Origin of the sequence: Nitrospirillum amazonense (assembly GCF_007828045.1) — a bacterium.
GTDB classification, from domain to species: Bacteria; Pseudomonadota; Alphaproteobacteria; order Azospirillales; family Azospirillaceae; genus Nitrospirillum; species Nitrospirillum amazonense_C.
Genome location: NZ_VITN01000008.1, coordinates 1 through 56,492, shown reverse-complemented (window position 1 = coordinate 56,492; position 56,492 = coordinate 1). Strand labels below are relative to the sequence as shown.

Annotated in this window: 50 protein-coding genes and 1 riboswitch (1 of these 51 running past the window's edge); of the genes, 18 read left to right on the top strand and 32 right to left on the bottom strand. The window is 69.7% G+C overall.

Annotation, left to right across the window (positions count from 1 at the left end; genetic code table 11):
* The 7 genes from FBZ89_RS14385 to FBZ89_RS14355 form a co-directional block, all read right to left on the bottom strand.
* Positions 1-385 carry the beginning of a tetratricopeptide repeat protein gene (locus FBZ89_RS14385; RefSeq protein WP_145750670.1) on the bottom strand. The gene continues 857 nt to the left of window position 1, outside the view, so only the first 385 of its 1,242 coding nucleotides appear in the window; its start codon is at positions 383-385; the stop codon falls past the left edge of the window.
* Positions 386-452: 67 nt separating this feature from the next.
* The gene (locus FBZ89_RS14380; protein ID WP_145750669.1) at positions 453-839 is read right to left on the bottom strand and encodes a response regulator; all 387 of its coding nucleotides are present in this window, start codon (positions 837-839) and stop codon (positions 453-455) included.
* A 26-nt stretch (positions 840-865) separates the two neighbouring features.
* Entirely contained in the window at positions 866-5,146 is a 4,281-nt protein-coding gene (locus tag FBZ89_RS14375) for an ATP-binding protein (RefSeq protein WP_145750668.1), read from the bottom strand.
* A 135-nt stretch (positions 5,147-5,281) separates the two neighbouring features.
* Entirely contained in the window at positions 5,282-7,447 is a 2,166-nt protein-coding gene (locus FBZ89_RS14370) for a prolyl oligopeptidase family serine peptidase (RefSeq protein WP_145750667.1), read from the bottom strand.
* Positions 7,448-7,563: 116 nt separating this feature from the next.
* A complete protein-coding gene (locus FBZ89_RS14365; RefSeq protein ID WP_145750666.1) occupies positions 7,564-9,693 on the bottom strand; it encodes a prolyl oligopeptidase family serine peptidase in 2,130 nt (709 codons plus the stop codon).
* A 136-nt stretch (positions 9,694-9,829) separates the two neighbouring features.
* Entirely contained in the window at positions 9,830-10,444 is a 615-nt protein-coding gene (locus FBZ89_RS14360; RefSeq protein ID WP_145750665.1) for a helix-turn-helix domain-containing protein, read from the bottom strand.
* A 254-nt stretch (positions 10,445-10,698) separates the two neighbouring features.
* Positions 10,699-13,227, bottom strand: coding sequence for a methyl-accepting chemotaxis protein (locus FBZ89_RS14355; protein ID WP_145750664.1), 2,529 nt, complete (start codon positions 13,225-13,227; stop codon positions 10,699-10,701).
* Positions 13,228-13,455: 228 nt separating this feature from the next.
* Here FBZ89_RS14355 and FBZ89_RS14350 point away from each other — a divergent pair, with 228 nt between their 5' ends.
* Positions 13,456-13,977, top strand: coding sequence for a hypothetical protein (locus tag FBZ89_RS14350; RefSeq protein ID WP_145750663.1), 522 nt, complete (start codon positions 13,456-13,458; stop codon positions 13,975-13,977).
* Between the two features lie 34 nt (positions 13,978-14,011).
* Here the strand turns inward: FBZ89_RS14350 and FBZ89_RS14345 are convergent, their stop codons facing one another.
* The 3 genes from FBZ89_RS14345 to FBZ89_RS14335 form a co-directional block, all read right to left on the bottom strand.
* Positions 14,012-15,190: a GGDEF domain-containing protein gene (locus tag FBZ89_RS14345; protein WP_145750662.1), complete on the bottom strand. Its 1,179-nt coding sequence runs from the start codon at positions 15,188-15,190 to the stop codon at positions 14,012-14,014.
* Positions 15,191-15,322: 132 nt separating this feature from the next.
* Positions 15,323-15,520 (bottom strand): hypothetical protein, encoded by a 198-nt coding sequence (locus FBZ89_RS14340; RefSeq protein WP_145750661.1) that lies wholly within the window; start codon positions 15,518-15,520, stop codon positions 15,323-15,325.
* 31 nt (positions 15,521-15,551) lie between these two features.
* The gene (locus FBZ89_RS14335; RefSeq protein WP_145750660.1) at positions 15,552-16,178 is read right to left on the bottom strand and encodes a PadR family transcriptional regulator; all 627 of its coding nucleotides are present in this window, start codon (positions 16,176-16,178) and stop codon (positions 15,552-15,554) included.
* 164 nt (positions 16,179-16,342) lie between these two features.
* On the opposite strand from FBZ89_RS14335, the gene FBZ89_RS14330 reads away from it, so the two are divergent.
* The 5 genes from FBZ89_RS14330 to FBZ89_RS14310 all read left to right on the top strand — a co-directional run bounded on the left by FBZ89_RS14330 (position 16,343) and on the right by FBZ89_RS14310 (position 20,103).
* Positions 16,343-17,131: an SDR family NAD(P)-dependent oxidoreductase gene (locus FBZ89_RS14330; RefSeq protein WP_145750659.1), complete on the top strand. Its 789-nt coding sequence runs from the start codon at positions 16,343-16,345 to the stop codon at positions 17,129-17,131.
* Entirely contained in the window at positions 17,128-17,523 is a 396-nt protein-coding gene (locus FBZ89_RS14325) for a Rieske 2Fe-2S domain-containing protein (protein ID WP_211115234.1), read from the top strand. The genes FBZ89_RS14330 and FBZ89_RS14325 overlap by 4 nt, the downstream gene beginning before the upstream one ends.
* A 13-nt stretch (positions 17,524-17,536) precedes the next feature.
* The gene (locus FBZ89_RS14320) at positions 17,537-18,493 is read left to right on the top strand and encodes an RHO alpha subunit C-terminal catalytic domain-containing protein (RefSeq protein ID WP_145750658.1); all 957 of its coding nucleotides are present in this window, start codon (positions 17,537-17,539) and stop codon (positions 18,491-18,493) included.
* Positions 18,490-19,050: a GNAT family N-acetyltransferase gene (locus tag FBZ89_RS14315; RefSeq protein WP_145750657.1), complete on the top strand. Its 561-nt coding sequence runs from the start codon at positions 18,490-18,492 to the stop codon at positions 19,048-19,050. Before FBZ89_RS14320 ends, FBZ89_RS14315 begins: the two co-directional genes overlap by 4 nt.
* An 81-nt stretch (positions 19,051-19,131) precedes the next feature.
* A complete protein-coding gene (locus FBZ89_RS14310; protein WP_145750656.1) occupies positions 19,132-20,103 on the top strand; it encodes a rhamnan synthesis F family protein in 972 nt (323 codons plus the stop codon).
* A 20-nt stretch (positions 20,104-20,123) separates the two neighbouring features.
* Here FBZ89_RS14310 and FBZ89_RS14305 read toward each other — a convergent pair whose 3' ends face one another.
* The 5 genes from FBZ89_RS14305 to FBZ89_RS14285 all read right to left on the bottom strand — a co-directional run bounded on the left by FBZ89_RS14305 (position 20,124) and on the right by FBZ89_RS14285 (position 24,389).
* Positions 20,124-20,684 carry a TetR/AcrR family transcriptional regulator gene (locus tag FBZ89_RS14305; protein WP_145750655.1) on the bottom strand — a complete coding sequence of 187 codons (561 nt, stop codon included), beginning with the start codon at positions 20,682-20,684 and terminating at the stop codon, positions 20,124-20,126.
* Between the two features lie 4 nt (positions 20,685-20,688).
* Positions 20,689-21,153, bottom strand: coding sequence for a nuclear transport factor 2 family protein (locus tag FBZ89_RS14300; protein ID WP_145750654.1), 465 nt, complete (start codon positions 21,151-21,153; stop codon positions 20,689-20,691).
* A 135-nt stretch (positions 21,154-21,288) separates the two neighbouring features.
* Positions 21,289-21,972 carry a 3,4-dihydroxy-2-butanone-4-phosphate synthase gene (gene ribB / locus FBZ89_RS14295; protein ID WP_246172209.1) on the bottom strand — a complete coding sequence of 228 codons (684 nt, stop codon included), beginning with the start codon at positions 21,970-21,972 and terminating at the stop codon, positions 21,289-21,291.
* Between the two features lie 157 nt (positions 21,973-22,129).
* Positions 22,130-22,286: riboswitch (FMN riboswitch) on the bottom strand.
* 94 nt (positions 22,287-22,380) lie between these two features.
* Positions 22,381-23,301 (bottom strand): heme-dependent oxidative N-demethylase family protein, encoded by a 921-nt coding sequence (locus FBZ89_RS14290; RefSeq protein WP_246172207.1) that lies wholly within the window; start codon positions 23,299-23,301, stop codon positions 22,381-22,383.
* Positions 23,302-23,306: 5 nt separating this feature from the next.
* Positions 23,307-24,389, bottom strand: a complete 1,083-nt coding sequence (locus FBZ89_RS14285) for a 3-oxoacyl-ACP synthase III family protein (RefSeq protein WP_145750653.1) — start codon at positions 24,387-24,389, stop codon at positions 23,307-23,309.
* Positions 24,390-24,464: 75 nt separating this feature from the next.
* On the opposite strand from FBZ89_RS14285, the gene pseG reads away from it, so the two are divergent.
* From pseG to FBZ89_RS14265, 4 genes are read left to right on the top strand one after another with little or no spacing between them, the layout of a single operon-like run.
* Entirely contained in the window at positions 24,465-25,541 is a 1,077-nt protein-coding gene (gene pseG / locus FBZ89_RS14280; protein WP_145750652.1) for a UDP-2,4-diacetamido-2,4,6-trideoxy-beta-L-altropyranose hydrolase, read from the top strand.
* 19 nt (positions 25,542-25,560) lie between these two features.
* Positions 25,561-29,652: a DEAD/DEAH box helicase gene (locus tag FBZ89_RS14275; protein ID WP_145750651.1), complete on the top strand. Its 4,092-nt coding sequence runs from the start codon at positions 25,561-25,563 to the stop codon at positions 29,650-29,652.
* A gap of 35 nt (positions 29,653-29,687) precedes the next feature.
* Positions 29,688-29,870 carry a hypothetical protein gene (locus FBZ89_RS14270; RefSeq protein WP_145750650.1) on the top strand — a complete coding sequence of 61 codons (183 nt, stop codon included), beginning with the start codon at positions 29,688-29,690 and terminating at the stop codon, positions 29,868-29,870.
* On the top strand, positions 29,867-30,142 hold the full coding sequence (locus tag FBZ89_RS14265) for a type II toxin-antitoxin system RelE/ParE family toxin (RefSeq protein WP_281292020.1): 276 nt from the start codon (positions 29,867-29,869) through the stop codon (positions 30,140-30,142). Before FBZ89_RS14270 ends, FBZ89_RS14265 begins: the two co-directional genes overlap by 4 nt.
* A gap of 6 nt (positions 30,143-30,148) precedes the next feature.
* On the opposite strand, the gene FBZ89_RS14260 is transcribed toward FBZ89_RS14265, so the two are convergent.
* From FBZ89_RS14260 to pseI, 8 genes are all read right to left on the bottom strand, one after another.
* A complete protein-coding gene (locus FBZ89_RS14260) occupies positions 30,149-30,382 on the bottom strand; it encodes a hypothetical protein (RefSeq protein WP_145750649.1) in 234 nt (77 codons plus the stop codon).
* 72 nt (positions 30,383-30,454) lie between these two features.
* Positions 30,455-31,777: an amidohydrolase family protein gene (locus tag FBZ89_RS14255; RefSeq protein WP_246172204.1), complete on the bottom strand. Its 1,323-nt coding sequence runs from the start codon at positions 31,775-31,777 to the stop codon at positions 30,455-30,457.
* A complete protein-coding gene (locus tag FBZ89_RS14250) occupies positions 31,774-33,318 on the bottom strand; it encodes an amidohydrolase (protein ID WP_186457364.1) in 1,545 nt (514 codons plus the stop codon). Before FBZ89_RS14250 ends, FBZ89_RS14255 begins: the two co-directional genes overlap by 4 nt.
* A gap of 254 nt (positions 33,319-33,572) precedes the next feature.
* Complete coding sequence (locus tag FBZ89_RS14245) at positions 33,573-33,839, bottom strand: acyl carrier protein (protein WP_145750648.1); 267 nt, start codon at positions 33,837-33,839, stop codon at positions 33,573-33,575.
* Positions 33,836-34,672 carry an alpha/beta fold hydrolase gene (locus FBZ89_RS14240; protein WP_145750647.1) on the bottom strand — a complete coding sequence of 279 codons (837 nt, stop codon included), beginning with the start codon at positions 34,670-34,672 and terminating at the stop codon, positions 33,836-33,838. The genes FBZ89_RS14245 and FBZ89_RS14240 overlap by 4 nt, the downstream gene beginning before the upstream one ends.
* A 3-nt stretch (positions 34,673-34,675) precedes the next feature.
* Positions 34,676-34,909, bottom strand: a complete 234-nt coding sequence (locus FBZ89_RS14235) for an acyl carrier protein (RefSeq protein ID WP_145750646.1) — start codon at positions 34,907-34,909, stop codon at positions 34,676-34,678.
* A 14-nt stretch (positions 34,910-34,923) separates the two neighbouring features.
* A complete protein-coding gene (locus FBZ89_RS14230; RefSeq protein ID WP_246172203.1) occupies positions 34,924-35,688 on the bottom strand; it encodes a cytidylyltransferase domain-containing protein in 765 nt (254 codons plus the stop codon).
* Positions 35,685-36,752: a pseudaminic acid synthase gene (pseI, locus tag FBZ89_RS14225; protein WP_145750645.1), complete on the bottom strand. Its 1,068-nt coding sequence runs from the start codon at positions 36,750-36,752 to the stop codon at positions 35,685-35,687. Before pseI ends, FBZ89_RS14230 begins: the two co-directional genes overlap by 4 nt.
* A 229-nt stretch (positions 36,753-36,981) precedes the next feature.
* Here pseI and FBZ89_RS14220 point away from each other — a divergent pair, with 229 nt between their 5' ends.
* Both FBZ89_RS14220 and FBZ89_RS14215 read left to right on the top strand, forming a co-directional pair.
* A complete protein-coding gene (locus tag FBZ89_RS14220) occupies positions 36,982-37,611 on the top strand; it encodes a hypothetical protein (protein WP_145750644.1) in 630 nt (209 codons plus the stop codon).
* 126 nt (positions 37,612-37,737) lie between these two features.
* Positions 37,738-38,547, top strand: coding sequence for a HEAT repeat domain-containing protein (locus FBZ89_RS14215; RefSeq protein WP_145750643.1), 810 nt, complete (start codon positions 37,738-37,740; stop codon positions 38,545-38,547).
* Here the strand turns inward: FBZ89_RS14215 and FBZ89_RS14210 are convergent.
* The 3 genes from FBZ89_RS14210 to FBZ89_RS14200 all read right to left on the bottom strand — a co-directional run bounded on the left by FBZ89_RS14210 (position 38,544) and on the right by FBZ89_RS14200 (position 43,270).
* On the bottom strand, positions 38,544-39,539 hold the full coding sequence (locus FBZ89_RS14210) for a KpsF/GutQ family sugar-phosphate isomerase (RefSeq protein ID WP_145750642.1): 996 nt from the start codon (positions 39,537-39,539) through the stop codon (positions 38,544-38,546). The genes FBZ89_RS14215 and FBZ89_RS14210 overlap by 4 nt on opposite strands.
* 168 nt (positions 39,540-39,707) lie before the next feature.
* Positions 39,708-41,786: an O-linked N-acetylglucosamine transferase, SPINDLY family protein gene (locus tag FBZ89_RS14205; RefSeq protein WP_145750641.1), complete on the bottom strand. Its 2,079-nt coding sequence runs from the start codon at positions 41,784-41,786 to the stop codon at positions 39,708-39,710.
* A complete protein-coding gene (locus FBZ89_RS14200; protein ID WP_145750640.1) occupies positions 41,783-43,270 on the bottom strand; it encodes a tetratricopeptide repeat protein in 1,488 nt (495 codons plus the stop codon). Before FBZ89_RS14200 ends, FBZ89_RS14205 begins: the two co-directional genes overlap by 4 nt.
* 115 nt (positions 43,271-43,385) lie before the next feature.
* Here FBZ89_RS14200 and FBZ89_RS14195 point away from each other — a divergent pair, with 115 nt between their 5' ends.
* Complete coding sequence (locus FBZ89_RS14195; protein WP_186457363.1) at positions 43,386-44,504, top strand: aromatic ring-hydroxylating oxygenase subunit alpha; 1,119 nt, start codon at positions 43,386-43,388, stop codon at positions 44,502-44,504.
* Here the strand turns inward: FBZ89_RS14195 and FBZ89_RS14190 are convergent.
* The 3 genes from FBZ89_RS14190 to FBZ89_RS31935 all read right to left on the bottom strand — a co-directional run bounded on the left by FBZ89_RS14190 (position 44,501) and on the right by FBZ89_RS31935 (position 48,336).
* The gene (locus tag FBZ89_RS14190; protein ID WP_145750638.1) at positions 44,501-46,213 is read right to left on the bottom strand and encodes a DUF885 domain-containing protein; all 1,713 of its coding nucleotides are present in this window, start codon (positions 46,211-46,213) and stop codon (positions 44,501-44,503) included. The genes FBZ89_RS14195 and FBZ89_RS14190 overlap by 4 nt on opposite strands.
* Positions 46,214-46,315: 102 nt before the next feature.
* A complete protein-coding gene (locus FBZ89_RS14185; protein ID WP_186457362.1) occupies positions 46,316-47,437 on the bottom strand; it encodes a glycosyltransferase in 1,122 nt (373 codons plus the stop codon).
* A gap of 260 nt (positions 47,438-47,697) precedes the next feature.
* A complete protein-coding gene (locus FBZ89_RS31935) occupies positions 47,698-48,336 on the bottom strand; it encodes an RT0821/Lpp0805 family surface protein (protein ID WP_281292019.1) in 639 nt (212 codons plus the stop codon).
* Positions 48,337-48,677: 341 nt separating this feature from the next.
* On the opposite strand from FBZ89_RS31935, the gene FBZ89_RS14175 reads away from it, so the two are divergent.
* The 3 genes from FBZ89_RS14175 (at position 48,678) to FBZ89_RS14165 (ending at position 52,424) form a co-directional block, all read left to right on the top strand.
* On the top strand, positions 48,678-48,896 hold the full coding sequence (locus FBZ89_RS14175) for a hypothetical protein (RefSeq protein WP_145750636.1): 219 nt from the start codon (positions 48,678-48,680) through the stop codon (positions 48,894-48,896).
* A gap of 415 nt (positions 48,897-49,311) precedes the next feature.
* Positions 49,312-51,441 (top strand): methyl-accepting chemotaxis protein, encoded by a 2,130-nt coding sequence (locus tag FBZ89_RS14170; protein ID WP_145750635.1) that lies wholly within the window; start codon positions 49,312-49,314, stop codon positions 51,439-51,441.
* A gap of 11 nt (positions 51,442-51,452) precedes the next feature.
* On the top strand, positions 51,453-52,424 hold the full coding sequence (locus FBZ89_RS14165) for a BMP family lipoprotein (RefSeq protein ID WP_145750634.1): 972 nt from the start codon (positions 51,453-51,455) through the stop codon (positions 52,422-52,424).
* 163 nt (positions 52,425-52,587) lie between these two features.
* On the opposite strand, the gene FBZ89_RS14160 is transcribed toward FBZ89_RS14165, so the two are convergent.
* The 3 genes from FBZ89_RS14160 to FBZ89_RS30880 form a co-directional block, all read right to left on the bottom strand.
* On the bottom strand, positions 52,588-53,307 hold the full coding sequence (locus FBZ89_RS14160; RefSeq protein ID WP_211115233.1) for a 2OG-Fe(II) oxygenase: 720 nt from the start codon (positions 53,305-53,307) through the stop codon (positions 52,588-52,590).
* Positions 53,308-53,315: 8 nt separating this feature from the next.
* A complete protein-coding gene (ada, locus tag FBZ89_RS14155; protein ID WP_211115232.1) occupies positions 53,316-54,419 on the bottom strand; it encodes a bifunctional DNA-binding transcriptional regulator/O6-methylguanine-DNA methyltransferase Ada in 1,104 nt (367 codons plus the stop codon).
* A gap of 106 nt (positions 54,420-54,525) precedes the next feature.
* Positions 54,526-54,702, bottom strand: a complete 177-nt coding sequence (locus FBZ89_RS30880; protein WP_186457361.1) for a hypothetical protein — start codon at positions 54,700-54,702, stop codon at positions 54,526-54,528.
* A 62-nt stretch (positions 54,703-54,764) separates the two neighbouring features.
* Here FBZ89_RS30880 and FBZ89_RS14150 point away from each other — a divergent pair, with 62 nt between their 5' ends.
* Positions 54,765-55,031 carry a metal-sensing transcriptional repressor gene (locus FBZ89_RS14150; RefSeq protein ID WP_145750632.1) on the top strand — a complete coding sequence of 89 codons (267 nt, stop codon included), beginning with the start codon at positions 54,765-54,767 and terminating at the stop codon, positions 55,029-55,031.
* Positions 55,032-55,139: 108 nt separating this feature from the next.
* Positions 55,140-56,303, top strand: coding sequence for a hypothetical protein (locus tag FBZ89_RS14145; protein ID WP_145750631.1), 1,164 nt, complete (start codon positions 55,140-55,142; stop codon positions 56,301-56,303).
* Positions 56,304-56,492 lie beyond the last annotated feature (189 nt).

The following is a 56,492-nucleotide window of genomic DNA, read 5'->3' as shown; positions in this document are numbered from 1 at the left end:
CCAGTTCCACGAAACGGCGGGCCCACGCCACGCCTTCCGCCTTGCCGTCCTTCAACAGGCGGGCGGACAGGTTGGCGCAACCGTCCAGCCACAAGGCGGGCGCGCGCGCTTGCAGGTCGGCCTGCCGCTGCCGCGCGGCCTCGGCTTGGCCCAGCCGCTCCTCCGTCCACGCCAGCAGGGGATACAGGATGGCCAGGTCCGGCTGGATCTCCACGGCCCGCTGCAGGGCGCCGTGGGCCGCCTGGGCGTCGCCGCCCATCAGCAGGGCGATCCCCATCTCGAAATGATAATTGGCGAAGGTGGTCTGGCGTATGCGATCCCGCCACCGGCCGATCGCCGCCTCATCCAGCGCGGTTGCCGCCTGGTCCCCTGCCGTCACGCTCATCTCCTGTCTTTCATGATCGCCGACGCGTCGGCGACACTGTACCAATCCGTGGCGGCCAAGCCACGGCCTATCGCCGCGCGCGCGCCTGGGCGATGCAGCGTTCCATGCGGGGAATGAACTCCTCGGCCCTGAAGGGTTTCAGGATCACGCCGGCGGCCCCGTTGCGCAGAGCTTCCTGCAGCACCTCGGCTTCGCCATGGCTGGTGACCATGATGACCGGCACCATGGACAGGGCGTGACTGCCCCGCACCGCCTTCAGCGTCTGCAAACCATCCAGCGTGGGCATAGCAATATCCAGCAGCAGGGCGCGCGGCTGCATCTGGCTCAGCATCCGCAGGCACTGGGCGCCATCGGACACGGGCACGGGGGTGTAGCCGCCGGCCTTCAACAGGGCGCCGATCATGGCCCGCAGGCCGGGTTCATCCTCCGCGAATACGATCGCGCCCTTGCTCATGCTTTCCTGCCGGCATTCCTCACGGGCTAGTCGCCCGCCGCCTCCACCGCCTTACCGATAAACCGTTCGCCCAGCGCCGTCCAGGCGCCGGGGCCGACACGGCCGATGCGGACGGCCAGGGCCCGCACGGTGCCCATATCCCCGTCGGCGCAGGCGTCGTGCATCTGGCGGCCCAGCGCCTGCAGGCCCACCAGGCCGACATTGCCGGCGGTGGAAATCAGGTCGTGCGCCTCCGCCCGCAAGGGCGCCAGGTCCGATGCCTCCGCCAGGGCCTGGATGCGCCGCACCCGGGCCAGGCCGTGCTCAACGAAATTCTCCACCAGCACCCGGAAGTCGGCCGGCGGCACGATGGCCTGCAACCCGGCCAGCACGGCGGGGTCCAGCCGGGCCAGGGTAGCGTCGTCCTGCCCCATCGGGTCCGCCGGCGACGCGGCTGCCGCGTCAATCTGGAGACTGGCGGCATGGTCGGCGCCGCTGGCCACCCAGCGCGCCACCGTGTCCAGGAACTGCTGCTGGTCAAAGGGCTTGGAGACGTAGTCGTCCATGCCGGCGGCCAGGTATTCCTCGCGCATGCCCACCATGGCGTTGGCGGTCATGGCCAGGATGGGCAGATGGCGCAGGCCCAGGTCACGGCGCAGCACCTGGGTGGCGGTCACGCCGTCCATCACCGGCATCTGCACGTCCATCAGCACCAGGTCATAGGCCGTGGTCCGGCAGGCGGCCACCGCCGCCTGGCCGTCCTCCGCCATGTCGACGGTATAACCGTCGCGTTCCAGCATGATGCGCGCGACGGACCGGTTGACCATGTTGTCATCCACCAGCAGCAGGCGGCGGCCCAGCCCGCGGGCGCCCCGGTCACGCGCCAGCGGCCCGTCCATCTCGGTCTCCACCATGTCGCCGCCGCCGAACAGGCGCAGGAGCAGGGCGCGCAGCGCCGGGGCCCGCGCCGGCTGGGTCAGCACGCCGTCCACCGCCGCGTCGGCTTCGGCCACCTGCGGCCGGCCGGTCGCCACCACCATCTTGGCCGCCGCCGCCCGGGGCAGTGTCCGCAGCCGGGCGGCCAAGGTGGGACCGTCCGCGCCAACGGCGGCATCGAAGGGGGTTTCGGCGATGACCACGATGTCGAAGGCCCAAGCCCCATCCGCCGCCACCTCGGCCACGGCGGCGTCCGCGTCCGCCACGGACGTCACCATGAGATCCAGGCGTTCCAGCGCCTTCACCAGACCGCTGGCCCCGACCACCAGGGCCCGCAGGCCGCTGAGCGCCGCCACGGCCGCGGCGCGGCGGGCCACCTGCACGCTGGATGGCTTCAGCGGGATGGTGAAGGCGAAGGTGGAACCGGCACCGGGCGCGCTGTCCAGGGTGATGCTGCCGCCCATGAGGCGCACCAGCTCGCGCGAGATGACCAGCCCCAGGCCGGTGCCGCCATAGCGCCGATTGATGGACGTGTCGGCCTGGGTGAATTTCTCGAACAGGCGGGCCTGCTGGTCCGCGCCCATGCCCACACCCGTGTCGACGACGGTGAAGCGCAGGCGCAGGCGGTCGTCCGCCCGATCTCCGCCGTTTTCGGCGGGTGCCGCCGTGATGGCCAGGCTGACGCGCCCCTCGGACGTGAACTTCACGGCGTTGCCCATCAGGTTCAGCAGCACCTGGCGCAGGCGGGTGGGGTCGCCGCGATAGGCGCCAGCGACCTCTGGCGCCACGGAGACGTCCAGATCCAGCCCCTTTTCCCGCGCCTGGGGCGTCAGTAGGGCCATCACGCCCTCCACCACCTCATCCAGGACGAAGTCCACCATCTCCAACTCGACCTTGCCGGCCTCCAGCTTCGAGATGTCCAGGATGTTGTTGATGATGTTCAGCAGGGCCTGGGCGCTGTCGTGGATGGCCTCGGCATAGGCGCGCTGCTCGGTCGCCAGCGCGGTGCCAAGCAGGATCTGGGTCATGCCCATGATGCCGTTCATGGGCGTGCGGATCTCATGGCTCATATTGGCCAGGAAATCGGATTTGGCGCGGTTGGCCGCCTCCGCCGCCTGCTTGGCGCCGGCCAGGTCATCGGCCAGGGCGGCCAGGTCGCCCTCGCGCTTCTTCTCCCGCGTGATGTCGGACAGGGTCACCGCCAGGCCGCGCCCCCAGGGCACGGCGGTGATGCGGAACCAGCGCCCGTCCTCGTCCCGGTGATATTCGAAGGTGGCGGCACGGCCCGTGTCCACCACCTCGACATAGCGGTCGAACAGGCCACCGGCCGCAAGATCGGGGAACAGCTCCTTCAGGCCCCGGCCCACCAGGTCGTGGGCGGAGCGGCCGGCCATCTTCTCGGCGGTGACGTTGACCAGCTCGAAGCGGAAGTCCCTGACATCGAAGTTTTCGTCCCGGATGGTGTCATAGGCGAAGACCCCATCCAGCGAGGCGTTCAGCACGTTGTCCAGCAGGGTACGCTGCGCCTGCAAGGTGGCGCGCGCGGCCTCCAGCTCCGTCACTTGGGCGTTCAGATGCAGGGTCGCCGCCACCTGGTCCGACACGTCGCGCAGCAAGGCGACGTAATGGGTGATGCGGGTGCCCGCCCGCGCCGGAAAGATGGCCAGATCCACCCAGAAGGGACGGCGGTCACGGGTATAGTTCAGCAGGCGCTGGCGCACCGGGTCCCCCGCGGCCAACGCCTGGCGGATGCGCTCCAGCGCCGCCCTGTCGGTCAGCGGCCCCTGCAGGAAGCGGGGGGAACGCCCCACCGCCTCGTCCCAGGAGAACCCGGTGACGGTGGTGAAGGCCTCGTTCACGAAAATGATGCGGGGGCCCGGCTCGTCCAGGGCGTCGGCCTCGGTGATCAGGATGCCATCGGTAGCGTGCACCGCCACCGATTGCAGCAGGCGCAGGCGCTCTTCCGCCGCCACCTGCTGGGTGCGGTCGCGTCCCGACCCGCGAAAGCCCCGGAACACGCCGGCTTCATCGAAGAAGGGCTTGCCGCTGACCACAACGTGGCGCAGCACCCCGTCCTCGCCATACAGGCTGTAGGCCAGGTTGCGGAAGGGTTGCCGCGCCGCCAGCAATTCCTCATAGGCCTGGAATTCGAAGCTGTCAGGGTCGACCGCGAAGTCGCGGCGGGTACGGCCCAGGAAATGGCCGGCGGGGATGCCCAGGCTGCCGACACCCTGGGACATCTGGGTGAAGCGCCCCTCCGGATCGGTTTCCCAGAACCAGTCGCTGGACACCTCCGTCAGGTCGCGGAACTGGGCCTCGCGCTGGGCGATCTCACGCTCATGCCGATCCAGGGCCGCCGCCATGTCGTTGAAGGATCGCGCCAGTTCCGCGAACTCCGCCGTGCCGGGCGCGATGGCGGCGCGCACGCCCCTGTCACCGGCGGCCAGGCGGGAGACGGCATGGCGCAGGGCCAGCACACCGCGCAGCACCGTCGCCTCCACCCCCACCCAGCCCAGCAGCAGGGCGCAGAGGGCGGCCACGCCGCCAAAGGCCAGGGTGCGCCGCTGGTCGGCCAGGATCGGGGCCAGGACGGCGGCACGATCCACGCCCACCACGACATGCGCCCCGCTGCCGGGCAGGGCGGCGATGCCCACCAGCCGGTCCACCCCGTCCAGGGTGACGAATTCCCCCCGGTCCGCCGGCCCGTTCAGCACCGCCTGAATGAAGGGGTTGTCCTTGAAATTATGCCCCACCAGATCCCGCCGTTCAGGGATGCGGGCCAGCACCGTGCCGGTGCGGTCCACCAGCAGGAACAGGGACCCGTCGTGGCTGAAGCGGGCACCCGTCTTCTCGATCCAATCCATGCTGAGGCCCGCCAACACCAGGGCGTCCGGCTTGCCCGCATCCGCCGGCCCGTCCGCCCGGTACACCGGCTGGGCGGTGCCCAGGATCACACGGTTGCTGGGCCGCCCGAACACATAGTCGCTGGTGCTGGCCCGGCCGGTCTCAAAGGCCTGGCGCACGTATTCGCGGTCGCTGTAGTTGAACCACGGCTGGTCCGCCGACGAGCAGACGACCGAGCCATCGGGCTTGACCACGTGGATGTTGGAAACCCAGGGCTGGGACGCCTTCAGGATGCGAGCGTCATCGACGCACTGGTCCGTGGGCAGCAGGGCGGAATGCTGGGCGAAGCCCAGGCTGAGCCGCCGCACCTGGTCCAGCAGGCGTTCCTGTTCGTCCGCCGCCATGCGGGCCAGTTCCACCGCCTGGGCCTCGACGGCGGCGACGGCCTCGTTCCGCCGGGCCCGGCTTTCGCCCAGCAGCAACAGGAAGAAAGGCACGGTCGTACCGATCAGCAGCAGCAACAGACGCCGCCGCAAGCCCAAGGCCATCCCTCATCCCCCAACAGGCCGGGGGCATGGAGGCCCCGACCGATCCCGCCAGGGGACCTTTGTCGCATCCGGCTGTCGCATCGTCCAGGGCGCGGACGGGGAGGCTACGTAGATAGGTTTTTTGCGGAATGATCCCTAGTCGGCGGCCCCCGCCACCACTTGGCCGCCGGCGGGACGCTCGGCACGCCGCGGCATGAGGCGGGAGGCGAAGTAGGCCAGTTCCAGGGCGGGGCCCCGGGCGCGGGCGGCGTCATCCAGGCCCCGGGTGCCGTGGCCGCCCTCGTCGCTTTCATAGAACAGCACGGGCTTGCCCAGCGCCTCCATGCGGGCAGCGAACTTGCGGGCATGGCCGGGGCCCACGCGGTCGTCGTGGGTGGCCGTCATGATCAGGGTTTCCGGGTAGGTGCGCGTGGGATCCAGCCGCTGGTAGGGGGAAATACTAGCCAGGAAGGCCCGTTCCTCCGGCACCGAGACGCTGCCGTATTCCGCCACCCAGGACGAGCCGGCGGCGATGGCCTCATAGCGCAGCATATCCAGCAGCGGCACCTTGATGGCGACCGCCCCCCACAGGTCGGGATGCTGGGTCAGGGCGACGCCCATCAGAAGGCCGCCGTTGGATCCGCCGCTGATGCCCAGGCGTGCCGGCCGGGTGACCTGGCGTTGAATCAGGTCGCGCGCCACGGCGGTGAAGTCATCGAAGGACTTCTGCCGGTGGGTCTTCAGCGCCGCCTCGTGCCAGGCGGGGCCGAACTCGCCCCCGCCCCGGATGTTGGCCACGACATAGACGCCGCCCCGGTCCAGCCACAGCTTGCCGATGGTGGCGGAATATGTCGGCAGGCGCGACAGGTTGAAACCGCCGTAGGCCGTCAGCAGGGTGGGGTTATCGCCGCTGAGCACCATGTCCTTGCGGTGGACGATGAAGTAGGGGATGGCGGTGCCATCGGTGGACACGGCCTGCCACTGGTCCACGGTGTAGGGACTGGCGTCGAAGCCGGGGCTGCCGGCCTTGACCAGGGCGGCGGCGGCACTGTCCAGGTCCACGCTCCACACCGCCTGGGGCGTCAGGAAGCCGGCCACGGTCACGGTCAGCTTGTCCTTGTCCTCGCTGCTGGACTTGATGCTGACGGCCGACATGTCGGGCAGGTCGATACGGGTCGTCTTCCAACCGCCGTCGACGCGGGTCAGCACCGTCAGGCGGCCGCGCACATTCTCGTCACTGGTGACCACCAGGTGCGACCTGGCCTTCACCAGGTTGGTCACGGCCTCGCGCGGGCCGGGCAGATAGACCGGGGCCGCCTTCAGCTTGGCCGGGTCGTGGCGGGCGGCGTCCAGATCCACCGAGACATAGGAGCCGGCGGGAAAGGTGCGGCCGCTGGCCGTCTGCCAGTCCTGTCCCAGCTTGACGACCAGTTGCCCGTTGGCCAGCACCGCCAGCTCGGCCAGCGGCGGCAGGCCCAGCTTCAGGGTGTGGCGGCCTTCGACCAGATAATGTTCCGTGGTGAAATAACTGGGCCGGCGCACCAGGACGATGGCGCGGTGGCCCTGGCGGTCGCGGAAGATGGCCGGGCTGACGGAGGTGTCGGTGACACGGCCCTGGAAGATCTCATGCGCCTGGTCCAGCGGCTGGCCGCGCTGCACCACCTTCACCACGTAGGGATAGCCGGAACGGGTCAGCGCGGTGTCGCTGGAATCCCAGCCACGGGCCACCAGCAGGGTGTCATGGTCCAGCCACACCACCGTCTGCTTGGCGTAGGGCAGGTGGAAGCCGCCGGGCACGTAAGCCTTGGCCGCGGGGTCATATTCCCGCACCTCCACCGCGTCCTCACCCGTGCGCGACAGCGACACCAGGCAGGTGCGCCCCATGACCACCGGATCCGCCCCCGCGGCCGGGGGCGGCGCATCGGGATCGACCGTGCCGTAGCAATTGGAACCGGCATAGACATGGCGCACGCCGTCGATGGTGGTAACGGCCGGATCCTTGCCGTCCACCGCCCCGCCCGAGGGCAGGGCGCCATTGCCGCCCTCTTCCGACGCCTCATGCGCCAGCAGGGTGGCGGTGGAGATGAAATCGGACAGGGGCGCGTCCTGCGTCAGTTCCGCCAGCGTGCGCTGGTTCTGCCGCGCCACCCAGGCCAGCGCATCCGGCGAGTCGGGCGTTTCCAGCCAGGCATAGGGGTCGGTATAGGTGGAGGACAGGCCCGCCAGCGGGGCCGCCGGCTCGGCAGCCGGGTTCTGGGCGCATGCCGCCAGCGACAGCGCCAAAAGCAAAGCCGGAAGGACACGGGAACGAAGGGACGGCATGGGACGCGACAGCCTCGGCGGATCGGGACCCCATCCCCTGGCGACAGCGGCGGCCGGGGTTAGGGGGACGGCGGAACGGAGGCAGGGAACCTCTGCCCCCGTTCCAGGATTGATCCCTAATCCTTGAGTTTCCGTAAAAGGTAGGTGAACTCCAGCGCCTGCCGCCGGGCGGTTTCCTTCAGGTTGGCGCTGGCGGCGTGACCGCCCTCGGTGTTCTCGTAATAGAGGTAGGGCAGGCCCATCTCCTTCATCTTGGCCGCCATTTTGCGGGCGTGCCCGGGATTGACCCGATCATCCTTGGCCGAGGTGACGAACAAGGGTTCCGGATAGGTCACCCCTGCCTTGAGATTATGGTAGGGCGAGATGCCGGCCAGGAAGGCCCGCTCCTCCGGCACCGCCGGGTCCCCGTATTCCCCCATCCAGGAGGCGCCGGCGCCGATGACGGGGAAACGCAGCATGTCCAGCAGCGGCACCTGGATGACGACGGCGCGCCACAGTTCCGGGTGCTGGGTGAACTGCACGCCCATCAGCAGGCCGCCGTTGGACCCACCCTCGATGCCCAGCCGGCGGGTGCTGGTCAGCTTGGTGGCGATCAGGTCGCGGGCCACGGCGACGAAGTCGTCGTAAATGGCCTGGCGCTTGGTCTTCAGGCCGGCCTCATGCCAGGCGGGGCCGAACTCCCCACCGCCCCGGATGTTGGCCAGCACGTAGGCGCCGCCCCGTTCCAGCCACATCTTGCCGGTGGCGCCCAGATAGCGGGGCAGCATCGGCACCTCGAACCCGCCATAGGCGTACAGCAGGGTGGGGGTGGATCCGTCGAAAGGCACGTCGCGCGGCCGCACGACGAAGTAGGGCACATGGGTCCCGTCGCTGGACACCGCCTCGCGCTGTTCCACCACCGCCTTGGATGCGTCGAACTGCGGCGGTGTGGATTTCAGCTTTTCCACCGCCCCCGTGTTGGTGTCGACCAGCGACAGGGTCAGCGGCTCCAGGAAGCCGGCCACCGTGACGAAGGCGCGGTCATGGTCGCGGTCCGCGCCGGTGACGGTGATGTTGGCGTTGTCCGGCAGTTGCAGCTGCGCGCGGCGCCAGCTGCCGTCGGCGTTGCGGTCGGCCACGTAGACGCGGCCCTTCACGTTGTCCGTCAGGCTGATCAGCAGGTGGTGCCGCGTGAAATCCAGACCGTTCAGGCCTTCGCGCGAGGTCGGCGTATAGACCGGGACCGGGTGCAGGTGGTCCGGATCGGCCATGGCCGCCGCCAGATCCAGCGCCACGACGGCCCCTTGCGGAACGGCGACGCCGCCCGCGTTCCAATCCTGCTTCACCTCCACGATCAGCTGGCCCTCGTGGATGCCGTGCACGCGGGACTTCAGCGGCAGGGCCAGGCGCTTCGGCTGGCCGCCCGCCAGCAGATAGGTCTCCACCTCGAAGAAGCTGAGGTTGCGGGTGATCAGCGTGGCCTGGTGCCCTTGGGCGTCGCGCATGGTTTCCGCGCCCACCGACATGTCCGACGGCTGGCCGCGGAACACCTCCCGCGCCTGGTCCAGCGGCTGGCCGCGCTTCAGCGACTTGATGACCAGGGGGTAGCCGGCGCCGCTCATGGTGCCGGCACCCCAGTCGCGGGCCACCAGCAGGGTTTCGGTGTCCGCCCAGGCGACATTCTGCTTGCCGCGCGGCAGGGCGAAGCCGCCAGGCACGAAGGCCCGGGTCTTCATGTCGAACTCGCGGACCGTGACCGCGTCCTCACCCCCGTTGGACAGATGGACGACGCAGTGGCGGCGGGTTTCCTCGTCGCAGTCCGTGCCCTTGAACACCCACTTCACGCCCTCGGCCTTGGCCAGGGCGTCCACGTCCAGCACGGTCTGCCAGTCGGGCTTGTCCTTGGCGAAGCTGGCCAGGGTGGTGGTGCGCCACAGGCCCTGGACGTGGTCGGCGTCCTGCCAGAAATTATAGACGGCGTCGCCACGGAAGCTGACGCCCGGCACGCGGTCCTTGCTTTCGGCGATGGCCGTCGCCTCCGCCAGCAGGGCGGGATAGCGCGGGTCGGCCTGCAGCACGGCGGTGGAGCGGTCCGTTTCCGCCTTGGCCCAGGCCAGGGCGTCCCCGTTGTTCATATCCTCCATCCACGCCCGGCTGTCCTCGGGGATGCCGGTGGGCGGCGTGGCGGGTGTGGAATCGGCGAAGGCGGCGGTCGCCCCCAGCATCAGGCCGGGCGACAGCAGAAGTGCGCTGATCGTGTTTTTCATGAACCCCATCCGTGAGGGCGGCCGTCCGCTGCCACGGATCGCCCCCGCCCCTGTCTGTTGCCTTTAGTAGTGGGTCAGGACGAGGCCGGATGCAATACGCTGCTTAGGTCAAATGGGGGTGACCCGGAAGGGGAGCTCAGGCGTCGGCCTCGCCGGCCTCGATGACGCCGTCGGCCGACTTGCGGAAGATGGACGGGGTGCCGACGTACAGCAGCACCACGTCCCGGTCCGAGGCGTTGCGGGCGCTGTGCGGCTGCAGGCTGTCGAAATGCAGGCTATCACCGTCGCCCAGCTTGGCCTTGGTCTTGCCCACCGTGCCCGTCATCTCCCCCTCCACAACGTAGAGGAAGTCCTCGCCATTGCGCTGGTCGGTGGGGAAGGCATGGCCCGGCGGCACCCGCATCAGAATGATGTCCAGCTTGCGGTCCGCCAGGTTGCTGGCCAGATCGATGTAATCCACCGGGCTATCGACCTCGATGCGCCGGGGCTTGGCCGCGCGGTGAACGATGGTGCCGCTGTCCGGCACCTCCATGAAATAGGTGAGGTCCACGGTCAGGGCGTCGGCCAGGGCCAGCAGCGACACCAGCGAGGGCACGCTCAAATCCCGTTCCGCCTGGCTGATGAACGGGGCCGACAGGCCGGAGCGCTCGGCCACCTGCTGCAGGGTCAGGCCCAGCGCCTTGCGCCGCGCGCGGATGCGGTCGCCCATGGGCATTTGCCGCCGGCGGTCGGTGGTGCTGACGATCTGCATGGCTGTGCGCCTCCCCTTCAACCCAGGCCCATCCCGGGGCCCCCCGGCCCCGGCCCGTCTTCGCCCCGGTTGGCCCGGGAAGACGCGATGGCGGCTTAACGTTTGTCCCTCCCTGGTAATGCGCCCTCGCGCGCGGGTAAAGCCGCCAACCCCCGCCGCCGCCGCATAGCGGCGACGCCCGGGGCGGGACGGTTCAAATTTGTGGGTGTGTCAAAAATTTTACATCCCGGTTTTCACAGGCGTTCGGCAGAACGCTATTCGTCCTTGAACGCCACGCGGACATTGCCCCAGATGCGGCCGCGCACCCGGATGGGGGCGTCCACCTCCTTCAGGCGGATGATGACCCCGCCGCCCATGTCGCGCGAATAGGACTGCACCAGGAAATCGCCGGTGTTGCGGCCGGCGGCCAGGCCGGCGCGGTCGTTGAACAGGCGGCGGTTGCGGCTGTGCGCCATGTTCCAGGCGTAGTCGCCCGGCCGTTGCGGCTGCGACACCCGCTTCATGTGGGTGGGCAGGTAGCCCGAGGGCACGACGGCGGCGCAGAACTGGATGCGCGGGTCGCCCGCCGCCACCGGTTCCTGGATGTCGGGGAACAAGCGGTCGGTGATGGCGGTACAGGCCGCCATGTACTGCTGCGGGTCGGTGCCGGGAATGGGGTCGAGGTCGTGCGAGAAGAGCGCCGTCTCGGTGATCTCGCCTGCCTGCAGGGCCCCTTCCAGCGCCTGGCCCATGCGGCCGGCGGCGCCCAGCGCCAGGTCGATGAAGCCGCGGTGCCGTTCCAGCGCCCGGTCCAGCGTCGCCTTCAGCCGGCTTTGCGTCGCGGCGTCGACATGGATGAAGCACAGGTGCAGGCCCAGCTCGCTGGTGCCCGCCACCACCGCCGCCACAGTGCCCACACCGTCCACGGCCAGCGCCACCTCCTGCTGGTCGGCCAGGGCGGGCAGGCCGTCCGCCGCCACCAGGGCGCCGCGCGCCGACAAATCCTGCAGCCGGCCGGCGTAGGGACGGCCGTTAACCTGCACCGTCGCCGGCATGTCGCAGGGCACGCGGTCGGCCGCGCGGCGATCACCGGCCAGCGACTGGCGCAAGGCGATGGTCATGCGCCGCTTCAGGTCCACCACCGCGGTCTGCGTCTCGCTGACCCGCAGGTCCAGGTCGGCGGCGATGGTGGCGATTTCATCGGACTGTCCCCGGATGCTGCCCACGCTGTGCGACACCTGCCGGGCGGCGCCGGCCGATTCCGACGCACTGCGCCCGATCTCCGCGTTGGCGGCGGATTGCTGTTCCACGGCCGCCGCCGTGGCGGACGAGGCCTCGTTGATCTCGCCGATCACCGTGATGACGGCGCGGATGGCGTCCACACTGGCCGACACGGCGCCGCGCAAGCCCGCCACCTGGGTCCCGATGTCGTCCGTGGCCTTCTGCGTCTGGCCGGACAGCGACTTCACCTCATGCGCCACCACGGCGAAACCCTTGCCGGCGTCACCCGCCCGCGCCGCCTCGATGGTGGCGTTCAGGGCCAGCAGGTTGGTCTGGCCGGCGATATCGGCGATGAGGTCCGTGACGGTGCCGATCTGGCGCGTCGCCTCCTCCATGCGTTCGATGGCGCCGGCCGCCAGACGGGCACTGTCCACGGCGCGGCGGGCCACGTCGCTGGAGCGGGCGGCCTGGCGGGCGATCTCATCACCGGCGGCGCCCAGTTCCTCCGTCGCGGCGGCGACGTTGCCGGCGTTGCCGCTGGCCTGCTCCGCCGCGGCCGACACGGCCACTGTGTTCTCCCGCACCACGGTCACGGCCTGCTTCAGATGGGCCACCCCGTCCACCGCCCGGTGGCTGCCCCGCTCCACCCCCATCCAGGTTGCCGTCAGGTCGGCCTCGATGGCGCGGCAGGTTTCCAGCAGCGCCAGGCGGGCTTCCTCGCGCGTGCGCTCCATCAGCTCCACCCGCTCATCCGTGCTGAAGGCCAGGCGCGCCCGCAGGGCCCGCAGCGTCGCGGTCATGGCCTGGAACTCCGCCACCGGGTCGGCCGGCATGGCGTGGTCGAATTCCCCTGCCGCGATGGCGGCGAAGTGCCCCTCCACCCGGCCCAGGGCTTGGCGCAGGGTGCGCAGGATCAGGCTGCCGCCCAGCACGGATACGGCCAGCGACACCAGGATGATGGCGGCGTTGGCGCCCAGCCATAGGGCGCTGCCGGCGCCCGCGTCCCCCATCTTTTCGCCAAGGGGCCCGAGGAAACGCAGGCCGCCCGCCACCAGGGTGCAGGCGATCATGGTACCCATGGTCAGGATCATGCGTCCGCGCACGCTGCCGGCGTAACGGCGCAGGCGGGACCCCAGGCCGGTGGCGATAGCCGCGCCGTCCTTCAGGGTTCCCCGGCCGGCGCGCAGCTCGGCATACAGCGCCTCGGCCAAGCGCACCTCGTCCCGGCCGGGCTTGCTGCGGACGGAGATGAAGCCCGCGACCGTACCGCCCTCCATCACCGGCGTGACGTTGGCGCGCACCCAATAATGATCGCCGGCCTTGGTGCGGTTCTTGACCAGCCCGTCCCAGGGCTGCCCGGCGCGGATGGTGGCCCAGAGGTCGGCGAAGGCGGCCTCGGGCATGTCGGGATGGCGCACCAGATTGTGCGGCGCGCCGATCAGTTCCTCATGGCTGAATCCGCTGACGCGGACGAAGGCACGGTTGGCGTAGGTGATGCGGCCCGACGGATCGGTGCGGGAGACCAGCAGTTCCCCCTCGCGCAACTCCACCTCACGGTTGGTCACGGGCCCCGTGTCGCGCATCGCATTCCTCCCCCAAGTACCTGTCCCCGGCCGTTCCTTTCGCCCCCGATAGGGGCCGTGGCCTGGCGTCCAGCCTCGCGCCGGAAAGTTAACCCGGCGTAAAGGCTTTAACCGCCTGACCAAAAGTAGTGAATCATCCCCCTAAAAAGTCATTAATCTCTGATATTGAAATTAATAATGATTCTCATTATCGTGATCAGACTGGAGACGACAGCTGCTAGGCCCAAGATGCCCGACGATCTGATGATCACCCCCCGTGACAGCCTGCCCCAGCCCGCCCCGCTGGAAGGCCTGAGTTCCGGGGAAAGGCTGCTGGTGTGGAGCCTGCGCCACATGGCCCAGCCCTATGCCAGCCCGGCCCGGCGCGGTTGTCCCCTGATCCGCCACGCCTTCCTGCAGGCCTGCGGCGAGGACGCGGACGAGGTGATGGCCACTTTCCGCGCCTTTCTGCTGCTGTACGGCCGATCGGCCCGGCAGCGGCCACGGGTGGGGTGCCCCGGCTGCCAAGACCTGACGCCTGATGAGCGCCAGCTGCTGCGCCTGCTGGCCTTGGCACAGCCCTCCGCCGACCCCACCGCCCCGGCCAGGCTTTATGCCCTGGTGGAGCACCTGATGCGGCCCGGCACCACCGACGGCCTGCTGGTGGCGTCCCGCGCCATGGCCGGCGCCCTGGGCGCCCACGGCCTTTCCCTGCCGGTGCGGCCCCTAGCCATGGAACGCGCCCCCGCCCCCGGCCGCTACGACGCCTGACGCGACGGGACGCCAAGGTCTCGGAATGCGGCAATCAGGAATCCGCGCTGAGTTGCACACGGTTGCGGCCTGCCGCCTTGGCGGCGTAGAGGGCCAGGTCGGCCCGGCGCAGGGCGTCGGCCAAGCCTTCGTCCCCGCCGGACACCCGGGCGGCGCCGATGCTCACCGTCCAGGCCAGGGTGGCGTGGCCGTTGACGGGGGCCGCCTCCACCGCGCGACGCAGGGTTTCGGCCCGCGCGGCGGCGTCCACGGTGTCGGCATCCGGCAACAGGACGGCGAATTCCTCGCCGCCGATGCGGCCCGCCACCTCGCCCTCGCGCAGCCAGCCTTGCAGCAAGCGGCCGAACTGCGACAGCACGCGATCGCCCACGGCGTGGCCGAGGGTATCGTTGATGGCCTTGAAGTGGTCGATGTCGATCATCAGCAAGGCCTGGGGCTGGCCCGCCTCGCGCCCGCGGCGCACCTCCCGCTCCCCCACCTCCAGGAAGTGGCGGCGGTTGGGCAGACCGGTCAGCACGTCGCGGGTGGCCATGTCGTAGAGGCGGCCGGCATAGGCCTTCAGCCGGCCGACCAGGGGGCGGAAAATAAACACGGCCTCGGCCAGCAAGGTGGTCAGCAGGATGGCCAACACACCCTGCTGCGCCCGCCGCAATCCCTCGATGCGTTCCGTCGCCTCGGTCTCGAACTGCCGGACCGCCTGGTCCAGCATGGGCATGAGGATATCGCGGGTTTGATCGCGGATGTCGGCGAAGACCCGGGCGCGGATGTCGGCCGTCCCCGCATCCGGCCCCTCCGCCCCCGCCAGGATGCGGGCGGCCAGGACCAGGTCGCGGGTACGCCGGTCAAGGTCGGCGGGCGGCGAGAAATAGAGCGTCCGGGCAGCGTCCGACAGGCTGTGGGTGATGCCCATGTCGCCGGTGCCGCCCAGCAGCGCCCGGTGCGCCCGCTCCATGGTCGCGGCCGCCTGCAGCAGGGGGACGCGCGCCGCCTCGTCATGGCCTTCATAGAAATCGCGGGCCAGCAGGCCGATGCGCTGCGACAGCATGCGCTGGCGGCCGGCGACATTGATGATGGTGCCGCTGTCGCGCTGCTGGGAAATGACATGGTCCAGCAGCAGGTGCACCGATCCCGACAGCAGGGCGATCAGGGACAGGGCGGCGACATAGGCCACCGTCAGGCGGCGCGTCGGAAGGCTATCGTCGGCACGCGTCATGGTCTCGGGGGCGGTCCTGCAAAGGGGACGGGCGTCCCTCCGCAGGGATACGGCCGCACTTGCCAAGTGAAACGGACCTGATCATCAACCGGACCGTTTCGTATGACAAGTGTCGGCGCCCTGATCAGAGGGCTAGTGCCGGCCCCCGGGGCCGGGACCGTCCTTATCCGGTTCGGACTCTTCCGGGAAACGGGCCGCGTCACGGTCCTCGCTCCGATGAACGACCCGCCGGCCCAGGGCGTGGGAGCGGGACAGGGCCAGCAGGCGGCCCCGGATGTCGATGGCGTTCACCTCACGGCTCCGGGGCAGGTCACGGGTACGGGTGGGCATGGGCGTCCTCTCCGTTCACCTGGGATGGCCGTCAGGCCTGCTCGATGGCCTGCGCCGCCTGGTCCAGGGCCAGGGCGATGGCGCGCGCCTGATCTTCCGTCAGGGTCCCGCCGCGCAGGCGCAAGCGCAAGGCCATTTTCAGGTTTTCCATGGCGCGGACGACGGGGGACGGGGGCATCCAGCCGCGCACCGCGCTGATCTTGTCCAGCCGTTCCTTGATGGCGGCCAGCACCAGGCGGTTCTCGTTCAGGAAGGCGGCACCGCTTTCGGTCAGGGTGTAGAGCTTCTTGCCACCCTCGCCCACCGAGACCTGGGTATGGCCCATCTCCTCCAGCAGGGTCAGCGTCGGGTAGACGACGCCGGGGCTGGGGCTGTAGCCGCCGCCGACCTTTTCCTCGATGGCCTTGATGATCTCATAGCCGTAGCGGGGCTTTTCCCGGATGAGGTCCAGGAACAGGAAGCGCAGGTCGCCATTCTCGAAGACGCGGGCGGCGCCGCCGCGGCCGCCCCGGCCGCCGAAGCCCTCACCCCGCTCGCCCCGGCCCCAATGGTCGCCGTGACCGCCCCAGGCGCCCCAGAAGCCCTCGCCGTCGCGGCCCCGGGCGTGGCGGCGCCCGCCCTCGGGATGCTTGCCGCCGTGATGTTTGAAAAAGTGCATGATGGTCTCTCGATCCTATCTCGTCTGTTATTCGATATATCGTAACTCAAGATATATCTCGACCCTTTCTTGAGTCAAGACCTCTCCGCCGGGATTTATCGCAGGTCATTGACGGGCCCGGCCCGGGGCCCGGATAGTCGGGGCGGAAGATAAGGAAAACGCCCATGTCCCAGCCCAGCGACACCCTGCACAACCCCATGAGCCTGGCCGGCCGATCCCTGCTGGTCACCGGCGCGTCGGCCGGCATCGGCCAGGCCACCGCCGTGCTGCTGTCGCGCCTGGGCGCCCGCGTCACCCTGAACGGCCGGGACGAGGGGCGGCTGGCCGACACCCTGTCGCGCCTGACCCCTGTTTCAAACGGGCAGGGGCACCGCGTAGCGCCCTTCGACATGGGTGACCTGGACGCCATTCCGGCCTGGATGAAGGAGCAGGCGGCCCTGTCCGGACCCTTCGACGGGGTGGCGCACTGCGCCGGCATCCAGACGCTGCGCCCCATCCGCATCTTCTCCCAGGATTTCTTCGACCAGGTGATGCGGGTCAACCTGGGCTCGTGCCTGGCCCTGGCCAAGGGCCTGCGGCAGAAGGGCGTGCGGGCCGAGCGCTCGGCCATGGTCTTCATCTCCTCCACCGCCGCCACCGCCGCCTCGCCCGCCAACATCGTCTACGCCGCGGCCAAGGGCGGCATCATCGCCGCCACCAAGGGCCTGTCGGCCGAACTGCTGCCCGACGGCATCCGCGTCAACTGCGTGGTGCCCAGCATCGTCATGACCGACCTGATCGAGCGCGGGTTCGAGAAGCTGAGCCAGGAACAGATCGACCATCTGCAGCGGCTGCAGCCCCTGGGCTTCGGCCATGTCGACGACGTGGCCCACGCCATCGCCTATCTGCTGGCCGACACCGGCCGCTGGATCACCGGCACGGCCCTGACCGTCGATGGGGGGCGCACCGCGTGACGGCCCCCTGGATCAAGCTGGGCGACGCCGCCGGCGTGGCCGGCCATGGCGATTACCTGACGGGCCGGGCGCCGGATGCCGGCGGCGCCGTCATCCCCGTGGTGGTGCAGAATTTCCAGGGGGCGCTGAAAGCCTTCCGTAACGTCTGCTCCCACCGCTACGCCCTGATCCACGATCAGCCCTGCGGGCGCGGCCTGCTGCGCTGCCCCTATCACGGCTGGGTCTATGACGCGGCCGGCGTGCCCATCGGCATCCCCTTCGACGACAGCGACTTCCACCTGGACGCGGACGCCCGCCGCCGCCTAGCCCTGACGCCGGTAGGGCTGGCCGTGGCCGGCGGCCAGGTGTGGGTGAACGCGGACGCCGCCGCCGTCTTCACAGAGCCGGCATGATGGGGGAGATGTGATGGGGGAGATGCTGCCCGCCCGCTGGTTCGACGATTCCGATTGTCACGCGCGGGAGCTGGCGGCGCTGCGCCGGCAGTGGCTGTACGTCGGCACCCGGTTCGACGCGCCCCTGGCACGTACGGTACTGGGCACGCCCGTCACCGTGACCGCCGCGCTCACGGCCACGGATGAGGAGGGCCACACGCTGGAGGTGGACGCCTGCGGCGCCTTCGTCTTCGTGCGGCTGGAGGGCGGCGGCCCCGGCCTGGCCGACCATTTGGGGCCGGTGGCGGCACACCTGGCCCGGCTGTCGGGCCAATGCGACCAGCCCATCGCCGAGGATCACGTGGCGTTCGCCGCCAACTGGAAGGCGCTGGTGGAAAACACCATGGATGACTTCCACGGCTCCACCGTCCACCCCACCACCATCCACCCCGCCGTGCATGCCGACTGGCAGACGCACCTGGAAACCGCCCGCCATGGCCGCCACAGCACATCCAGCTGGCTGCTGTCGGAGGGCACGGAGACGTGGTGGCGGCGCATCGACGGCAAGATGGGCCTGCGCCGCGTGACCGACCACGCCCGCTATGACCATTGCTTCGTCTTCCCCAACCTGTACGTGGCCAGTTTTTATGGCGCCATGGTCATCACCCACACGGTGACGCCCCTGGCCCCAGACCGCAGCCGCCTGGACTGGCGCCTGTTCCTACCGGTGACGGCGCCGGAAAAGCCGGCCGTGGCCGCCTTCCGCCGGTCGCTGACCAGCGTGCTGGCCGAGGCCGCCCGCGCCGTGATCCTGGAGGACCAGCCGCTGTGCGAGCGGGTGCAGCAAGGGCGGGCGGCGGCGCTGGGTCCCGGCGTCCTGGGCCGGCGTGAGCGCCGCATCGCCGATTTCCACCACGCTTGGGCCCGTGTCCTGGGCCTGGACACCCCGCCCCCGCCGGCGGACGCGCCCTATGAGGAGACCGCGGCATGACCCTAAGCTATCGCCGGCCGACGGAGGACGACGCCCGCCTGCTGCTGGACTGGCGTCTGCGGCCCGACATCTCCCGCCACCTGTTCACGCAGGTGGAGGACGACATCGAAAAGCAGCGGGCCTGGCTGGCGCGCAGCAACGCCCGCAACGACTATCACCACCGCATCATGATGGTGGATGGGGTGCCGGTGGGTTACGCCTCCATCACCATTACCCATGCGGCCTGGGGCATCGCCACCCTGGGGGCCTACATGGCCGACCGGCGCGGCCGCACCGGCTCCGCCCCGCTGAACTTCGCCCACGCCCTGAACCACGTCTTCTACGCCCTGGGCCTGCGCAAGGTGGTAAACCAGGTCATGGCCGACAACGACCGCGTCCTGCGCGGTCAGACCATGCTGGGCTATCGCCATGTCGGGGTGCTGAAGGACCATGCCGTGAAGGAAGGTCAGGCATACGATGTCCACCTGTTCGAGATATCGGCGGGGGAATGGGCGGAAAAGCGCCTGAAATTCGGGGAATACGCCGATTGGGATGGCCATATGTGGCCCCCTGGCTAAAAGGCGGATAGGCCGCAAGGTCTCTTGGTTAACGGTCGTGGAAGGGACAAGCAGTTAGTTCCCAGGGCAAGGGCCCCGACCATGATCCCGACCGACCATCCATCCGTCATCGTCCCCCGCCGCGTGGCGCTGTTCGCCCATTTCGACCGCGACGGCCAGATCGACGACCATGTTCTCTATTACCTGCGCAGCCTGCGCGAGGTGGCGGAGCGCATCCTGTTCGTTTCCGACGGCGCCCTTATGGAGGGCCAGGCGGAGCGGCTGACGGGCCTGGCCGAACTGGTGCACGCGGGCCGCCACGGCGCCTATGACTTCGGCAGCTGGAAGCTGGGCTTCCAGGCCCTGGGCGCCGACGTCGCCACCTATGACGAGGTCATCGTCGCCAACGACAGCTGTTACGGCGGCGTGTTTCCCTTCGTCCCGGTGTTCGAAACGATGGCGGGGCAGGACTGCGACTTCTGGGGGCTGACCGACGGGCTGGTGGATGGCGACATCCGCTATCTGACCAGCAACTTCCTGGTCTTCCGCCCAGCGGTGACCAGCCATCCGGAATTCACCCGCTTCTGGGACGAGGTGACGCGGCAGCCTGACAAGGCGGCCGTCTGCCGCGCCTACGAATTCGGCCTCAGCCAGCGGCTGCTGGCCCTTGGTTTCCGCCCCGGCCGCTATCTGCCCCGGCCCTTCGTGGCCAAGGAGCTGTACTCCGACATCTATTTCGACGCGTGCCTGGAGACATACCGCATGCCCCTGGTGAAGGTGGCGGTGTTCAGCCAGAACCAGCAGCGGGTGGCCCGCCTGCGCGACCGGCTGGAGCGCATGGCCCGGTATTACCCCGTCAACCTGATCGAGGCGCACGTCGCCCGCCTGTGCGGCACCCCCCATCCCATCATCCACGACCTGCCCTGGCGGCAGGAGCGTACGCGCCTGGCCCCGCTGCCCGGCACGTACAGGCGCAGCAAGTACAGCCGGAGCCTGCGTTGGTGGCTGTGTTACATCCGCGTCCTGGGCGTGCCGGTGTTCGCCACCGCCCGGCGGGTGCGGGCGGCCGCATAGCGCCGGTCGGGCGCGCCATTTCAATCCCCTGATGCGATACGCCGCAGCCGCGCCAGCGTGCGGGTGAAGACGCCGGTGTCGTTCAGCGCCCGGGACAGCACCAGGGCGCCCTGGATGCCGGCCACCACCTCCTCCGCGTCGGCTCGGGCCCGGTCCGGGTCGCGGCCCGCCCTGACCAGCGCGCCGGCCAGGGCCTGCACCCAGGCGGCGAAATAGCCATGCACCTGTTCGGTGAACAGGTCGCGGGCATCGCCCAGGGCGAAGACGCCCACAACACACACCCGCTGGCCGGAGCGGAAGTAGGCGTCGGTGGCCTGGAACATGGCCTCCACCGCCGTCAAGCCGCCCTCCGTCCGGTCGAGCGGCTCGAAGACGTGGGTACGGAACCAGCTGTCGATATGGGCCAGCACCACCTTTGCCATCTCGGCCTTGCCGCCGGGGAAGAAGTTGTAAAGGCTGCCCTTGCCCAGGCCCGTGCGGGCGGTGATGGCGGAAAGGCTGGCGCCCTCGAAGCCATGGTCGCGGAAGACTTCCGCCAGGACGGGGATCACGTCCTGGCGGTCGGCAAGCGTGCGCGCCATGCTGTCACAGCCCCAGGTCGCTGAGACCGGGATGGTCATCAGGGCGGCGGCCCAGCGGCCAATGGAACTTGCGTTCCGACTCCTTGATCGGATGTTCGTTGATGCAGGCGTGGCGCGCCCGCATCAGCCCGTCGGCGTCAAACTCCCAATTCTCGTTGCCGTAGGCGCGGAACCAGTTGCCGCTGTCGTCGCGGTATTCGTACGCGAAGCGTACGGCGATGCGGTTTTCCGTGTACGCCCATATTTCCTTGATCAGGCGGTAGTCCAGTTCCTTGGCCCACTTGCGGGCCAGGAAAGCCTCGATCGCGGGGCGGCCGGTGACGAACTCCGCCCGGTTGCGCCAGCGGCTGTCGACGGTATAGGCCTGCGCCACCTTGGCGGGATCACGGCTGTTCCAGCCATCCTCGGCGGCGCGGACCTTCTGGATGGCGGTATCATGAGTGTAGGGGGGTAAGGGCGGACGGGACATTGGGATCTCCATGGGAAAGGGATGCGGGGGCACGACTTGTACCAATCGGTACGTCGTTGACCAATTGGTACAGCTCCGTTCATCCCCTGGCAAGAGGTTTTTTTTCGTCCCGTCCTATTTGGCCGGCGCCGATCCTCAGGCGACGGCGCGCCGGGAAATCGCCACCGCGACCAGATCCTCGATGCTGACCAGGGGCATGCCGTGGGTTTCGGCATAGGTGACCAGATCGGGCAGGCGGGCCATGCTGCCGTCGGGCTTCATCACCTCGCACAGCACGCCGGCGGGCGCGCGGCCGGCGCGGCGCACCAGGTCGATGGTGGCCTCGGTATGCCCGCGGCGGGCCGCCAGCCCGCCGGGATGGGCGCGCAGGGGGAAGACGTGGCCGGGGCGGGCCAGGTCTTCCGGCTTGGCGCCGGCGGCGATGGCCGTGCGGATGGTGGTGACGCGGTCGGCGGCCGAGACGCCGGTGGTGACGCCGGCCTTGGCCTCGATGCTGACGGTGAAGGCGGTGCCGTAGCGCGAGGAATTGGCGCCCACCATGGGCGGCAGGTCCAGGGCGCGGGCGTGGTCGTCGGTCAGCACCAGGCAGACGATGCCGCTGCAGTCGCGAATCAGCAGGGCCATCTGCTCCACCGTCAGGCTGTCGGCGGCGTAGATGACGTCGCCCTCATTCTCACGGTCGGCATCATCGACGACGATCACGCCCTGGCCCGCCTGGATGGCGGCCACGGCGCGGGCCACCCGGGTTTCGGCGTCGCCGAAGCGGGACAGCAGATCATCGTCATGGGTGGCGGCGGGGATATGGGAAATCTGACTCAAGGGTCTCACTCCGTTGAACAATCGGGCGAGCCTGAATCAGGGCGAGAAAAGACGATGGGCGGACGGACTCGTCCCCCGGGCAGGCCCCATGCACGTGCGCGTTCCCAGCCCGGACCCGGCGGGCCCATGGGGGTGCGCGCCCGCGCACCGCGGGCCGGCTCATCCTCTTTCATCCGGACTATAACCGTCGGCCCCGGCGTTTCACCGGGTCTGCTGACCCCAGGGGCGTCACCGCCCCTGGGCGCTCGCGGGCTCCCCCTCCGTCAAGAGGGGATACCGCCGGTCGGGATTTCCACCCTGCCCTGAGAACAAGCGTTCCGCCATCCGGCGGGGCCGGATGACCCGCTGATAGGACGATCCCGCCCCCGCCCTGTCAACACGGGGACGGTTGGAAATTCCTCATGGGCCTTATGAGGGGCCGAGACCTTGCGCCACACGGTCCAGGAAACCAAGGGCGGGGCCGCCCGTGCGCGGCAGGCCTTTGTAGCGGGCCACCGGTTCCGGCACCGTGCGCAGAATGTGGGCGAACTGCGCCGCCTCGATCGCGGCCAGGTCGGCCAGGGCGCGCTGATAGGTGCGGATGGTGAACAGCACGGCGCCGGTGGCGGGCAGGCGGCGCAGGGTCTGGCGTTCGATGCGCAGGAACAGGCGGTGGCCGGCATTGTCGGCGCTGATGGCGGCATCGGCGACGGTGTGCGCCACCTCATCCGGCTGGAACAAGGCGGGGTCGTCGTTCAGGCCCCAGTTCATGCGCCACACCGGCCGTTCCGGCGCCAGGGTTTCCAGGAAGCGGTCCACCGGCCGCCCCAGCCTTTCCCCATAGAGCGCCACCGGCGCGTGGATGCCCGCCATGGGCCGACCCAGCTTCTCATGCAGGCGCCAGCGGTTGGGGAAGCACAGCACGGCGGCGGCCAGCATAGGGACATCATCAGGGCCCGGCAGCAACAGGCAGAGGTCCTCCGCCACCAGGCGGCCGGCGAGTTCCAGCGGATTTGGGCCGGCGTCGGCCAAGTCCCAGGCATCTCCGGTGATGTGGCAGGTGAAACGGTGCCCGTCGCGGGTGTAGGCATGCGGGAAGTGATGGGACAGATGGTCCGCCAGCAACGCCAGCAATTCCCCCTGGGCCCCCTCGCTGCCTGGCAGGAAGCCGGTCACGGCCCCGTGCCGCTGGACCAGCAGCTGGCGGCGCTGCGCCAGCAGGGCGGGGCAGCTGTCGTCCACCATCAGCCATCGGGCGGGGTCCAGGGCCATCAGGCCCATGGCCATGCGCCAGTCGCCGCCGTCGAACGGCCAGCACGGCTGTTCCGGCGGCAGGTCCCAGGCGTTCACAGGCGTCAGACTTCCAGCGGCGCGAAATCGTCCGGCATTTCGGCCAGCGTCGGTTCGGCGATGGGGCCGACCTCCGCCACCAGGGTGCCCCAGGACCAGCCGACGCCGAAGCCGGCCATCAGCAGCTTCTTCGGCCCCGCGGCCAGCATGGGCCCCATGCGGTGGCAAATGGCCAGGGGCACGGAGGCGGAGCTGGTGTTGCCGAACTTCTCCATATCGATCAGGAAGCGCTCGGGCGCCGCCCCGATCTTCTTGCGGATGTGGTCCAGCATCATGCGGTTGGCCTGGTGCGGAACGATCATATCCAAATCGTCCAGCGTCACGCCGGCGTGCTCCATCGCCTCGCGCAGCAGCGGCGGGACGGAGCGCAGGGTGAAGGTGAAGACCTCCGCCCCGTTCAGGTGCAGGCGGGCATCGCGGTAGAGGCGCTTGTGCTCCTCCTCCGACCAGGGCTGCTCACCCGGGATCAGGCAATCGCGCTTGCCGCCGGCCTTCACGAAGATGTGCTTGGCCCCGCTGCCGTCGGTGCCCAGGATGGCGTGGATGGGGGGGGCGCCGGCGTCCACCTCCAGCGCCGTGGCGCTGCCGGCGTCGCCGAACAGGGGCAGGGTGGCGCGGTCGTCCGGGCGCAGCCAGCGGGCGGAGTTGTCGCCGGCCAGCACCAGGGCGCGCCGCGCCGTGCTGCCACCCAGGAGGCGCGCCGCCATCCAGGTGCCGTAGGCGAAACCGGAGCAGCCCAGCGGCACGTCGAAGGCTGCGGCGGTGGTGGGCAGGCCCAGGCGCCGCTGCATGACGGCGGCGGTGACGGGCAGCACGTAATCGGCATCCTGGCTGACGAAGATGAGAAGGTCGACCGAGGCCGGGTCCCAGTCCAACTGCCGCATCAGCCCCTCGGCCGCCGCGACGCACATGTCGGACGCCATGTAGGGCCGGGGCAGCAGGCGCCGCTCCGCCACGCCGATGGTAGCGTAGAGCTTTCGCGATTCCTCCTCGGTGAACAGGGTGTGGTCTTCCAGGTAGGAATGCCGTTCCTTGGGCACCACGGCCCGGAAGCCCTTGATCCGCACGCCTTCGACGATGGCCTTCACCGCAACCCGCCCTGAGAGAAGTGTCCTTAGCTGTTATACTATGGCCATTCCGGTCCCGATGCCAAAGGCCCTCTGTTGAACACCATCCTGATCCGCGCCGACGCCACCGCCTCCATGGGCACCGGCCATGTCATGCGCTGCCTGTCGGTGGCGGAGGCCCTGAGGGAACGGGGGGTGTCACCCCTGTTCGCGGCCGTGGACCTGCCACCGGCCTTGGCGCGGCGCCTGGACGCCGCCGGCTTCGGCGTCATGATGCTGGCGGGCCCGGCGGGAGGTGAGGCGGATGTGACCAGCCTGGCGGAGCAGGTCCGCCGGCACGATGCCCGCGTCCTGATCCTGGACGGTTATCACTTCGACGACGCCTATCGCGCCGGACTGGCTGGGCTGGGTGTGCCGGTCATGGCCTTCGATGACGGGCCGGGCACGCGGCCCCTGCACGCCCGCCTGATCGTGAATCCGGGGGCGGCGGTGGACCAGGCGGTCTATCGTGCCACCAACCCGGACGCCGTGCTGGCGCTGGGGCCCGCCTACGCGCCTTTGCGGGCGGAGTTCCGCCGGGCGCGCGGCCAGGCCCTGCCGCCGCTGGACCAGCGCCGGCGCCTGCTGTTGACCTTCGGCGGCACCGACCCGGCGGGCCTGACCCTGCCCTGCCTGAAGCGCCTGGCCCCGGCCCTGCCCGATGGCGTCGGCCTGGACGTGGTGGTGGGGGGCAGCAACCCCAACACCGACTGCATCCGCACCGCCGGCGACCGTTACCCCAACACGGTCGTGCACGTGGAAACACCGCGCATGGCCGATCTGATGCGCGAGGCCGGCCTGGCCCTGTCCGCCGCCGGCGGCACCTTGGGGGAGCTGGCCTGCCTGGCGGTGCCCACGCTGCTGGTGGTGGTGGCGGATAACCAGGCCAGCAGCGCCGGCGCGGTGGCGGCATCGGCCAAGGCCCGGGTCATCGACGCGCGCGGCATGGACAAGGCCGAGGCGGCGGAGCGCGTCACGACCGCCGCCCTGGCGCTGTGGGCCGACGCCGACGCGCGCGCGACCCTGAGCCGCCGCATCGGCCAGGGCGGCGACGGCCAGGGAGTGGGTGGCCAGGTGGTGGATGGATTGGGCGCGATGCGCATCGCCGACGCGTTGCTGGCCCTGCCAGCCTGATCACCGCTATGGTCGCTGCATGACCCCGCCCGATCTCGACGCGCTTTCGCCCTCCGACCGCATCCTGCTGCGCCTCATCGCCCTGATCGGCCCGCTGCCGCCGGCCCGCGCGCTGCTGGATTGCCTGAACCAGGCGCGCGTCAGCCCCACCCCTTGGACCCATGAGGCGCTGATCGATGCGCAGAACAGCCTGCGCCGCCACGGCCTGCTGAACAACAAGATGGCCTGCCCGCCCGCGCTGGCCCACGCGGCGTCCGTCGCGGCGCTGGAGACGGCGGAGGGCAAGGCCCTGGCCATCGCCATTCGCACCCAGCTGCCCGGCGAGTCGAAAAGCTATTGGGACCCCAAGCTGGTGGAGATCGACCTGGCGCGGGGACTGCGTCTGGCGGCCCTGCGGAACGATGGCGCGGAGTTCCACCGCCTGCTGACCCTGGCCAAACGCCCCGCGACTGCCCTGACGGAGCCGTTCACGCGTCACTTCACCCTGGTACCCTTGGGTATCGACTGGCTGGCCGGGCGCGCACCCGTCATCCAGGCGACACTGCTGGCGGTGAAGGTCGGGCATTGGGTCGCAACGGCGGAGATGTCGCCGGACCTGCCGGCTCTGGTGGCCCATGCCCAGACACTCCCCGCGCTGCGCCATGATTGCTTTCCCTTGATCGCGGATTTCCGCCTGCTGAGCGGCGATGTGCCAGCGTTGCAGGCATTGCTGGCCGATCCACCCTCAAGCGACGCGGCCCTGCCCTATGCCGCCGCCCAGGCCCTGCTGTCAGGGGACGCACCCCGGGCCCGCGCGCTGTTCGCCGAGGCCGTGACTCTGCATCGCCGGGCCTTGCGCAAGCGCAAGGGCGGTCTGCCAGGGTATCTGGGGGTGCTGCACCTGTGTGCGCAGTTGGCCGGGGGCGACCCAGCCCAGCACGCCGCCATCCCCACCCTGGCGCAGGACCACATCCAGGCCGGGCAGATCCCGCTGGGGTCCATGGCCATCGAAGCCCTGACCAACTTGGCCGCCAACAAGCCCGAGGCGGCCCTGAACGGTGTGAAATGGCTGTTGAGCGCCACCGACACCATGGCCCGGCCCTCCCCCCTGGGCCTGGGTCTGGTGGCTGTGGCGGCGGCCGTGGTCGATGCGGCGCTGGCCCGCCAGCATGCCGACGCCTGGGACCAGTGGTTCCGCCATCTGGCCCCCACCATGCCCCTGGCTGCCGACCTGATGGCGGAGGTGCTGGCCCGGGTGGCCAACAATCCCACCCCCTATCAAGCCCATCTGGCGCGGCCCGGCAGGCGTGTGACGCTGCGCTTCCTGGCCCTGCTGCCGGTCAAGGAGCCGTGGGAGCGGGCGCTGGAAAGCCTGGAGGTGCTGCTGGAACCGCCGGCCCCGGCGGAGAGGAAGACCACGGGCAAGCGCCTGGCCTGGCTGGTCGATCCCAGCAGCGGCGCGGTGGAACCGGTGGAGCAGGTGCAGCAGCGGGGCCCGACCAAAAGCCCGACCCAGGGTTGGAGCGTGGGACGCCCCATCCCGCTGAAGCGCCTGTACCAGGGCGACACCCAACTGACCTATCTGGATGAGTTCGACCGGCGCGTCATCGCCACCATCGCCCGCGACTATGACGGCTGGGGCCATGGCCGGTCCCGCTATGAGTACTTCCTGCCGCCGCGCGACGCCCTGCCGGCCCTGGCGGGCCACCCCCGCGTGTTCTACCGGCGCGAACCCGGCCCGCCGGTGGAGCTGGTGCTGGCGCGGGCGGAGCTGGTGCTGGCCGGCACCCGGGACGGCTACCGCCTGGCCCTGTCGCACCCGGCGCCGGAACCGGACGCCGTCATCGAGGTGGAGGGTCCCGCCCGCTGGCGCGTGGTGGTGATCGACGACAAAGCCGTGGCGGCGGGCAAACTGCTGGGCGAGGAGGGCATCACCGTGCCGGCCGTGGCCCGCGACCGCCTGGCCGCCATCGCCCGCTCCCGCATGCCCGAGCTGCCGGTGCGGGTGGAGGCGGCCGACCTGGACGAGGGCCGGACGGAGGAGGGCGACCCCGCCCCGGTGGTGCGGCTGCGCCTGCTGGACCCCGGCCTCAAGGTCTCGCTGGTGGTGCGACCGCTGGGCCCCGAGGGGCCCCATTTCGCCCCCGGCCAAGGCAGCCGCCGCGTCACCGGCAACGGCCGCCGCGCCGTGCGCGATCTGGCGGCGGAAGAACGCCTGGCCCAGGCCCTGGCCGACGCCTGTCCCAGCCTGGGCGGCGAAGGCCGGGAATGGGAGCTGGAGGGCTTGAGCGCCGCGCTGGAATTCCTGAGCGAGTTGAAGGCCCTGCCCCAGCCGCCGGTCCTGGAATGGCCGGAGGGGCAGAAGCTGACCCTGCATGGTGACGAGGCCGGCTCCAGCCATTTCAGCACCACGGTCAAGAGCACCGAAAGCTGGTTCGCCGTGGCCGGGTCCCTGACGCTGGATGAGGGGCTGGTGCTGGACCTGAAGGAGTTGCTGACCCGGCTGGAGGACGCGCCCGGCCGTTTCGTGCCCCTGGGCGATGGCCAGTTCGTGGCCCTGGACCGCCATTTCCGCCAGCAGCTGGACCGCCTGCTGCGCATGGGGGGGACGAAGGTGCCGCGCGCGGCCGGCGCCGCCCTGCGCGGCTTGGTCGAGGAAGCGGCCTCGGCCCAGGTGGACCAGGCCTGGCACGCCTTCATCCAAACCCTGGATGAGGCGGCGGCCTGGCAGCCGCGCCTGCCCAACGGCCTGACCGCCGAACTGCGCGAGTACCAGGCGGAGGGCTATTTCTGGATGAGCCGGCTGGCACGCCTGGGCGCCGGCGCCCTGCTGGCCGACGACATGGGCCTGGGCAAGACCGTTCAGGCCATTGCCCTGATGGCGGCCAAGGCCGGCGACGGCCCCATGCTGGTGGTGGCCCCCACCTCCGTCGCCGGCAACTGGCAGTCGGAACTGGCGCGCTTCGCCCCCGGGCTGACCGTCCACCGCCTGGCCGAGACGGGCGGACGGCAGGAGGTGCTGAAGGCCCTTGGCCCCGGCGACGTGCTGGTCACCACCTACGGCCTGCTGGTGCGGGAGGAAGCCTTGCTGACGGCCGTACCCTGGGCCGTGGCCGTGCTGGACGAGGCCCAGGCCATCAAGAACCCGGACACCCGCCGCGCCCAGGCTGCCCGCGCCCTGACCGCCGGCTTCCGCCTGGCCCTGACCGGCACGCCGGTGGAAAACGACCTGGAAGAGCTGTGGAGCCTGTTCCAGTTCACCAACCCCGGCCTGCTGGGCAGCCGCAAGGCCTTCGCCCAGCGCTTCGGTACCCCCATCCAGGCGGCGCGCAGCCCGGGCGCCCGCGCGGCCCTGCGCGCGGTGGTGCAGCCCTTCCTGCTGCGCCGGACCAAGGCGGCGGTCCTGTCCGAACTGCCGCCGCGCACGGAGCAGACCCTGCTGGTCGAGCGCGGGGCGGAGGAGATCGCCTTCTACGAGGCCCTGCGCCGCCGGGCCCTGGAAAAGCTGGAGGAGATGTCGGGCGAGCGCTCCCGCATCCACATCCTGGCGGAGATCACCCGCCTGCGGCAGGCCTGCTGCCACCCCGACCTGGTGGCGGCCGACGCGCACCTGCCCTCGGCCAAGCTGGACGCCTTCCTGGAACTGGTGGAGGAGTTGCGCGAGAGCGGCCACCGCGCCCTGGTGTTCAGCCAGTTCATCGGCCATCTGGCGCGGGTGCGCATCGCCCTGGACCGGATGGGCGTCACCTATCAGCTGTTGGACGGCAGCCTGACGGCGGCGGAGCGGCAGCGGCGGGTGGCGGCCTTCCAGGCGGGCGAGGGCGAGCTGTTCCTCATCAGCCTGAAGGCCGGCGGCGTGGGCCTGAACCTGACGGCGGCCGACTACGTCATCCACCTGGACCCGTGGTGGAACCCCGCCGTGGAGGACCAGGCGTCGGACCGCGCCCACCGCATCGGCCAGCGCCGGCCCGTGACCATCTATCGCCTGATCCTGAAGGGCAGCATCGAGGAGGGCATCGTCGCCCTGCACGGCCGCAAGCGCGACCTGGCCGACGCCCTGCTGCAAGACGCCGACACCGCTGGGCATCTGTCCGACGAGGATCTGCTGGCTCTGATCCAGGGTGTGGGGTGATGGCGGGGGCCGGACGGCTGTGCTATGCTTCCAGCATGACCCAGCCCGCTTCCATTTTTGACTTCGTGGACGAAGACGCCAAGCGTCGCGCCATCGAGGAGGCACGCGCGTCGGTTGCCAGGGGCAACGTCGTTGATCACGATGTTGTCGTAGAGTGGCTTGAGCAGTTGCTGGCGGGAAAAAAAGTTCACCCGCCCGCCGCGCCTGGGCAAACTTGAAACGAATTCGCTGGTCCATTGACGCTTTGGGCGATGTCGATCGGCACGTCGCCTACATCGCCACTTTCAATCTTGTCGCCGCCGAACGGATTTTGCGGGCGTTGCTGACCACGGCGAACAGCCTGCTCACCTTCCCGAACCGGGGCCGTCCGGGCAGCGTGCCCGGGACGCGGGAATTGCTCGTCTTTCCGCCCTACGTGATCATTTACGAAATCATGGATGATGAGGTGGTCATCCTGCGCGTCTGGCACGGGGCGCAGGATCGGGGCTGATCCCGCCTACCAGTGCCGGTCCACCCAGATCCACGCCTCGATGAAGCCGCCCAGCGCGGCCAGCAGCGCCACGGTCAGGCCCAGGCTGCGGGCGAATTCGCCGAACTCCCCCTGCTTGTGCGCGCTGCGCGCGGTCAGCAGCAGGTAGGCCGCCACCATGACGCCGATGATCACCCAGACGGAGACGCCGTGGCTCCAGCCGCCGACGGTGTCGCTGAGGTCGTAGTACCAATCGGGCATGACGGCGGGGTCCGGAAACAAAAGGGGCGGGACGCCCCATCGGAACGCCCCGCCCCCTTTAGACGATAATGCTCAGTTGCGATAGGCCGGCGGCAGGGCCGCGTCCAGCGTCTGGTAGCGATGGGCCAGATCCTGCGCCCGGCTGGTCAGGGGCGCCTCGGTCCCGCGGACGAAGACATGCTCCGCCACCGACAGGATCTCCAGGGGATCGCCCGACCACACCACCAGGTCGGCGTCGCGGCCAGGCTCGATCGATCCCGCCCGGTCGTTGAAGCCGAAGACCTTGGCCGGGGTGGCGGTGATGGCCGCCAACGCCGCCGGCCACGGCATGCCGTAGGCGACCGCGTTGCCGGCGTTGTAGCGCACCTGGCGGGCGTAGTGGCCGACGTACGGCCCCTTGATCACCACGGTGGCGCCGGCCGCCTGCAGGATGGCGGCGTTCTCCAGCCGCGCGTTCAGGCTTTCGAAGTCGCGCGGCAGGTTGGCCAGGGGATCGACCACCACGGGCACGCCCGAGGCCGCGATCTCCGGCGCCATCATCCAGCCTTCCTCCACCCCGTCCAGGATGAGTTTCAGCTTCAGCCGCTTGCCCAGTTCCAGGGTGCGGCGGATGTCGGCGACCCGGTGCACGCCCACCAGCAGGGGCAGCTTGCCCTGGATGACGGGCAGCAGGGCCTCAAGGTCTTCCTTGCTCTGGCGATAGGGGCGGTGGGCGCCGTGCTCGTACCCGCCCCTGTTGGCGGCGTAGCTGGCCGCCTCCTCCAGGCTGGTTTCCAGCAGCTGCAGCACGCCGCCATGGCTGCCGCCCAGATGCACCATGGCTTCGGTGCCCACGTCCACCACCAGCACGGCGCGGCGCTTGGTGATGCTGTCGGTGCCGCCGGACATGTCGACAACGGCCGCCTGGCCGGCGAACAGCTTCTCCCCCTTCTTCTCGCCCCGGCCGGACAGTTCCGGCGTGACCAAGGCCCGGGTGACGCCGCCGACGCGGGCCACGGGCACCAGCATGGAGGCGGGGTTGATACCCAGCGAGACGTCGAAGGACGCCGACATGTCGGCCGTCGCCCCGGCGAAATCGTTGCTGGAGGCCTCGCCCTCCACCTCGCCGGCGCCCAGGCTGGTGTCGCTGGCCACCAGGCCCGGCGTCACGATGTGGCCCTTGGCGTCCACCCGGCGGGCATCGGCGGGAATGGCGACCGACGCGCCCACCGCCTGGATGCGGCCGTCCCGGATGAGGATGGTGCCGGAGGGGATCTCCCCCGCCGGGCCCATGGTCTCGATACGCGCGTTGGTGATGGCCACCGTCTCGGCGCCGGCCGCGCCGGCCGCCAGCAGGACCAGGGAGGAGGCCGCGGCCATCAGGGTATGGCCCATCGAGGTGTGACGGCGGCTCATTGCGGCTGCTCCGTGCTGGGGCTCATGACGGGGCGGCCGGGTCCGACACCCTGGGGCCCGGGATGGGCGGGGCCGGTCTGGCCCAGTTCGAAGTCGGACTTGGGCTGCACCGCGGGATCGTGGCGGTCGTAGACCAGGGCGCCGTCGATGAAGACCTGATCGGCCGTGGCGTAGACGCTAAAGGGATCGGCGCTCCACAGCACCACGTCGCCCATCTTGCCGGTCTCCAGCGTGCCGGTCTTATCCAGCACGCCGATGGACTTGGCGGGGTTGGCCGTCACCCACTTGATGGCCTCGGCCTCGTCGATCTGGATACCCATGCGCCGCCCGGCGGCCAGGGCGATGGTGGCCTCCTGCACCAGGTGCTGTGTCAGGATGTCGTCGTCGGAGTGGATGACGGTGCAGACGCCGGCCTTCTGCAGCAGGGCGGCGTTCTCCTCGATGCCGTCGTAGGCCTCCATCTTGAAGCCCCACCATTCACCCCAGGTGGCGACGCAGATGTCCTCTTTCTTCAGGATGTCGGCGATCTTGTAGGCCTCTGACCCATGGTGGAACATGGCGATGTGAAAGCCGAACTCGTGCGAGATGTCGATCATCTGCGCCATCTCGTCGGCGCGGTAGCAGTGGTTCTGCGCCAGGATGCTGCCGTCCAGCACGCCGGCCAGCGTGTCCATCTGCAGATCGCGCTTGGGCGCGTCAGGCGCCTTGTCGCCCTTGCCCGCCTTGTAGTCGGCCAGCTTGCGGCGGTAGTCGTCCCACTTGCGGCGGTATTCCTGGGCGTCGATCCAGGCCTTGCGATAGCCGAAGACGTTGCCCATGCGGGTGGCCGGGGTGCGGCCCTTGCTGCCGTAGACGCGCTTGGGGTTCTCACCGCAGGCCATCTTCAGGCCATAGGGCGCACCGGGGAACTTCTTGTCCTGCACCGTGCGGCCGGGCACGTTCTTCAGGATGACGGCGCGACCGCCGAACAGGTTGGCGGAACCCGGCAGGATCTCCAGCGTGGTGATGCCGCCCTCCAGCGCGCGGATGAAGCCGGGATCCTGCGGCCAGACGGAATGTTCGGCCCACACCTGCGCGGTGTTGGGATCCGTCATCTCATTGCCGTCGGAATTGGCCCAGACGCCGGGCGTGGCATAGACGCCCAGGTGGCTGTGGGCGTCGATGATGCCCGGAGTCACGTACTTGCCATGGGCGTCGATGACCTTGGCGCCGGCCGGCACCGGGATGTCCTTGCCCACCGCCGCGATCTTGCCATCCACCAGCACCACGGTGCCGCCGTCGATGCGGGCGCCCGTGCCGGTGAAGACGGTGGCGCCCACCAGGGCCGTCGCCACCGACGGCAGGGGATGGTAGGTGCTGGGGAAGGGGTTCTTGTCATCGGCCGGATCAAGGCCGGCGTAGACCGGCTTGTCCTTGCCCTTATCGCCAGCGGGTGCCGAGCCAGCGGGTGCCGAGGACGTGTCCTGGTGCGCACTGGAAGCGCAGGCGCCGAGCAGCGCCAATGCGGCCACCAGCGGGACCACGCGATGGTGTCGTTTCATGGAAGTATCGTCTTCCCGTTCTGCCGGGTGCCCAGAAAGACGCCCGCCCCGGCATGGGACCGCCGCCTTCGCCCCTGTTGATTGTTGTAACGCCCCAAGGGGTTAAGGCAGGTCGCCTCAAAAAAGTGCGCTGCTTCAACCTTGTTGACGAGGCTAACAGAGGCCGGGGCGCCTGGAAACGGCGCGATACAGTTCCGTTACAAATCGGATAGAGTATCCGATGCGTCCCTCAAGGGCCGGCGGGCGCGTTGGCATTACGCTTCCAGGTACAGCGCCGCAAGTTCGCCGGCGGTGATGAACTGGCGAAAGCCGGCGCGGAAGGGATCCGTGCCGGTCAGCTGTTCCAGGGCCACCAGCAGGGTGGCGAGGTCCAGACTGTCGAAGGGCAGTCCGCCGTCCAGGAATCGTGTCTCCGGCCCGAAGGATCCGGTCCAGGCCTCGCCCTTGTCGGCCAGGATCTTCAGGACCTCATTGTGGATCAGCGCGAGCATAGCGCCCTCGTTCAGTCCGATCGTGCTCATGCGTGGAACTCCGTCAGCAGGGCGTTGACCCGCGTGGCCGCCTGGGCCTGGGGCATGTGGCCGACGCCGGGCAATCGATGCAACATGATATGGGGTGGGATCGCGCCGGCGTCCGGCGGCGGCACGATGTCGTCGGCCTCGCCCCAGATCAGCTGCAGCGGGGGCAGCGGCTGGGTCCAGTCGAAGTGCCGCGGCGCGGCGTCAATATCGGCCACCAGCCGGTCCAGCAGCCGGGTCAGCGGCCCGCGCGCCGTGGGATCGGCCAGGCGGGACAGGAAGGCGCGGGCCAGCACGTCGCGGTTGGGCGGGGCCCCCGCGAACAGCCGGTCGATCAAGGCGCGGGCCTGGTCCAGGGTCTCCAGTGTGCACAGCGCGTGCAGGAAGGCGGCATCCACCCGGCTGCCCAACCCGGCGCAGGCGATCAGGCTCATGCGGCGCAGCCGGTCCGGATGGCGTTCGGCCAGCAGCAGGCTGACCCTGCCGCCCATGGAATGGCCGATGATGTCGGCCTTATCCACACCGGCGGCGTCCATCAGCCGCACCACCCAGTCGGCGACACCGCCCAGGCCGGACGGCACGTCGAGGGTGGATGCGCCATGGCCCGGCAGATCCACGGCCAGCACCCGGCGGCCGGGAGAACCCGGCGCCCCCTTCACCAGCGCCTGGATGTTGAATTGCCAGGACAGCGCGTCGCCGCCGAAGCCGTGAATCAGCACCAGCGGCGCGGTGCCGGTTTCCTTCGGCCCCCGGTCGACGGCGGCGCCGGGACCGCCGGCGAAGCGCAGCACCCGGCGGCCGGCCAGCAACCGTTCCGGCTCAGTCCCTGAAGTCACCGGTCAGGCCGTGACGTGGTCCGACACCAGGGCCAGCAGGTCGTCCACCGTCTTGGCCTTGGCCAGATCCTCGCCCGCCACCACGGTGTTGAACTTCTCATCCACCAGGGCGATGAAACTGATGACCGCCAGGCTGTCCCAGCTGTCGATCCCGTCCAGCGTTTCGCCGCCCGTCAGGGTGCCGGGGTCCAACTCCAGCATCTCATCCAGCGCCGCCAGGAATTCGTTCCGGTTCATCTCTTCTTTTCCTCTCAAGCCAGGGGCTTCTGCACCACATCGCGGTTCAGCAGCACCCAATCGGGGTGCCGGCGCAGCACGTCCAGACAATCCGTCCAGGTGAAGTGCGGCTGGGCCGGCAACAGGGTTTCAAGCAAACGGCGGACCAGTTGGAAATCCTCCACCGTGTCCACGCACCAGCGCTGCGGCCCCATCTCCACCGGCGCCGGGCCCGCCGGCGGCAGGGAGCCCAGGCGAAAACGGTCCGGCCGGCGGTAGATGAAGGGCGTCACATGCTCACGCTCGAACGGTTCCCTTGCCTCTTGCCACGCTGCCTGCAAGGCCGTCATTGATATGGCTTCGGCATCCAGGCCGCGCGGATAGTAGCCGATATCGACGGACGCATGGTCCAGTGGCGGATCGGCCGCCAGGAAAAGGGTCAACAGCCGGTCGATCAGGCCTGGGTCGATCAGGGGACAGTCGCCCGTCACCCGCACCGCCACATCGGCATGATGGGCAAGGGCGGCCCGGCAAAAACGATCCAGCACGTCATGCTCGCTGCCCCGGAAACAGGCGACGCCCAGGACACGGCACTGGTCGGCGATGGCGTCGTCGGCCACGCGATCACTGGTGGCCACCACCACCTCGTCCACCAGGGCGGCGCGGCGCAACCGCTCCACTTGGTGGGCCAGCAGCGTCCGGCCCGCCACGGTCAGCAGCACCTTGCCCGGCAGGCGGGTGGACCCCATGCGCGCCTGGGTGATGCAGACGACCCGGGGCTTTTGGGCCGGGACCGTCACGGCTGGACCATTCCCCAGTCCACCATGCCCCAGTCCAGGGGCTGGCCGGCAGCGATATCACGGGCGGCGCGGGCGCCCAGCACCTGGTCGAGATGCTTGGGCGGCAGCCCCAGGCCGGGGCGGACGGAGCGGACGTTGGCCGGCGTGAACACCTCCCCCGCCATCACGGGAGCGGAGACGTAGAGCGAGCGTCGGAAGGCCCGGCCGCCGGCCTCGGACGGCTTGACGGCATAGCCGACCTGGCCCAGCGCCACGTGCGCCACGCGGCAGGCATCGGCCATGGCCTTGAACTCCGCCGGCTCCAGCGAGAAGGAAGCATCGACGCCGCCCTCGGCCCGCGACAGGGTCAGGTGCTTTTCAATGACGACGGCGCCCAGGGCCACCGCCGCCACCGGCACGGCGATGCCATGGGTGTGATCGGACAGGCCGGTGGGCACGCCAAAGGCCTGGGCCAAGTGGGGAATGGTGCGCAGGTCGCATTCCTCCGGCGGGGTGGGGTAGCCGCTGGTGCAATGGAGGAGAACGGGGTCGGGCGTGCCGGCGGGGGCGGCGTCACGCGCCGCCGTCACCGCGTCGTCGATCTCGCCCAGGGTGGCCATGCCGGTGGAGATGATCAGCGGCTTGCCCTTGGCGGCCGCGTAGCGGATCAGCGGCAGGTCCACGATTTCATACGACGCGATCTTGAACGCCGGGGCGCCCAGCCGGTCCAGAAGGTCCACCGCCGTGGGATCGAAGGGTGAGCTGAAAAGGGTGATGCCGATAGTGGCGGCATGGGCGAACAGCTGGGGATGCCAGGCCCAGGGGGTATGCGCCTCCTCATACAGTTCATGCAGGCTGCGGCCATCCCAGGGGCCGCCGTGGATCTGGAACTCGGGGCGGTCGGATTTCAGGGTGATGGTGTCAGCCGTATAGGTCTGCAGCTTCACCGCGTCGGCACCCGCCGCCTTGGCGGCGTCGATCAGGCGGATGGCGCGCTCGATCTCCCCCTTATGGTTGCCGGACATCTCGGCGATGAGATACGGCGCCTGGCCGGCGCGGAAGGTGAGACGGGCGGAATCGGACATGGCGCGGACCCTTGGGCGGCGGCTGAACGGCGGCGGATTGCTCACAATGCTGTTGCCCTTGATAGCACTTCGCGGGGGGCCGCTGGAATGGCGCTGCGGAGGACGGACCGCCGCCGGGCGGCGCACCGCCCGGCCAAGAAACGGCCAGCGTCAAAAAAGTTGCTTATCGCGCAACACGGCTCATGTTAGGTTGTGATCCTCGGCGCGAAACATCCCATAAGGCCGGTTCATGATGGCGGAGCATACGGGTTTTGAAGGCGAAAGCGCCGGCGCGCGCAACCTGATCAGCGGGAAACCGCGCCACTGGCCCTATCGATTGGCTGGGGAGCTGCTGTGCTCGCGGGCCGAGGGTCTGCGGCAACGGTGGGCCAAGGGCGCCCGTGGGCGGGCGCCCGAGGGGGCGGCCATGGTGGATGAGGCCCTGCTGATGGAATTGGGGACGGCGATCCTGGCCGTGACGACCGCGGTCAACACCCAGCTGGGGGCCAGTTGGCAATCGCCTGATGATCCCTGGACGCCCAGGGCCATTCAGGCGGCCTGCGACGCTGTGGCCGCCGCCGCGGTGACAGCCGTCGCCTGGGGCGAAAAAGTGCGGGCCCTGCCGCCATCGCCGCTGACGGATGCGGTTCGTCCGCTGCTGCTGGAGCAGGTCGACCATTTCCTGACCGAGTTCGAGGCCATTCCCCGCAAGTTCTCAGGCCTGTCCCTGGTGCTGGCCTTCGGGGGGCCGCCGCGCCTGCGCATCACCTTCACGTCGCCCCCGGGGTGGAAGCGGCGGTTCAAGGCCGTCATGCGGCGCGCGCGGTCCCACATCGTGCAGGAGGCCCTGGCCGAGATGCGCGCGCGGCGATCCGCCTGAGCGACCTCATTTCCAGACGTACAGGGTTGGCCGTGCGGGCTTGCTTGCAGGCCTCCTTGATTGCACGCTCGTCCGCATGGGTTGGCCCGGATCGGGCTGGAACGACGCGTCGAGGTCGAGGCCGCAATGCCGTCAACGCCCCTGGAAACCAGTCAAAGCCACCGCCCCTCCATCGACCACCTGATCGAGGCGGCGGTGGCGGAGATGCGGCGCGACGACGACTGCACGCCGGCCCTGGTGGCCCTGCAGGGCATGGGCACACCGGAGGGGCTGGCCCGCATGCTGGACCTCAGCCGCTCTGCCGAACCGATCCGGCGGCGCCTGGCCGCCGTGGTCCTGGGGCAGATGCATGGCCCCGGCCAGCGCAGTGACGAGCGCGCCTTCCCGGAACCGGCGTGCGACGCCTTGCTGCGCCTGCTGGACGATGAGGATATCGGCGTCATGGTCGACGCCGCCTTCGCCCTGGGCCATCTGGGCAACCGGCGCTGCGACCCGGCCTTGGCCGCCCGCCGTCACCACGAGGATCCGCACGTCCGCTACGCCATCGCCTTCGCGCTGTGCGGCAGCACCACGCCCGTGGCGGTGGAGGCTCTGCTGGCGCTGATGGACGATCCGTATGACCAGGTCAGGGATTGGGCCACCACCGGCATCGGACAGTGCACAGGGGTGGACGGCCCCGTCATCCGCGCCGCTCTGTTGCACCGGGTGGATGACGAGGATGTGTTCACCCAGGTGGAGGCGATGCACGGCCTGGCGCGGCGGGGGGACGCGCGGGTGCTGCCGCCCCTGATCCGCGCCCTGAGCCATGAGCACCTGATGCCGCACCTGTTCGTGGATGCCGCCGTCGCCTACCTGGGCCTGGAGGAGGACACGGACCGCACGGAGGCGGACCTGATGGCCCGCCTGCGGGCGCTGCTGGAAGGCGGGACGCCTTAGCCGGTCGTGCGCGCCACGTCCAGGCCGGCCAGGTCGTGCATGCGCAGCAGGCCCAGCACCTTGTTGTCCGCGTCCACCACCGGCAGGACGTAAACCTGCGAGGGGCTTTCCATCTGGGACAGGGCCGCCATGGCGGTGGTGCCGCTGCGGCAGGTGCGGGGCTTGGACGTCATCAGGGCGCGGGTGTCGCGGTCCAGCAGATCCTTGCCCACGCGGGCCAGACCGCGGCGGATGTCGCCGTCGGTGATGAGGCCCAGCAGCCGGTCGTCGGCATCCACCACCAGGGCGGCGCCGGCGGGGTGGCGGGTCATCTCCAGCAGGGTTTCCAGGATGGGCCGGTCGGGGCCCACCAGGGCCACATGCTCCGGGGCCCTGGCCATCAGGTCATCGACATAGGCGCCCAGCACCACGCCCAGGGTGCCGCCGGGATGGTTGCGGCCGAAATCCTTGGCGGTGAAGCCCTTCTCCGTCGCCACCGCCACCACCAGGGCGTCGGCGAAGGCCAGCATGGCGGTGGTGCTGGCCGTCGGCAGCTTGGTGTCCGTCGCCTCGGATTCCACATGGACCTTCAGCGTCCAGTCGGCCATACGCGATAGAGTGGAAGGCACGCGCCCCACCATGGCCGCCACCTTGACGCCGCGCGGCTGCGCCGCCTTGGCCACGTCAACCAGTTCCTGGGTCTGGCCGCTGTTGGACAGAAGGATCAGCAGGTCACCCTCGCGTAGCAGGCCCAGCTCGCCATGCAGGCTGTCGATGGCGCTGTAGTAAAAGGCGCGGGCGCCGATGCTGGCCAGCTTGCTGGCGAACTGCCGGGCCACCAGGCCCGACTTGCCGATGCCGGCCACCAGCGTGTTGCCGTGTTCACCGCAGATATGCTCGACGACGTTCAGGAAGTCGCCATCCAGCGCCTCCACCTGGTGCAGGACGGCGTTGGCCTCGATGCGCAACAGATCGGAAGCGGCGGCGAGAACGGCGGCTCGGTCGATGGTCATGGGGACGGTATCCATTCCCTTGAGAAGACCGGCGGCAGGCCACCGGCGAAATTGGGCACGGGTGTAACGCAAAGTACAAGGACCCACCACGCACCAGATCACAGCGGCAGCCGTGTGTTACCGGTATGGTGGGATGCCTGTTTTGCGATGCTCGAGGACCCCGGGCGCCTAACCCACGTCAAATCCCCTTGGCGGCAACCCGTTTCGCGCCCTTTGCGCCATGCGCGAGTAGGCGCTTTCCAGTCGGCGACAGAACGTGTCCGTGTCAAAGGGCCCGCCGGGGAGCGTCCGGGCGGCGGCCAGACGGGCGCGTACGCCGCCCAAGCGCGCCGAATCCCTCGCCAAATCCAATGCCGTGGCCTCGTACGCTTCCAGGCTGTACGTCACCAGGTCCGGAAGCCCCAGGGCACTCAGCAGGCTGGCGGCCACCCGGGAAATGAAGGGTCCACCCGCCCGGGTCAACACCGGCAGGCCAGCGTAGAGCGCGTCGGCCGCCGTGGTGTGGGCGTTCACCGGATGGGTATCCAGGAACAGGTCGGCGCAGGCGTGGCGGGCCAGGTGATCGGCCATGCGCGCCTTGGGCAGGGCCGGCGCCACCACCAGCCGGCCGGGATCGACACCCTCGCTTGACAGCATTGCTTGCAATGTCGGCAGCGCGGGACCCGGATCCAGCAGCCACAACACCGATCCCGGAACCTTGGCCAGCAGCCGGGCCCAGCAAGCCACGACCTGGGGCATCAGCTTGTAGGCGGCGTTGAAGCAGGCGAAGACGACGCCGTCGTCCGGCAGGCCCCAGTCCGCGCGTGTGGTCGGCGGGCCGATCGGCCGCGCCCCATCGTTGGCCTGGTAGCAACCGGGCAGGCGCACCACCGCCTCATCCCAGAAGCCCACCCGCTCCGGCGGCAGCACCACGGCGTCGGCCAGCACATAATCGATACCGGCCCCCCGGCCCAGAGTGCCGGGATAGCCCAGGTACTGCGCCTGAACCGGGGCGGGGCGCAATTGGGCGATGCCGGGCCGGCCACCCTCGGTATAGCCCTTGAGATCGACCAGGATGTCCACGCCGGCGGCACGAATGGCTTGCGCTGCCGCCCGGTCATCCAGGCCGCGCAAATCAACGAAGCGGTCGGCCCCGGCCCGCAGCCGCGCCCGCATGGGGCTGCCGTCGTCGGGCCCATAGGAAAAGGCCGTGACCGCCACCGCCGCCCGGTCGTGCCGTTCCAATATGCCGGCCATCAGGTAGGCGGTGGGATGCTGGTGCCAATCAGCGGAGAGGTAGCCGACGCGCAACGGCGCCCCGGCGGGCCCTAGGCTGGCCGGCGGCAGGGGAGCACCGGCCGAGCGTGCCACGGTCGCCGCGTGCAGACGGGCCGCCCGCTCGTGCCAGGCCTCGTCCACGTCCAGGCACAGCACGGCGAAGGGCGGGGCGCTATCGTCGCCCGCCTGCAGCGCGGCCAGCAGATCGGGCGTCCGCGCCGCGACGTCGTCCCAGCGGCAGAGGCGGGCATCGATGTGCACCAGATGGGCCAGAGCGCCCGCCCGCCGGCTGGTGCCCCGGTCCAGCGCCGCCTGCAGGCAAGGCCGCGCCTCCACATCCCGGTGCCGGCGCTGCAGCAAGGTGCCCAGGTTCAGCCAGGCATCGGCCATGTCAGGCCGCTGGGTCAGCGTCCGGTATTCCGTCTCCGCCGCGTCCAGCTGCCCCTGGTCTTCCAGGACGGAGGCCAGGTTGAAGCGGGCGATCGCCTGCGCGGGGTCGGCCTCGACGGCGGCGCGCAGAACACCCTCGGCCTCCGCCAGGCGGCCCATGCGATGCAGGGCCACACCCAGGTTGGCGCGGGCCGCGCCGTGCGCCGGATCCAAACCCGCCGCCCGGTCCAGCGGCGCCAGCGCTTCGCCCGGACGGTTCAGGTTCAGCAACAAAGTGCCCAGGGCGAAGGCGGCGCCGGCATGGGAGTCGTCGCGCGCCAGGGCGGCGCGGAACGCGGCCTCCGCCGCCGCCATGCGGCCCAGCGCCGCGCGCAAGCGGCCCAGGTTGGTCAGAATTTCCGCATCCGGCCGCAGGGCGGCGGCGCGGGCCACCAATCCCTCACCCGCCGCCGGATCCCCCTGCTGGCCGCGCAGCACGCCCAGCAAGTGCAGGGCGTCGGGCTGATGCGGCTCGGCCGCCAGCACCTGGGCGTAAAGGTCAGCCGCCTCATCCAAGGCGCCAGCCTGATGGCGGGCCACCGCCTGATGCAGGGGCGTCATGGTCGTGGGGCGGCCAGCCAGGCGCCCAACCGGGCGGTCAGGCGGGACAGCGGCGCCCGCCAGTCGCCCATCTCCTCCTGCCGCAGTTGCACCAGGCTCGGATACCAGGGGCTGTCCACCCGCCCCTTCTGCCAGCGCCAGCAGCCGTCATAGCGGTTCAGCAGCCAGACGGGGCGGCCCAGCGCACCGGCCATGTGGGCGACCGAGGTGTCGACGGTGATCACCAGATCCAGGTTGGCCGCCAGGGCGGCGGTGTCGGCGTAATCCGCCAGCTCCATCGTCCAGTCGATCAACGGCAGGGCGGCGGGGGCGGCAGGGCCGCCCTTCTGCAGGCTGACGAAGGCGGCCTGATCACGGAAGCGGGCCAATGGGCTGAGCAGCGCCGGATCCAGGCTGCGCCTGGCATCGACCGGATTGCCCGGCGCCCCCGCCCAGCACAGGCCCACGGTCCGCCGGCCGGCCGCGGCGTCGTTCAAGCGCGCCCGGAACGCCGCCGCCTGGGCCGGATCCGGCGTGAGGTAGGGCCCGGCCGTCGCCAGATCCGCCGCACCGGTCAAACCCAGCCGGCTTGGCAGGCTGAGCAAGGGGCAATAAATGTCGTAGGCGGGCAGCCGGGGATCCGCCGTCGAAACCACCTGGGCCACGCCGGGCGCCGTGGCCAGCAGGCGGATCAGTTCCGGCTGGCAGGCCAGCACCACCCGGGCACCCCGGGCGGCCAAGGGGGCGATGAAGCGGGCGAATTGCAGGCTGTCGCCCCGGCCCTGCTCGCTGTGCACCAGGATGGTGCGACCGGCGGGGTCGGTGCCATCCCATTCCAGCCCGTGCGGGCGGGCCAGGACATGGCCGGCACGGCCGCGCCGCGCCTCGAACTGGGGCCAGCCGGCGGCGTAGTCACCGGCCATCAGCAAGGCCAGCGCCAAATCCCAGCGCGCCTCCCCGCCCCGTTCGCCCAGGGGCTGGCCGGGCGCGGGGGCCGTCACCTCCACCGCGCGGCGCAGCAGGCCCAGGGCGCGGGGCAGCTGGCCCCGGTCGGTCAGGGCCACGCCCAGGTTGATCAGGGTGACGGCATGGTCGGGCGCCAGGGGCAGCGCCCGTTCCAGGCAGGCGATGGCGGCGGCCAGCCGGCCGGTGGCGTGCAGCACGCCCCCCAGGTTGGCCATGGCATCGACATGACCAGGATCAATGGCAAGCGCCTGGCGATAGGCTTCTTCTGCCAGATCGAATCGGCCCTGCGCCTTCAGCGCCGTGCCCAGGTTGCTGCGATAGGTGGGATTGTCCGGGACGATGGCCGCCGCCAGCATCATGCTTTCGGTGGCGCCGTCCAGGTCACCCAGCTGGATACGGGCCAGGCCCAGCAGATGCAGAGCCCCGTGGTTGCGCGGCTCGGCGTCGATGATGCGGCCATAGAGTGTCACCGCCGCGTCCAGCCGGCCGGCGACGTGATGCTCATAGGCAGCGGAGAGGGCTTCGGTCACACTGGCCATGGCGGCAGAATGGGGGTTCCCAGGCGGCGGGACAAGGCCCGGTTGGACTGGGGCCCGGTTCGACTGGGGGCCGGTTGGACTGGGGAAAGAGATTTGGGGCAAAGGAATTCAGGGCATGACGGACAGGTTGGACGCGATGCGGGCGGCGGTGGGGCCGGAGGATTATGGCGCCGCCGCCGCGGCGGCGGAGACGCAGGCGCTGTTCGCCCGCCTGTGGCACTTCGTCGGCTTCGATGACGAACTGACAGCGCCCGACGGCTATCTGGTGCGCACCATCGCCGGGGTGCCGGTGGTGGTGCAGCGCTTCGATGACGACATCCGCGCCTTCCGCGACGTTTGTTCCCACCGCCACGCCCGCCTGCACACGGCGGAGTGCGGCCACGGTCACCTGCGCTGCCCCTATCATGGCTGGACCTACAGCCGGGAGGGCGTGCCGGTGGGCATACCGGGCAATGACCCCTGTTTCCAACTGGACAAGGCGGACAAGGCTGCCCTGGCGCTGACGGGGTATGAGGTGGCGCGGCGCGGACGCTTCGTCTTCGTCCGCCTCATTCCCGGTGGGCCCAATCTGGACATCTGGCTGGGTCCGCTGGGCGCCTGGCTGGACGCCGTGTCCGATGGCTTCGCCGCCCCCTTCGACCAGGCGCCGCTGGATTGGCGGGCGGATTGGAAGGTCGGCATGGAAAACGTGCTGGAGGTTTACCACGTCGACAGCGTGCATCCGGAAACCTTCCGCACGGTGACCGAGGGTGCCTGGATGTGCGCTGAGCACGGCCCCCACAGCACGGGCACCATCGGCCTGACCGCCGAAACCCGCCGCTGGTGGGAGGGGGTGGCCAAGCGGCTGAAGCTGACGCCCCTGACCGCCTTCACCGATTATGACCACGCCATCATCTTCCCCAACCTGGCCATCGGCCTGACCGCCGGTCTGATGGCCAGCGTACAGACGTACGAGCCGGTGTATGCGCCGGATGGCACGGTGCGGCCGGGCCGCTGCCACCTGCGCTACCGCCTGTCATTGGCCAGGCAGCAGCCGGACGCCAGCGCCGCCGCCCGCCGGGGCGTGGAAGGGCATCTTGCCGACTTCAACCGCCGACTGCTGGCGGAGGACCAGTCGGTGGCGGAGGCGGCTTGGGCCGGCACCTGCCACGCCGACCGCCCCGCCTTGCTGGGCCACAACGAGGGACGCATCCGCGCCTTCCACGCGGCCTGGCTGAAAGAGATGGGGCGCTAACGCCTCTGCGCCGCGATCCAGCCGTTCACCTGGTCCTCCAGCAGATCCAGCGGCAGGGAGCCCGAGAGCAGCACGGCGTCGTGGAAGGCCCGCTCATTGAAGCGCTCGCCCAGCCTGTCCTGAGCCCGCTGGCGCAGTTCCAGCAGCTTCAACTCGCCGATCTTGTAGGCCAGCGCCTGCCCCGGCCAACCGATGTAGCGCCGCAACTCCGTCTCGATGTTGTGCGGGGCCAGGGCGGTGTTGTCGATGAAGCAGGCGCGGGCCTGGTCCAGGGTCCAGTGCTTCCAGTGGATGCCGGTGTCGGCCACCAGGCGGCAGGCCCGCCACATATCGAAGGACAGGCGCCCGAACCGCTCATAATCATCGCGGTAGATGCCCATTTCCTCGCCCAGCTGCTCGGAGTAGAGGCCCCATCCCTCGCCATAGGCGTTGATATAGGCGCGACGGCGGAAGGGCGGTAAATCCTCCAGCTCCGCCGCCAACGCGGTTTGCAGGTGATGGCCCGGCACGGCTTCATGCAGGGCCAGGGCCGGCAATTCATAGAGAGGCCGCTGGTCCAGCTTGCCGGTGTTGACCATGAAGCCGCCGGCGATACCCTTGGCGGCGTCACCAGGGAAATAGCGGCCCGTGGTGTACGTGTCCTCGATATCGCGCGGCACCTCGCGTACGCCATAGGTCAGGCGCGGCAGCCGGCCGAAGTGGCCGGGCAACTGGTCATCGATGCGCTTCGCGATCTCCGACGCCTTCTCCAGCAACGCCTGGCGCGTTGTGACGTAGAAGCGCGGATCGGTGCGCAGGAAGGCGAGGAAATCCGCGAAACCGCCGGTGAAGCCGGTGCGGCGGATCAACGCCTCCATCTCCCCCCGGATGCGCGCCACCTCCTTCAGGCCGATGTCGTGCACGGCGTCCGGCGTCAGGCTGGTGGTGGTGTGGTGACGGACCGCCCAGGTGTAGTAGGCCTCACCATCGGGCAGGTCGCGCGCCGCCAGGCTTTCGGGGGCCGCCGGGCGGTATTCCCGCTCCAGAAAGGTGACGAAGGCGCGCTGGGCGGGACGCACAATGTCGGCCAGCACCTGGCGCGCGCGGGCGCGCCATTCCGCCATCGCGGCGGCGTCCCCTGGCCCCGCGAAGGGTGACAGCAGGCCGTCCCCGTCCAAGGGGGTGTCCACCTGCTTGCGGGCGATGTCCAACACGGCGTCCACGATCACCCTCGGCTGGACGAACCCCGTGGCGATGCCACGCCGGGCGTTGGCGATGTTGGCGGCGTAATAGTCGGGCGCGGCCTCCAGGCAGGCCAGCCAGGCGTCGGCCTCCACCTTGGTGCGCACATGGGTGCGGTTGGCGGTATAAGTCAGGGTGGCGTAGAAGCCACTGTCGCTGTTGAAGGGCATGCGGTCCTGGTCGAAGGCCAGTCCAGCCAGCCGGTCTTCCGCATCCCAGCGCATGAAGCGGTAGGTCAGGCGGTCGGCCGGAGTCAGGCCGGTGGGGTCGATCGAGCCCAGGCGGTGGACCAAGGCCTCCAGGCGCTTCCGCCGCTCGGCCGCCGCTTTGGGGCTGACATCCGGCAGGCAGCGCCCCTCTTCTTTCCCGCCCTGAAGCAGGGCGTCGTAGTCGGCGATCAGGGGGGCCAGGGATGGCGGGCCCGCTTCAGCCGCCAGCGATGCCAGCGATGCCAGCAAAATCAGGGAGAACATCGCCGCTTTGCCCATGTGCCTTCCTTTCGCTTCCTAGCAGGAGAGGGGAAGGAACCGTGACGGGCAAGCCTGACGAATAGGTATAGGCAGGTTATTCGCCGGCCGGCGATCCATGGCCTATACGGCCACGGGCGCGTGCGCGCCGGCCAGCTGGGCGTATAGCGCGCTCACCTTGGCCATCTGCACCTCCGGCCGAAAGCGGGTGAGATCCACGGCCCGGGCGGGCGTCCGGCCGTCCAGCGCGGCCAGCAAGGTCTCGGCCATGGCGGTCGCGTCCTCGGGCGGGCAGAGGAAGGGGTAGTCGAAGCCCAGGATTTCCAGCGGCCCGCCGGTGCGGGTGGCCACCAGGGTCACGCCGGCGTCGGCGTATTCCAGCAGGGTCAGGCCGAAAGGTTCATGGCGGGAGGCGACGACGCCCAGGTCGAGGGCGGAGAGGTAACGACGGACGTCGGGGCGGAAGCCCGCGAACACCACCCGATCGCCCAAGGCCAACTGTGCCGCCTGCTCGCGCAGGGCGGCCATCTCCGCCCCCTGACCGAACAGCACCAGGCGGGCATCCGGCCGGTGGGCAAGCAAGCGGGCGTAGGCATCCATCAGCACATCGAATCCCTTGCCCAGTTCCAGCCGGCCCATGCCGCCGATGACGGGCGCGTCCTGCGGCAGGCCCAGGGCCAGGCGGGCCTCCGCCCGGGTCAGCGTCCCCCTTTGCGGCAACACCCAGTTGTGCACGGTGACGGAGCGGTCACGGGCCGCCGCCGGCATCATGCGGGCCTGATAGTCGGCGATGCGGATGATGCCGTCGAAACGGTCATGCAGGCCGGCGCGAAAGCCATTGTGCAGGGTGACGACGCGGGGGCAGCCCGGCCGGCAGCGCAGCACCCGCCGGGCGGCGGTATTGAGATGGGCGTGGACGATGTCAGGGCAAAGGGCCAACAGCTTCCAGAACAGCGCGGCGGTGCGCATGCGCGCCGGCAGCCACACCACCGACACGCGGGGGTCCAGCGATTCGGCAAGGTGCCGGGCGCCAGCGCCCCCGTCTTCACCCGGGCCCAGGATGACCATCACCTGATGATCGTCGGCCTGGAATTCCGCCAGTTCCATCACATGCTTTTCCGCCCCCCCGAAGCCATGGGGGATGATCACGTGGGCGATGCTGGTCACGGCCCCCGTCGAGGACGGGATCAGGCGCCGGGCGGCACCCCGGACGGCCGGGTTATCTGACAGGGCGATGGAGGACATGCCGGCGCACTGCTCCCCTACGGATTGGAAAGTCCTGCGATCGGCGGGGTGGGCGATGCGAAGCGGTGCCACCGGACTGCGGCCGGCCATAACCACGACTGCCTTGTTGTTGCTTCGGCGCGCCCCACCCGTCGCCCACAGAATGGCAACTGTTCCGTTATACGCCGGGGAAGGGCTAACCTGTCGCAGGGCTGTAACATAGAGGGCCATAAGGGGTATCCGACCAGGCCACCCCTCTGCGCCACCGCTTACACGGACAATCAGTTGTCCGCGACCACGTGCCAAGCACCGTCGGGCTGCTGGCAGGCGGTGCCATAGGCCTGTTGCGTCTGCCCGCCTATGGTCACGTTCTGCTGGAACTCCCGGCAATACTGGCCATCCGTCGTGTGGCCGTCGCGCAGGGTCGTGACGCTGCCGCTGGCCGGACCGTCGTTCCAGACGACGGGCTGGCCCACCGGCGCCATGGTGGCACGGATCTGGGCATCCTCAAGCGCGCGTTGCTGCTGCTCCGCCAGGCTGTCCAGCAGTGTCAGGGTGATGGCCGTCAGGCCCAGCCAGCGGTAGGCATCTTCGTCCCGGTAATAACGGCCATAGCCGGTGTAATAGACGCCGTAAGGGCGCAGCACCACCACGTCGCGATACACATGGCGGCGGTATTCCGGAACGATGACCGGCCCGCGGCCATAGATGAAGACGTCATGCTCGCGGAAATGCCCCCAATGCGGTGCCCAAGGGCCACCCCTATGGTCGTCCCCCCTATGGTCGTCCCAACGGCGCTCTTCCCCCCGATGATGATCGTCCCAGCGGTCCTGGGCCAAGGCCGGCATAGCGGCGGCCGTGACGGCCAAGGTGCCCGCCAGGGCAAGGGAACTGAAAGCGCGGAACGTAAGGCGTCGCATACTGGAATTCCTGTTCATCGAAAACAGCATGGCCCCCGCGGGGACCGTCACAGCCAAACGGCCGGGCAGCTTGATAGAACACTGCCATTGCGTCCGATTTATGGCCGGTCACGGGCTGGATCAAGCGGCAAGCCGTTGTGTTGGGGTGAGGTAAAGCGTCGCGCGCGGCGCCCTTCTGACCGCCCCGAATAGTGTTCCAATTATGGAACGCGGAATGCCGATAAGCCCAACTACCGCCAAAATCGTTCCAGAAATATAGTTCAGACACCAAGCACGTTAGACCCCGGCCCCGAGCCCCGCAGCACCGCCGCTAGGACCCGACGCCAGGAAAGGAGACGACGATGACCACGCTTTGCCTCGCTTGCGCCGCCCGTTCGGCTCCGGCCCTGTTCGGCCGCGCTCCGGCCCGTGCCGCCGTGATCAACACCCTCGGCCGCCGCGCCCGCACCCTGCTGCCCGCCCTCCTGGCCCTGACCGGCCTGTCCTTCGACCAGATGGTCGTGCTGCGCGCCGGGCTGGATATGGTGCTGCAGAGCACCCGCAACGGCCGTTTCCACTGATCCCCCCGCGACCGGCATTTTCCCCCCGAGTCGCGGGTGCGGTGCCGCGCCGATAGGGCGGCCTGATTCGTTTATCCAATATACGTCGCCGACCTCAGGCGATCCGTGGCTTCCAGCCCGCCCCCCTCCCCGGTTTCTGCCTAAAGAATCCGCTGTCTGCCGCCCAGTTGGGCGCTAGCCGGAAGGATAGGCCGCGACCTGACCATATGGTCAGTTTTTTCTTTGTCCGACCCCCGGACTGTCACACAGTGATCATCAAGATTTCCTATGACTGCACGGACGTCCAACCGGCCTGATGGGGGCTTTGGGGGACGGCGTTCGCGGTCAGGGGACGGGACGGGGCTGAACCCCGCCTGGTGACATGGGGGAATAACGCGCCCAGGCCTCTCCAACCGCATCGGGAAGGGACGGAGCCATGGTCGCCGTGACGACACTGCCTACAATTATGCGGAACACCGACCCGGCCCGGGCGGGCAAGCGGCGGCTGGGCTTGGCGGCGCGGCTGGGCCTGGCCTTTGGCGCGATCATCCTGGCCATGCTGGTCATCACCGGCCAGAGCTGGCTGACCTACGCCCGCGTGGACAGCACGCTGAACGGCATCGTCGGCGAGACGCTGCCCCGGCTGGATACGCTGGACGCCCTGTCCCGCGCGGCCGAGGGGCTGGCCGGCACCTCCATGGATGCCTCCATCGCCACCACGCATGAAGAGGCTCAAGCCACCCGCAAGGCCCTGACCGTGGCCGAGAAGGCCTTCAACGACGCCCTGCGCCAGGCCAACGCCCAGCTGGGCCAGACGCCGCAGCTGGATGAGCTGCGGGTACTCGGCGGCCGCTTCTCCGCCCTGCTGCAGGTGCTGAACGGGGCGGAGGATGCCCGCTGGCGCCTGCGGCAGGCCGTCGCCGCCAGTGAGAAGGCGTCGGCCGAGGCCGATGCCCGGGCGCAGGCCGCCCTGATGACGGCGCTGGGTCGCAACCCCGGCCCGGCGATCCTGTCCGCCTTGACTGAGATACGGGCCTTCAACGCGCTGCTCGGGGCGCCGGCCACGGCGGGGGAGGACCCGGTGGCGGCCAAGGCGGCCCTTTCCGCCGCCCTGCAGCATCTACGCGCGACGCAGGCGACCCTGCCCGCCGACACCCGCGCCATCGTTGCAGACAGCCTGGACGTGTTGACCCGCATGGCCTTGGGCGAGGCGGTTCCCGCCACACCCGGTTTCGGCGACCTCACCGCCGGTGGGCTGGCCGTGATGAAAAGCCGCCTGGCCGACGCGCAGGACCAGAGCACCGGCCTGCTGCACCAGAGTGCCGCGATCGCGGCGCGGGTGCAGAAGCTGGGCGCGGAACTGGGCGCCCAAACCCAGGCGGAGGTGCGCACCAAGGCCAAGGCGCTGGAGGATGTGGTATCCTTTGCCCGCGGCCTGCTGGTCGCGTCCGGCCTGGCGGGTGTGGCCATCGCCGTCGGCGTGGCGGTGTTCTATGTCGGCCGCAGCATCGCCGGCCGTGTCGCCAACCTGTCGCGCAGCATGCTGGCGCTTGCCGGCGGCGACCTGGATGTGGAGATCGATACGCGCGGCAGCGATGAGATCGCGGAGATGGCGCGCACCGTCACCGTCTTCCGCGCCAACGCCGTGCAGGTGCGCGAGCATGAAGTGCAGCTGGCGACCGAACGGCGTGAGTCGGCGGAGAAGCGGCAGGCCGCCATGTCGGCCATGGCCGACAGCTTCGAACAGTCGGTAGGCGGCATCATCGCCGCCCTGGTGGACGCGGCGGCGCAGATGACCGCCCTGTCGCAGAGCATGGGCCAGTCGGCCGATGCCACCGCCGAGCAGGCCAACACCGTGGCCATGTCCAGCGAAGCGGCCTCGCGCAACACCCAGACCGTGGCCGGGGCCACCGAGCAGCTGTCCCTGTCGGTGCAGGAGATCAGCGGCCAGCTGCAGCAGGCCATCAGCATCTCGCAACGCGCCAATGAGGAAGCCGATGGCGCCGCCGACATGGTGGAGCGTCTGACCGGTGCCGCCGAGCGCATCGGCAGCGTCACCCGGCTGATCGACGACATCGCCGGCCAGACCAATCTGCTGGCGCTGAACGCCACCATCGAGGCGGCGCGGGCCGCCGCCGCCGGCAAAGGCTTCGCCGTGGTGGCGTCCGAGGTGAAAAGCCTGGCGGGCCAGACCTCCAAGGCCACGGGCGACATCGCCGGCGAAGTCGCCGCCGTGCGCAGCGCAGTGGGCGCCGTGGTGGATTCCATCCGCCAGATCGGCGGCACCATCGTGCAGTTGAGCCAGGTTTCCAGCACCATCGCCGCGGCGGTGGAGGAGCAAAACGCCGCCACCGCCGAGATCAGCCGATCGATCAGTGAGGCGGCGCTGGGCGTGGAAGAGGTCAACAGCACCATAGGCCGCGTGCACACCGCCGCCCTGTCGACCGGCGAGTCGGCCGGACAGGTGCGGACCAGCGCCCAAGGACTAGCTGACCAAGCCGCCCGGCTGGACGAGGCGGTGCGCCGCTTCCTGGGCCAGGTCCGCGCCACCGAAGCCGCCGCTTGAGGAGAGACAGCATGATCCGGATCGCCCTCGCGGCCGCGCTATTTGCCAGCACTGCCAGCATCGCCAGCGCGGCGGCCTTCAAGCCCTGCGTGGTTTATACCGAAGCGGGGAAGTTCGATAAGAGCTTCAACGAGATGGCTTATGATGGCAGCCAGACCTTCGCGCAGAAGACGGGCGCCGCCGTGGCCGAGTTTGAACCGGCGGGTGAGGACGCCTACCCTGGTGCCTTGCAGTCCGCCGTCACCGCCGGTTGCACCGACGTGGCGCTGATCGGCTTTCGGTTCCAGACGGCGCTGGCCGCCTTCGCCCCCCAACATACGGACGTACGCTTTACGTTGTTCGACGGCGTGGTGCCGGGGGCCAATGTCGCCTCCGTCCTGTTCGCGGAGAACGAGGGGTCCTACCTCGTGGGCGTGGCGGCGGCCTTGGCCAGCAAGAGCGGCACGGTCGGTTTCATCGGCGGCATGCCGGCGACGGTGATCGAGCGGTTCGAGAAGGGCTATGCCCAGGGCGTCAAGGACACCCGGCCGGACGCCACGGTGATGACCGGTCTGGTGGCCGCCGACCCCAAGGGTTTCTCCGACCCCTTCGCCGCGTCGGAGATCGCGCGCGACATGCTGCGCCACGGCGCCGACGTGCTGTTCCCCGCCGCCGGCGTGTCCGGCCTGGGCGCGCTGGACATCGGCCATGCCAAGGGCGCCTTGGGCGTGGGCGTGGACAGCAACCAGAACTACCTCTATCCCGGCCGCATGTTGACCTCGATGGTCAAGCGCCTGGACGTGGCCATCGCCCGCGCCTTCGAGGCCGGCCGCAGCCAGACCTTCACCGCCGGCATCACGCGCCTGGGCCTGAAGGAGGGCGGGGTGGACGTGGTGGTGGACGCCGACAACCGCGCCCTCTGGACCCCCGCCATTGTCGAGGCCGTGGCCCGTGCCCGCCAAGCCATCGTCAGCGGCCAGGTGAAGGTCGCAAGTCCAAGCTGAAAGCACACCTTAATATATAAGGTGGCGGCCAGAGGCGCCTCAGGCCGCCGTAAGACGCGACCCGTCGTTTACATGAAAAGGGCCGCCGGAGTTTTGTGGGGAGCGTAGCGGACTGCAAAACGAGGATGGCCCTGCGGGCGGAAGCCCACGCCCGCAGGGCAATCTAAACAACATCATGGAAAATGATGCCCAGGGTGTGGCGGTGGCCGGAGCGCAGGCGGCTGACGCCGTGGCGCAGGTTGACGCGATATGTGCCCCGCGTTCCTGACACCGGCCGGTGATGAACGGCGAAGACGACGCCGTCACCCTGGCGCAGCGGCACCACCTCAGCCCGCGACTGCATGCGCGGCCGCTGTTCCGTGAGGACGAACTCTCCGCCCGTGAAGTCGCGCCCCGGCTCCGACAACAAGATGGCGACCTGCAGGGGGAACACCCGCTCCCCATACAGATCCTGGTGCAGGCAGTTGTAGTCACCCGGCCCGTACCGCAGCAGCAGGGGCGTGGGCCGCACCTGGCCGGCCTGGTGGCACAGAGCCAGAAACTCGGCAAGGCTATCCGGGTAGCGGACATCCTTGCCCAAGCGCTGCTTCCACCGGTTGGCCAAGGGCGCCAGCCGGAGATAGAGACCCGTGCGCAAGGCCTGTACCGGGGCCGGCAGGGGGTAGGCCCAATACTTGTACTCCCCCATGCCGAAGCCATGCCGACCCATGATCACCCGGCTGCGGAAGCCTTGGTCCCGCGCGTACAGGGATGAGAGATCCCCGCACACCTCGGGCGTCAGCAAACCGGGCAGTACGGCGCAACCGTACGCGTCCAATTCCTCGGAAAGGATGGCCCAATCATGGTCGGCAATGCTGGCAATGCCAGCATTCGGAGATCCCATACCATCCATCACGCCCGCTCCCGCGCCAGCAGCGTGCGCTTGCGGTCCACTCCCCAGCGATAGCCGGACAAGGCCCCGTCGGTGCGCACCACGCGGTGGCAGGGAATGGCGACAGCGATCGCGTTGTTGGCGCAGGCCTGGGCCACCGCCCGCACCGCCTTGGGCGCGCCGATGCTGGCCGCCACCTGGGCGTAGCTGGCCGTCTCCCCCGCCGGAATGTCGCGCAAGGCCTGCCACACCCGCTGCTGGAAGGCAGTGCCGCGCACATCCAGCGGCAGGTCCAGGCCCAGGCGCGGCGCCTCGACAAAACCCACCACCCGGGCGACCAGGGCATCGAACTCAGGATCGTCGCCCGTCAGCCCCGCCTTGGGAAAACGGTCCTGCAGGTCTCGCACCAGCATGTCCGGATCGTCGCCCAGGGTGATGGCGCAGATGCCGCGCCCGCTGCGCGCCACCAGAATGGCCCCCAGGCTGCACTGGGCGACGGCGAAACGGATGTCGGCATTGGCGCCACCGGCACGATAATCGCCCGGCCGCATGCCCAGCATGCCCTCCGCCGCCTCATAGAACCGGCTGCTGGCGTTGAAGCCGGCGTCGTAGAGGGCGGTGGTGACGGTGGCGCCAGGGCGGGTCAGCTCATCCCGCACCCGGCGGGCGCGGTGGGCCGTGGCATAGGCCTTGGGCGTCAGGCCGGTGACGGCCTTGAACACGCGGTGGAAGTGATAGGGGCTGAGGCCGGCCTGGTCAGCCAGTTGCTCCAGGCCCGGCGCCTCCTCCGCCATCTCGATGGTGCGGCAGGCATCCGCCACCAGCTGGGCCTGGCGCTGGGCGGTGCCCTGCTGGTTCGGCGTGCAGCGCTTGCAGGCGCGGAAACCCGCCCGCTCCGCCGCGGCGCAGCTGTCGTGGAAGGCCACGTTCTGTGGCTTGGCCAAGCGGGAGGGGCAGGAGGGCCGGCAATAGACGCCGGTGGTCTTCACCGAATAGACGAAGCGGCCATCCTGGCTGGCATCCCGGCTCAACAAGGCCTGCCAGCGCGGGTCGGCATCGGCGGTGAGGGGGGCCAGGGTCGGGGCAGACGTCATCGGGATGGAGAGCGCTGTGACGGGGGGCATAATCGTCATCCTGATATGGTGTCGTTCCTGCCCCTGATGTACCCCCGGCCTTCGCCCTCAACATCCCGGGTCTTGCGGTCAAATCCGCGACGCCGGCAAGCAGGCTTCACTGCACCCGGCTGTGACCGGTCCACAGGGCGACAGCGGCCTCCGCCACCGGCATCGCGTCCTCGGGATGGTTGTAGCGGTACAGCACCAAGGCGGCCTCATAGGCATGCTGGTCCGGCGCGCCCGATGCCCGCATCTGGCGATAGGTCTTCTCAACGGCGGTGCGGCAACACATCGCTCGACAACTCCCCTACAGGTGATTTGACTTAACCCCCCTGGGGGGATAGGAGTCAAGGCATGACCCACGCGACCACCCCCGACATCCTGAACCGCCTCAAGCGGGCGCAAGGCCACTTCACCAAGATCGTGCAGATGGTGGAGGAGGGGCGCGACGCCCTGACCATCGCCCAGCAGCTGCAAGCCGTGGTCAAGGCCGTGGACAAGGCCAAGATCGCCCTGGTGCTGCACCACATCGAGCACCACCTGGAGGAGGCCACCGGCCCCCTGCCCACCCAGACCCGGGCGCGACTGTCGGAAATGGCGGAAATCACCAAATATCTGTGAAGCCGATCTGCTGGGAAGGTGGTTCCGGCAGGAGAAAGCTAAAGCCTTAATAGCTTGCTTTCCGCCCCGTACGTGTCCAATGTTTCCGGGCCTTAAGGGTGGGGAGATATGATGAGTGAAGACTGGTGGGATGTGCCGGGGAACCCCTATTCCCCCACCAAAACCCAACCCATAGTGCCCCCCGGGGCCCCGCCCCCCCTTCCCTTGACGCCGCAGGATGGCGGCGACCTCTCTGGTCCCTATGCCTCGGCGGACCTGCTGGCGCTGGAGGCGGCGTCCGCCGCCCTGGCGCGGCTGGACTGTGGGCTGGCTGGCAGCAGTGCCGCCGTCGCTGCCGGCTGGATCAACCGCATGGCCATTGAGGAGGCTGCGGCCTCCGCCCGGCTGAACGGCATCCTGGTGGACACGGCGGACCTGCGCCTGCTGGCCTGGGACAGCCTGGACCGCGCGCCCGACCCCGACTTGGCCCAAGCCCTACCCCTCTATGATCTGGTGCGCCGCATCGCCGCCCGTCATCCCCGCCACCTCTACACCCCCCGGCGACTGGCGGCGCTGGACCGCATCCGCCAAACCCGCGCCGCCGGCTTCTCCCTATGGAACGGGGCGGCGGAGGATGTGGACGCGGAGGAGCGCTGGGCGGTGTTGCAGACGGCCTTGGCACCCGATGCCCTCACCCGCTTTCGCCCCGCACCAGCCCTAATTGGTGCCGCGGCCTTCCTGGCCCATTGGCATCAGGTCCGCGCCGACCGTAGCGCCGGGGCCGCCCTGGGTCGCCTGCTGGCGGCATGGTGGCCCGCCCGCCAGGGTCTGGTGCAGGCACGGCGTAGCGGCCCGGGTGACCCGACCTTCGAGGGTTCAGATACCTTTAGCAGCCCCACCCATCCGGCCTTCGCCGGCGGTCCGGTGCTGATGCCCTCCATCGGTTTCCTGGGTCATGCCATGGAGTACCGGCCGGATCGGCAGGAGGGTTGGCTGCTGGCTTTCCTCAACGCCGCCACCCGCAGCCTGGCCCGGGGCGAGGTGCTGCTGCGCCGTCTACGCCTGGCCGAGGGTCAGCTGGCGGAGGCCTTGCGGCCCAGGCGTTCCACCTCGCGGGGACCGCAGGTGGCAGCCTTCCTCTTGGCCCAGCCGGTTGTCACCTCCGGCCGCCTGGCCCACGCCCTGGGCATGAGCGGAACGGCGGCCCGCACCTTGCTGGATGGGTTGCACCGTGACCGGTTGGTCTTGGAGATTTCCGGCCGCGATGCCTACCGCGCCTATATGGTGGAATGACACCCAATGGCATCCGCATGATTCGTGGAGCCAGTTTTTCTGAAAAAACTTCGGTAACCGTTCCCTTGATACGGCCCGCCGTGTGCGACCTTCCGGATCGGGTAGGGGGAAGGTTCACACCTCCCCCCTCCCACACCACCGTACGTACGGTTCCGTATACGGCGGTTCATGAAGCGTGGTTTAGGCGTT

Bases quoted from the DNA above. Each gene is read 5' to 3' on its own strand.
- FBZ89_RS14380 (WP_145750669.1), bottom strand. From the start codon at position 839: ATGAGCAAGGGCGCGATCGTATTCGCGGAGGATGAACCCGGCCTGCGG.
- FBZ89_RS14375 (WP_145750668.1), bottom strand. From the start codon at position 5,146: ATGGCCTTGGGCTTGCGGCGGCGTCTGTTGCTGCTGCTGATCGGTACG.
- FBZ89_RS14370 (WP_145750667.1), bottom strand. From the start codon at position 7,447: ATGCCGTCCCTTCGTTCCCGTGTCCTTCCGGCTTTGCTTTTGGCGCTG.
- FBZ89_RS14365 (WP_145750666.1), bottom strand. From the start codon at position 9,693: ATGAAAAACACGATCAGCGCACTTCTGCTGTCGCCCGGCCTGATGCTG.
- FBZ89_RS14360 (WP_145750665.1), bottom strand. From the start codon at position 10,444: ATGCAGATCGTCAGCACCACCGACCGCCGGCGGCAAATGCCCATGGGC.
- FBZ89_RS14355 (WP_145750664.1), bottom strand. From the start codon at position 13,227: ATGCGCGACACGGGGCCCGTGACCAACCGTGAGGTGGAGTTGCGCGAG.
- FBZ89_RS14350 (WP_145750663.1), top strand. From the start codon at position 13,456: ATGCCCGACGATCTGATGATCACCCCCCGTGACAGCCTGCCCCAGCCC.
- FBZ89_RS14345 (WP_145750662.1), bottom strand. From the start codon at position 15,190: ATGACGCGTGCCGACGATAGCCTTCCGACGCGCCGCCTGACGGTGGCC.
- FBZ89_RS14340 (WP_145750661.1), bottom strand. From the start codon at position 15,520: ATGCCCACCCGTACCCGTGACCTGCCCCGGAGCCGTGAGGTGAACGCC.
- FBZ89_RS14335 (WP_145750660.1), bottom strand. From the start codon at position 16,178: ATGCACTTTTTCAAACATCACGGCGGCAAGCATCCCGAGGGCGGGCGC.
- FBZ89_RS14330 (WP_145750659.1), top strand. From the start codon at position 16,343: ATGTCCCAGCCCAGCGACACCCTGCACAACCCCATGAGCCTGGCCGGC.
- FBZ89_RS14320 (WP_145750658.1), top strand. From the start codon at position 17,537: ATGGGGGAGATGCTGCCCGCCCGCTGGTTCGACGATTCCGATTGTCAC.
- FBZ89_RS14315 (WP_145750657.1), top strand. From the start codon at position 18,490: ATGACCCTAAGCTATCGCCGGCCGACGGAGGACGACGCCCGCCTGCTG.
- FBZ89_RS14310 (WP_145750656.1), top strand. From the start codon at position 19,132: ATGATCCCGACCGACCATCCATCCGTCATCGTCCCCCGCCGCGTGGCG.
- FBZ89_RS14305 (WP_145750655.1), bottom strand. From the start codon at position 20,684: ATGGCGCGCACGCTTGCCGACCGCCAGGACGTGATCCCCGTCCTGGCG.
- FBZ89_RS14300 (WP_145750654.1), bottom strand. From the start codon at position 21,153: ATGTCCCGTCCGCCCTTACCCCCCTACACTCATGATACCGCCATCCAG.
- FBZ89_RS14275 (WP_145750651.1), top strand. From the start codon at position 25,561: ATGACCCCGCCCGATCTCGACGCGCTTTCGCCCTCCGACCGCATCCTG.
- FBZ89_RS14270 (WP_145750650.1), top strand. From the start codon at position 29,688: ATGACCCAGCCCGCTTCCATTTTTGACTTCGTGGACGAAGACGCCAAG.
- FBZ89_RS14260 (WP_145750649.1), bottom strand. From the start codon at position 30,382: ATGCCCGATTGGTACTACGACCTCAGCGACACCGTCGGCGGCTGGAGC.
- FBZ89_RS14255 (WP_246172204.1), bottom strand. From the start codon at position 31,777: ATGAGCCGCCGTCACACCTCGATGGGCCATACCCTGATGGCCGCGGCC.
- FBZ89_RS14250 (WP_186457364.1), bottom strand. From the start codon at position 33,318: ATGAAACGACACCATCGCGTGGTCCCGCTGGTGGCCGCATTGGCGCTG.
- FBZ89_RS14245 (WP_145750648.1), bottom strand. From the start codon at position 33,839: ATGAGCACGATCGGACTGAACGAGGGCGCTATGCTCGCGCTGATCCAC.
- FBZ89_RS14235 (WP_145750646.1), bottom strand. From the start codon at position 34,909: ATGAACCGGAACGAATTCCTGGCGGCGCTGGATGAGATGCTGGAGTTG.
- pseI (WP_145750645.1), bottom strand. From the start codon at position 36,752: ATGTCCGATTCCGCCCGTCTCACCTTCCGCGCCGGCCAGGCGCCGTAT.
- FBZ89_RS14220 (WP_145750644.1), top strand. From the start codon at position 36,982: ATGATGGCGGAGCATACGGGTTTTGAAGGCGAAAGCGCCGGCGCGCGC.
- FBZ89_RS14215 (WP_145750643.1), top strand. From the start codon at position 37,738: ATGCCGTCAACGCCCCTGGAAACCAGTCAAAGCCACCGCCCCTCCATC.
- FBZ89_RS14210 (WP_145750642.1), bottom strand. From the start codon at position 39,539: ATGACCATCGACCGAGCCGCCGTTCTCGCCGCCGCTTCCGATCTGTTG.
- FBZ89_RS14205 (WP_145750641.1), bottom strand. From the start codon at position 41,786: ATGACGCCCCTGCATCAGGCGGTGGCCCGCCATCAGGCTGGCGCCTTG.
- FBZ89_RS14200 (WP_145750640.1), bottom strand. From the start codon at position 43,270: ATGGCCAGTGTGACCGAAGCCCTCTCCGCTGCCTATGAGCATCACGTC.
- FBZ89_RS14195 (WP_186457363.1), top strand. From the start codon at position 43,386: ATGACGGACAGGTTGGACGCGATGCGGGCGGCGGTGGGGCCGGAGGAT.
- FBZ89_RS14190 (WP_145750638.1), bottom strand. From the start codon at position 46,213: ATGGGCAAAGCGGCGATGTTCTCCCTGATTTTGCTGGCATCGCTGGCA.
- FBZ89_RS14185 (WP_186457362.1), bottom strand. From the start codon at position 47,437: ATGTCCTCCATCGCCCTGTCAGATAACCCGGCCGTCCGGGGTGCCGCC.
- FBZ89_RS31935 (WP_281292019.1), bottom strand. From the start codon at position 48,336: ATGCGACGCCTTACGTTCCGCGCTTTCAGTTCCCTTGCCCTGGCGGGC.
- FBZ89_RS14175 (WP_145750636.1), top strand. From the start codon at position 48,678: ATGACCACGCTTTGCCTCGCTTGCGCCGCCCGTTCGGCTCCGGCCCTG.
- FBZ89_RS14170 (WP_145750635.1), top strand. From the start codon at position 49,312: ATGGTCGCCGTGACGACACTGCCTACAATTATGCGGAACACCGACCCG.
- FBZ89_RS14165 (WP_145750634.1), top strand. From the start codon at position 51,453: ATGATCCGGATCGCCCTCGCGGCCGCGCTATTTGCCAGCACTGCCAGC.
- FBZ89_RS14160 (WP_211115233.1), bottom strand. From the start codon at position 53,307: ATGGGATCTCCGAATGCTGGCATTGCCAGCATTGCCGACCATGATTGG.
- ada (WP_211115232.1), bottom strand. From the start codon at position 54,419: ATGCCCCCCGTCACAGCGCTCTCCATCCCGATGACGTCTGCCCCGACC.
- FBZ89_RS30880 (WP_186457361.1), bottom strand. From the start codon at position 54,702: ATGTGTTGCCGCACCGCCGTTGAGAAGACCTATCGCCAGATGCGGGCA.
- FBZ89_RS14150 (WP_145750632.1), top strand. From the start codon at position 54,765: ATGACCCACGCGACCACCCCCGACATCCTGAACCGCCTCAAGCGGGCG.
- FBZ89_RS14145 (WP_145750631.1), top strand. From the start codon at position 55,140: ATGATGAGTGAAGACTGGTGGGATGTGCCGGGGAACCCCTATTCCCCC.